53 protein-coding genes and 5 pseudogenes (1 of these 58 cut by a window edge) are annotated in these 56389 nt (G+C 71.2%); 31 read left to right on the top strand and 27 right to left on the bottom strand.

Going from position 1 to position 56389, the window contains the following annotated elements; genetic code table 11:
- The 8 genes from ACZ3TS_RS25640 to ACZ3TS_RS25605 all read right to left on the bottom strand — a co-directional run.
- Positions 1–366 carry the 5' portion of an MCE family protein gene (locus tag ACZ3TS_RS25640; protein WP_467622051.1) on the bottom strand. 810 nt of this gene lie to the left of the window's left edge, so only the first 366 of its 1176 coding nucleotides appear in the window; its start codon is at positions 364–366; its stop codon lies beyond the left edge, outside the window.
- Positions 363–1400 (bottom strand): MCE family protein, encoded by a 1038-nt coding sequence (locus ACZ3TS_RS25635; RefSeq protein ID WP_467622048.1) that lies wholly within the window; start codon positions 1398–1400, stop codon positions 363–365. Before ACZ3TS_RS25635 ends, ACZ3TS_RS25640 begins: the two co-directional genes overlap by 4 nt.
- Positions 1397–2653, bottom strand: coding sequence for an MCE family protein (locus ACZ3TS_RS25630; RefSeq protein WP_467622045.1), 1257 nt, complete (start codon positions 2651–2653; stop codon positions 1397–1399). Before ACZ3TS_RS25630 ends, ACZ3TS_RS25635 begins: the two co-directional genes overlap by 4 nt.
- 5 nt (positions 2654–2658) lie before the next feature.
- Complete coding sequence (locus ACZ3TS_RS25625; protein WP_467622042.1) at positions 2659–3483, bottom strand: MlaE family ABC transporter permease; 825 nt, start codon at positions 3481–3483, stop codon at positions 2659–2661.
- A 3-nt stretch (positions 3484–3486) separates the two neighbouring features.
- A complete protein-coding gene (locus ACZ3TS_RS25620; RefSeq protein WP_467622039.1) occupies positions 3487–4257 on the bottom strand; it encodes an MlaE family ABC transporter permease in 771 nt (256 codons plus the stop codon).
- Positions 4254–5183 carry an ABC transporter ATP-binding protein gene (locus ACZ3TS_RS25615; protein WP_467622037.1) on the bottom strand — a complete coding sequence of 310 codons (930 nt, stop codon included), beginning with the start codon at positions 5181–5183 and terminating at the stop codon, positions 4254–4256. Before ACZ3TS_RS25615 ends, ACZ3TS_RS25620 begins: the two co-directional genes overlap by 4 nt.
- A gap of 111 nt (positions 5184–5294) precedes the next feature.
- Complete coding sequence (locus tag ACZ3TS_RS25610) at positions 5295–6356, bottom strand: RNA polymerase sigma factor (RefSeq protein ID WP_467622034.1); 1062 nt, start codon at positions 6354–6356, stop codon at positions 5295–5297.
- A 65-nt stretch (positions 6357–6421) separates the two neighbouring features.
- The gene (locus tag ACZ3TS_RS25605) at positions 6422–7336 is read right to left on the bottom strand and encodes a lytic transglycosylase domain-containing protein (protein ID WP_467622031.1); all 915 of its coding nucleotides are present in this window, start codon (positions 7334–7336) and stop codon (positions 6422–6424) included.
- 482 nt (positions 7337–7818) lie between these two features.
- Between ACZ3TS_RS25605 and ACZ3TS_RS25600 the strand changes: the two genes are divergently transcribed.
- The 7 genes and pseudogenes from ACZ3TS_RS25600 (at position 7819) to ACZ3TS_RS25570 (ending at position 12846) form a co-directional block, all read left to right on the top strand.
- A complete protein-coding gene (locus tag ACZ3TS_RS25600) occupies positions 7819–8067 on the top strand; it encodes a thiamine-binding protein (protein ID WP_467622028.1) in 249 nt (82 codons plus the stop codon).
- Positions 8064–8432: a helix-turn-helix domain-containing protein gene (locus ACZ3TS_RS25595; RefSeq protein ID WP_467622025.1), complete on the top strand. Its 369-nt coding sequence runs from the start codon at positions 8064–8066 to the stop codon at positions 8430–8432. Before ACZ3TS_RS25600 ends, ACZ3TS_RS25595 begins: the two co-directional genes overlap by 4 nt.
- Before the next feature lie 172 nt (positions 8433–8604).
- A complete protein-coding gene (uraD, locus tag ACZ3TS_RS25590; protein ID WP_467622022.1) occupies positions 8605–9114 on the top strand; it encodes a 2-oxo-4-hydroxy-4-carboxy-5-ureidoimidazoline decarboxylase in 510 nt (169 codons plus the stop codon).
- Between the two features lie 6 nt (positions 9115–9120).
- Positions 9121–9528, top strand: coding sequence for a hydroxyisourate hydrolase (uraH, locus tag ACZ3TS_RS25585; protein WP_467622019.1), 408 nt, complete (start codon positions 9121–9123; stop codon positions 9526–9528).
- A 6-nt stretch (positions 9529–9534) separates the two neighbouring features.
- Positions 9535–10431, top strand: coding sequence for a factor-independent urate hydroxylase (gene pucL, locus ACZ3TS_RS25580; RefSeq protein WP_467622016.1), 897 nt, complete (start codon positions 9535–9537; stop codon positions 10429–10431).
- A 105-nt stretch (positions 10432–10536) separates the two neighbouring features.
- The gene (locus ACZ3TS_RS25575; protein ID WP_467622013.1) at positions 10537–11916 is read left to right on the top strand and encodes an 8-oxoguanine deaminase; all 1380 of its coding nucleotides are present in this window, start codon (positions 10537–10539) and stop codon (positions 11914–11916) included.
- 283 nt (positions 11917–12199) lie between these two features.
- Positions 12200–12846 (top strand): annotated as a pseudogene (locus ACZ3TS_RS25570) (solute carrier family 23 protein).
- A gap of 25 nt (positions 12847–12871) precedes the next feature.
- Here ACZ3TS_RS25570 and ACZ3TS_RS25565 read toward each other — a convergent pair.
- The 5 genes from ACZ3TS_RS25565 to ACZ3TS_RS25545 form a co-directional block, all read right to left on the bottom strand.
- Positions 12872–13465 carry a 3'-5' exonuclease gene (locus ACZ3TS_RS25565; RefSeq protein WP_467622010.1) on the bottom strand — a complete coding sequence of 198 codons (594 nt, stop codon included), beginning with the start codon at positions 13463–13465 and terminating at the stop codon, positions 12872–12874.
- Between the two features lie 141 nt (positions 13466–13606).
- The gene (locus tag ACZ3TS_RS25560; RefSeq protein ID WP_467622007.1) at positions 13607–14041 is read right to left on the bottom strand and encodes an acyl-CoA thioesterase; all 435 of its coding nucleotides are present in this window, start codon (positions 14039–14041) and stop codon (positions 13607–13609) included.
- Positions 14042–14165: 124 nt separating this feature from the next.
- Positions 14166–14792, bottom strand: coding sequence for a hypothetical protein (locus ACZ3TS_RS25555; RefSeq protein WP_467622004.1), 627 nt, complete (start codon positions 14790–14792; stop codon positions 14166–14168).
- A 57-nt stretch (positions 14793–14849) separates the two neighbouring features.
- Positions 14850–15500, bottom strand: a complete 651-nt coding sequence (locus ACZ3TS_RS25550; protein ID WP_467622001.1) for a histidine phosphatase family protein — start codon at positions 15498–15500, stop codon at positions 14850–14852.
- A gap of 84 nt (positions 15501–15584) precedes the next feature.
- Positions 15585–16793, bottom strand: coding sequence for a pyridoxal phosphate-dependent aminotransferase (locus tag ACZ3TS_RS25545; RefSeq protein WP_467621996.1), 1209 nt, complete (start codon positions 16791–16793; stop codon positions 15585–15587).
- Positions 16794–16880: 87 nt separating this feature from the next.
- On the opposite strand from ACZ3TS_RS25545, the gene ACZ3TS_RS25540 reads away from it, so the two are divergent.
- The gene (locus ACZ3TS_RS25540) at positions 16881–17507 is read left to right on the top strand and encodes a winged helix-turn-helix transcriptional regulator (protein WP_467621993.1); all 627 of its coding nucleotides are present in this window, start codon (positions 16881–16883) and stop codon (positions 17505–17507) included.
- 22 nt (positions 17508–17529) lie between these two features.
- The gene (locus ACZ3TS_RS25535; RefSeq protein ID WP_467621990.1) at positions 17530–17751 is read left to right on the top strand and encodes a hypothetical protein; all 222 of its coding nucleotides are present in this window, start codon (positions 17530–17532) and stop codon (positions 17749–17751) included.
- 267 nt (positions 17752–18018) lie between these two features.
- Here the strand turns inward: ACZ3TS_RS25535 and ACZ3TS_RS25530 are convergent, their stop codons facing one another.
- The 3 genes from ACZ3TS_RS25530 to ACZ3TS_RS25520 are packed head-to-tail and all read right to left on the bottom strand — an operon-like array spanning position 18019 to position 21652.
- Positions 18019–18828 carry a hypothetical protein gene (locus ACZ3TS_RS25530; RefSeq protein WP_467621987.1) on the bottom strand — a complete coding sequence of 270 codons (810 nt, stop codon included), beginning with the start codon at positions 18826–18828 and terminating at the stop codon, positions 18019–18021.
- Entirely contained in the window at positions 18828–20093 is a 1266-nt protein-coding gene (locus ACZ3TS_RS25525; RefSeq protein WP_467621984.1) for a VWA domain-containing protein, read from the bottom strand. The genes ACZ3TS_RS25530 and ACZ3TS_RS25525 overlap by 1 nt, the downstream gene beginning before the upstream one ends.
- A 41-nt stretch (positions 20094–20134) precedes the next feature.
- Positions 20135–21652, bottom strand: a complete 1518-nt coding sequence (locus ACZ3TS_RS25520) for an IucA/IucC family protein (protein ID WP_467621981.1) — start codon at positions 21650–21652, stop codon at positions 20135–20137.
- A gap of 85 nt (positions 21653–21737) precedes the next feature.
- On the opposite strand from ACZ3TS_RS25520, the gene ACZ3TS_RS25515 reads away from it, so the two are divergent.
- Positions 21738–23312, top strand: coding sequence for an IucA/IucC family protein (locus ACZ3TS_RS25515; RefSeq protein WP_467621978.1), 1575 nt, complete (start codon positions 21738–21740; stop codon positions 23310–23312).
- Positions 23228–24121: an FAD-dependent monooxygenase gene (locus tag ACZ3TS_RS25510; protein ID WP_467622164.1), complete on the top strand. Its 894-nt coding sequence runs from the start codon at positions 23228–23230 to the stop codon at positions 24119–24121. Before ACZ3TS_RS25515 ends, ACZ3TS_RS25510 begins: the two co-directional genes overlap by 85 nt.
- A 418-nt stretch (positions 24122–24539) precedes the next feature.
- On the opposite strand, the gene ACZ3TS_RS25505 is transcribed toward ACZ3TS_RS25510, so the two are convergent.
- Positions 24540–24935 (bottom strand): SRPBCC family protein, encoded by a 396-nt coding sequence (locus ACZ3TS_RS25505; protein ID WP_467621975.1) that lies wholly within the window; start codon positions 24933–24935, stop codon positions 24540–24542.
- Positions 24936–24940: 5 nt separating this feature from the next.
- The gene (locus ACZ3TS_RS25500; protein WP_467621973.1) at positions 24941–25543 is read right to left on the bottom strand and encodes a CGNR zinc finger domain-containing protein; all 603 of its coding nucleotides are present in this window, start codon (positions 25541–25543) and stop codon (positions 24941–24943) included.
- 21 nt (positions 25544–25564) lie between these two features.
- On the opposite strand from ACZ3TS_RS25500, the gene ACZ3TS_RS25495 reads away from it, so the two are divergent.
- On the top strand, positions 25565–26017 hold the full coding sequence (locus ACZ3TS_RS25495) for a VOC family protein (protein ID WP_467621970.1): 453 nt from the start codon (positions 25565–25567) through the stop codon (positions 26015–26017).
- 152 nt (positions 26018–26169) lie between these two features.
- Here ACZ3TS_RS25495 and ACZ3TS_RS25490 read toward each other — a convergent pair whose 3' ends face one another.
- A complete protein-coding gene (locus ACZ3TS_RS25490; protein WP_467621968.1) occupies positions 26170–26568 on the bottom strand; it encodes a winged helix-turn-helix transcriptional regulator in 399 nt (132 codons plus the stop codon).
- Between the two features lie 54 nt (positions 26569–26622).
- Here ACZ3TS_RS25490 and ACZ3TS_RS25485 point away from each other — a divergent pair, with 54 nt between their 5' ends.
- The 3 genes from ACZ3TS_RS25485 (at position 26623) to ACZ3TS_RS25475 (ending at position 28870) form a co-directional block, all read left to right on the top strand.
- The gene (locus tag ACZ3TS_RS25485) at positions 26623–27246 is read left to right on the top strand and encodes an NAD(P)-dependent oxidoreductase (RefSeq protein WP_467621965.1); all 624 of its coding nucleotides are present in this window, start codon (positions 26623–26625) and stop codon (positions 27244–27246) included.
- Positions 27247–27659: 413 nt separating this feature from the next.
- Positions 27660–28574, top strand: coding sequence for a HipA family kinase (locus ACZ3TS_RS25480; RefSeq protein ID WP_467621962.1), 915 nt, complete (start codon positions 27660–27662; stop codon positions 28572–28574).
- Complete coding sequence (locus ACZ3TS_RS25475) at positions 28571–28870, top strand: Rdx family protein (RefSeq protein ID WP_467621959.1); 300 nt, start codon at positions 28571–28573, stop codon at positions 28868–28870. The genes ACZ3TS_RS25480 and ACZ3TS_RS25475 overlap by 4 nt, the downstream gene beginning before the upstream one ends.
- Here ACZ3TS_RS25475 and aceB read toward each other — a convergent pair whose 3' ends face one another.
- Both aceB and ACZ3TS_RS25465 read right to left on the bottom strand, forming a co-directional pair.
- A complete protein-coding gene (gene aceB / locus ACZ3TS_RS25470; RefSeq protein WP_467621956.1) occupies positions 28871–30490 on the bottom strand; it encodes a malate synthase A in 1620 nt (539 codons plus the stop codon).
- A gap of 202 nt (positions 30491–30692) precedes the next feature.
- Positions 30693–31322, bottom strand: a complete 630-nt coding sequence (locus tag ACZ3TS_RS25465; protein ID WP_467621953.1) for a nucleotidyltransferase family protein — start codon at positions 31320–31322, stop codon at positions 30693–30695.
- Between the two features lie 214 nt (positions 31323–31536).
- Between ACZ3TS_RS25465 and ACZ3TS_RS25460 the strand changes: the two genes are divergently transcribed.
- Positions 31537–31824: a DUF5955 family protein gene (locus tag ACZ3TS_RS25460; protein ID WP_467621950.1), complete on the top strand. Its 288-nt coding sequence runs from the start codon at positions 31537–31539 to the stop codon at positions 31822–31824.
- 84 nt (positions 31825–31908) lie between these two features.
- On the opposite strand, the gene ACZ3TS_RS25455 is transcribed toward ACZ3TS_RS25460, so the two are convergent.
- The gene (locus ACZ3TS_RS25455) at positions 31909–32715 is read right to left on the bottom strand and encodes an IclR family transcriptional regulator (protein WP_467621947.1); all 807 of its coding nucleotides are present in this window, start codon (positions 32713–32715) and stop codon (positions 31909–31911) included.
- A 272-nt stretch (positions 32716–32987) separates the two neighbouring features.
- On the opposite strand from ACZ3TS_RS25455, the gene allB reads away from it, so the two are divergent.
- Together allB and alc are read left to right on the top strand one after the other, a co-directional pair.
- Positions 32988–34328, top strand: coding sequence for an allantoinase AllB (gene allB / locus ACZ3TS_RS25450; protein ID WP_467621945.1), 1341 nt, complete (start codon positions 32988–32990; stop codon positions 34326–34328).
- Between the two features lie 51 nt (positions 34329–34379).
- Positions 34380–35528 carry an allantoicase gene (alc, locus tag ACZ3TS_RS25445; protein ID WP_467621942.1) on the top strand — a complete coding sequence of 383 codons (1149 nt, stop codon included), beginning with the start codon at positions 34380–34382 and terminating at the stop codon, positions 35526–35528.
- A 55-nt stretch (positions 35529–35583) separates the two neighbouring features.
- Here the strand turns inward: alc and ACZ3TS_RS25440 are convergent, their stop codons facing one another.
- Complete coding sequence (locus ACZ3TS_RS25440; RefSeq protein ID WP_467621939.1) at positions 35584–36333, bottom strand: SDR family oxidoreductase; 750 nt, start codon at positions 36331–36333, stop codon at positions 35584–35586.
- Between the two features lie 117 nt (positions 36334–36450).
- Between ACZ3TS_RS25440 and ACZ3TS_RS25435 the strand changes: the two genes are divergently transcribed.
- The 5 genes and pseudogenes from ACZ3TS_RS25435 to ACZ3TS_RS25415 form a co-directional block, all read left to right on the top strand.
- Positions 36451–37269, top strand: coding sequence for an AIM24 family protein (locus ACZ3TS_RS25435; protein WP_467621936.1), 819 nt, complete (start codon positions 36451–36453; stop codon positions 37267–37269).
- Between the two features lie 87 nt (positions 37270–37356).
- Complete coding sequence (locus ACZ3TS_RS25430; RefSeq protein WP_467621933.1) at positions 37357–37983, top strand: dihydrofolate reductase family protein; 627 nt, start codon at positions 37357–37359, stop codon at positions 37981–37983.
- A gap of 111 nt (positions 37984–38094) precedes the next feature.
- A pseudogene (locus ACZ3TS_RS25425) lies at positions 38095–39001 on the top strand (DMT family transporter).
- A gap of 86 nt (positions 39002–39087) precedes the next feature.
- A complete protein-coding gene (locus ACZ3TS_RS25420) occupies positions 39088–39483 on the top strand; it encodes a guanyl-specific ribonuclease (protein WP_467621930.1) in 396 nt (131 codons plus the stop codon).
- Between the two features lie 314 nt (positions 39484–39797).
- A pseudogene (locus tag ACZ3TS_RS25415) lies at positions 39798–40361 on the top strand (cytochrome P450); the annotation flags it as partial.
- Between the two features lie 72 nt (positions 40362–40433).
- Here the strand turns inward: ACZ3TS_RS25415 and ACZ3TS_RS25410 are convergent.
- Entirely contained in the window at positions 40434–41444 is a 1011-nt protein-coding gene (locus tag ACZ3TS_RS25410) for a Gfo/Idh/MocA family protein (protein ID WP_467621927.1), read from the bottom strand.
- Positions 41445–41560: 116 nt separating this feature from the next.
- On the opposite strand from ACZ3TS_RS25410, the gene ACZ3TS_RS25405 reads away from it, so the two are divergent.
- From ACZ3TS_RS25405 to ACZ3TS_RS25370, 8 genes and pseudogenes are all read left to right on the top strand, one after another.
- Positions 41561–42310, top strand: a complete 750-nt coding sequence (locus ACZ3TS_RS25405) for a GntR family transcriptional regulator (RefSeq protein WP_467622161.1) — start codon at positions 41561–41563, stop codon at positions 42308–42310.
- Between the two features lie 158 nt (positions 42311–42468).
- Positions 42469–42906 (top strand): annotated as a pseudogene (locus ACZ3TS_RS25400) (ABC transporter permease); the annotation flags it as partial.
- The gene (locus tag ACZ3TS_RS25395; RefSeq protein ID WP_467621924.1) at positions 42903–43700 is read left to right on the top strand and encodes an ATP-binding cassette domain-containing protein; all 798 of its coding nucleotides are present in this window, start codon (positions 42903–42905) and stop codon (positions 43698–43700) included. The pseudogene ACZ3TS_RS25400 and the gene ACZ3TS_RS25395, both read left to right, overlap by 4 nt.
- Before the next feature lie 145 nt (positions 43701–43845).
- A complete protein-coding gene (locus tag ACZ3TS_RS25390) occupies positions 43846–44982 on the top strand; it encodes an ROK family glucokinase (protein WP_467621921.1) in 1137 nt (378 codons plus the stop codon).
- Positions 44979–45566, top strand: a complete 588-nt coding sequence (locus tag ACZ3TS_RS25385; RefSeq protein WP_467621918.1) for a sugar kinase — start codon at positions 44979–44981, stop codon at positions 45564–45566. The genes ACZ3TS_RS25390 and ACZ3TS_RS25385 overlap by 4 nt, the downstream gene beginning before the upstream one ends.
- Positions 45567–45672: 106 nt before the next feature.
- Positions 45673–48486 (top strand): DEAD/DEAH box helicase, encoded by a 2814-nt coding sequence (locus tag ACZ3TS_RS25380; RefSeq protein ID WP_467621916.1) that lies wholly within the window; start codon positions 45673–45675, stop codon positions 48484–48486.
- Positions 48483–50510, top strand: coding sequence for an SWIM zinc finger family protein (locus tag ACZ3TS_RS25375; RefSeq protein WP_467621913.1), 2028 nt, complete (start codon positions 48483–48485; stop codon positions 50508–50510). The genes ACZ3TS_RS25380 and ACZ3TS_RS25375 overlap by 4 nt, the downstream gene beginning before the upstream one ends.
- A 164-nt stretch (positions 50511–50674) precedes the next feature.
- Positions 50675–50872, top strand: a pseudogene (locus ACZ3TS_RS25370) (hypothetical protein); the annotation flags it as partial.
- A gap of 284 nt (positions 50873–51156) precedes the next feature.
- Here ACZ3TS_RS25370 and ACZ3TS_RS25365 read toward each other — a convergent pair.
- The 3 genes from ACZ3TS_RS25365 to ACZ3TS_RS25355 form a co-directional block, all read right to left on the bottom strand.
- Positions 51157–53811, bottom strand: a complete 2655-nt coding sequence (locus ACZ3TS_RS25365; protein ID WP_467621910.1) for an alpha/beta hydrolase — start codon at positions 53809–53811, stop codon at positions 51157–51159.
- 313 nt (positions 53812–54124) lie between these two features.
- A complete protein-coding gene (locus tag ACZ3TS_RS25360) occupies positions 54125–54298 on the bottom strand; it encodes a hypothetical protein (RefSeq protein WP_467621907.1) in 174 nt (57 codons plus the stop codon).
- A complete protein-coding gene (locus tag ACZ3TS_RS25355) occupies positions 54295–56166 on the bottom strand; it encodes an amidase (RefSeq protein ID WP_467621904.1) in 1872 nt (623 codons plus the stop codon). Before ACZ3TS_RS25355 ends, ACZ3TS_RS25360 begins: the two co-directional genes overlap by 4 nt.
- Positions 56167–56389 lie beyond the last annotated feature (223 nt).

The raw sequence follows: 56389 nt of genomic DNA, 5'->3' as shown, positions 1-56389 counted from the left end.
CTCGTCGCCGGGCTTGAGGCCGCCCGCCTCCGAGAAGGCGGCGCTGTACGTCTCGCCGTCGCCGATCAGCGGCAGGCTGTCGGCGTTGAACGCGGCGACGGTCAGCAGCGCGAGGACGGTGAGGCCGACGGCGCCGACCACGACGGGGTTGCCCTCGCGGAACGGCTTCAGCCGTGGCCGGCGCAGCCGGAACGTGGGCAGCTGCGGCGGCAGGACACGCACCTTCACGAGGGGTTCGGGGCGGCGGCGCCGACTTCTGCGCGGCAGCAGTCGGACCCTCGGCAGTTGCGGGGGCAGCACGCGTACCTTCACCAAGGGCTCCGGGCGCTGACGCCGGGTCCTGCCCGGCACGATGCGCAGGCTCATCCGCCGCACCTCGCCTGCGCCACATGCAGCTCAGGGGTGAGCACCTGCTTCGTCTTCGGCAGCACGACGCGGCCGTCGAAGTCGCACAGGTAGAAGTTGAACCACGAGCCGTAGGACGCCGTCCCCGTCAACTCGTTGAGCTTGTCCGGCAGCCGCTTCAGCACGCCCTCCACGGTCTTCTCGTTCCTGTTGAGCGTTCCGGTGAGATCGGTCAGCCCGGCGATGTCGTCCTTCAGCGGTGGACGTGCGTCCTTCAGCAGCCCCGAGGTGGCCTCGGTGAGGTCCCCGATGCTCACCAGAGACTCCCCGATGGGCTTACGGTCTGCGGACAGCCCGGAGATCACCCGCCGCAGCTGGGCGATCAGTCCGGAGAACCGGGCGCCGCGCCGGTCGAGCGTCTCCAGCACGGTGTTGAGGTCGGCGATCACGGAACCGATCAGCTTGTCCCGCCCGGCGAGCGTCGTGGTGAGCGACGCCGTGTGCGCGAGCAGGCTGTTCACGGTGCCGCCCTCGCCCTGCAGAGTCTTGATGATCTCGGAGGCGAGCTGGTTGACGTCGTTCGGGCTGAGCGCGGCGAACAGCGGCTTGAAACCGTTCAGCAGCGCGTTGAGGTCCAGGGCCGGCTGGGTCCGGGACAGCGGGATGGTGCCGCCGGGCCGCAGCCGGGTGCCGTCGCCCACGCCCTCGGTCAGTGCGATGTACCGCTGTCCCACCAGGTTGCGGTAGCGGACGACCGCGTGGGTACTGATGAGCAGCGGGCGGTCCGCGTCCACGGTGAAGGTGACCTCGGCCAGTGTGCGGTCCTTGATCCGGATGTCCTGGACCTCACCGACCCGCACCCCGGCCACCCGGATGTCGTCGCCGTCCTCGAGGCCGGTGACGTCGCTGAACACGGCGTGGTACGTGCGCTTCGGGGTGAGGGAGACGCCCACGATGGTGGCGGCGAGCAGGGCGGTCGCCGCGACCGTCACCAGCGCGAACAGGCTGAACTTGACCAGCGGCGCCGCGGTCCGGCGGGCTCGTGTCGTCCTCATGCGACGCTCACCGCCGTTCCGCGGGCGAGCGGTCCGAACAACAGGGTCGCGACGGGCGGCACGTCGTCCGCGGGCACGCCCAGGACGGGGGCCACGAGCGAGCCGACGGCCCGCTGTTCGGCCGCGGTGGCGGACACGCTGACACCTCCGGGCAGTGCGCCGCCGGAACCACCGGACGACGTACCGTCGTTGAGCTTGGGTTTCGGGCCGGGTACCGGTGGATGGGGCATGCCCCGGCAGTTCGGCCCGGACCGCTCGGCATAGCGCGGCTCTTCACCGGGCCGGTACGCCCCCTGCGGACGTACGACCTCCAGGGTGATCCGCATCTCGCCGCCCCTGAACGCGTCCTGCGACGCCTGCTCCTGCCGGACGAGGCCGTTCAGCAGGCAGGGGTACTCGGGGGAGTAGCGGGCGAAGAGCTCCAGCGTGGGGCGGGAGACCCGGCCGAGGGTGATCAGCCGGCCGCCGTTCTCGTCGAGGACGTCCCGCGCGGTGTCCGCGACTGTCGCGGTCGTGCGCAGCGCGGCGGCCAGCCGGTCCTTCTTCTCGACGAGGGTGCGGCTGGTGGTGACGGTGTTGCGCAGCGTCCGCATCAGATCGGGTGCGGCGTCGCCGTACACCTCGGCGACGTCGGCGAAGCGCGAGATGTCCTCCTTGAGGGACGGCAGATGCGGATTGAGGCGGCGCAGATAGTCCTCGACCCGGGTGAGGTTGTCGCCGATCCGGTCGCCGCGGCCCTCCAACGCGGTCGCGAACGCCGAGAGCGTGGCGTTGAGTTCGCCGGGCCTGACCGTGCGCAGCAACGGCAGCAGGTCGTTCATCAGCTGCTGCAGCTCGATGCCGACCTTCGTACGGTCCTGGGTGATGACGTCCCCGGCGCGGATGGGCCGAGCCGACGACTGCGCAGACCGGGCGGGAGGGACGAGGTCGACGTACTTCTCGCCGAACAGCGTCTTGGGCAGCAGCCGGGCGTGCACGTCCGAGGGGATGTACATGACGTAGTCCGGCTTGAGCGCGATGTCGAGGGTCGCCTTCGTGCCGTCGGCGTGCACCGCGCGCACCTCGCCGACCAGCAGTCCGCGCAGCTTGACGTCGGCGCGTGGATCGAGTTGGTTGCCGAGGCTGTCGGCCTCCAGCGTGATGCGCACGACGGGAGTGAACGCCTGCCGGTAGACCGCCACGGCCAGCGACAGCAGCAGTGCCAGCACGGCGATGAAGACGATGCCGTACAGCCTGAGTCTCAGCACTCTCACCGGCCTCACCCCGCGATCCGTACCGTCGTGTTGGCGCCCCAGATCGCGAGGCTCAGGAAGAAGTCGAGGACGTTGATGGCGACGATCGAGGTGCGCACCGCACGGCCCACCGCGACGCCGACACCGGCCGGTCCGCCGCCGGCGTGGTAGCCGTAGTAGCAGTGCACCAGGATGATCAGGACCGCGAAGACGATCACCTTTCCGAAGGACCACAGCACGTCGACGGGCGGCAGGTACTGGTGGAAGTAGTGGTCGTACGTGCCCGTCGACTGCCCGTAGTAGCCGGTCGTGATGGTGCGGGCGGCCAGGTACGACGAAAGCAGCCCGATCACGTACAGGGGAATGACGGCGACGAATCCGGCGATCATCCGGGTCGTCACCAGGAACGGCAGCGAGGGGACACCCATCACCTCCAGCGCGTCCGTCTCCTCGCTGATCCGCATCGCGCCGAGCTGGGCGGTGAAGCCGGCGCCGACCGTCGCGGAAAGGGCGAGCCCGGCCACCAGCGGGGCGATCTCCCGGGTGTTGAAGTACGCCGACAGGAACGCCACGAAGTTGGAGGTGCCGAGCTGGTTCAGGGCCGCGTAACCCTGGAGGCCCACCTCCGTGCCCGTGAAGAACGACAGGAAGGCGATCACACCGACGGTGCCGCCCACGACGGCCAGCGCGCCACGGCCGAAGCTCACCTCGGCCAGCAGCCGCAGGACTTCCTTCTTGTAGCGGCGCAGGGTGCGGCCCGTCCACGCCAGCGAGCGCCCGTAGAAGGAGAGTTGGGTGCCCAGCTCTTCGAGCGAGCGCAGCGGGCGGTCGAGGAGTCTTTGAGGTCCCATCGGCTAACCCCTCTGCGGGACGACCTGGAAGTACACCGCGGTCATCACGAAGTTCGTCACGAACAGCAACATGAAAGTGATCACCACCGACTGGTTGACCGCGTCCCCCACGCCCTTGGGACCGCCCTTCGCGTTCAGTCCCTTGTAGGAGGCGACGATCGCGGCGATCGCCCCGAACACCAGCGCCTTCAGCTCGGCCGCCCAGAGGTCCGACAGCTGGGCGAGGGTCGTGAAGGAGGCCAGATACGCGCCGGGCGTGCCGTGCTGGAGGATCACGTTGAAGAAATAGCCGCCCGCGACGCCCACGACCGACACCAGGCCGTTGAGGAGCACGGCCACCACCATCGAGGCCAGCACCCGCGGTACGACGAGCCGGTGGATCGGATCGATGCCGAGCACCTGCATCGCGTCGATCTCGTCCCGGATCTTGCGCGCCCCGAGGTCCGCGCAGATCGCCGTACCGCCCGCGCCCGCGATCAGCAGCGCCGTGACGATCGGCGACGCCTCCCGCAGCACCGCGAGCACGGAGGCGGCACCGGAGAAGGACTGAGCGCCCAGCTGCCGGGTGAGGCTGCCGATCTGCAGCGCGATGACCGCCCCGAACGGGATCGAGACGAGCGCCGTGGGTAGGATCGTGACGCTCGCGACGAACCACGCCTGCTGGATGAACTCCCGCGCCTGGAAGGGCCGTCGGGGCAGCGTCCGCACGACGTCCAGCGCCATCGCGAACAGGTTGCCCGAGTGCCGCAGAGCCCCGGTCGGCGACAGGCTCATGCGCCGGTCACCTCCTTCCCGCGCAGCTCGGCCTCCCGTCTCGCGATCGCCTCCCAGCGGGGCGGGCGGGTGATGTCAGGGCCAGGCAGCAGGCGGGGCGTCAGGTCCTTGATTCCGGGGCCCTCGCCGATCTGCGCCAACTCCTGTTCCACCTGGGCGGCGTCCTTCTCCTCCGCCATACCGATCGGCCCCTGCATCCGGCCGTTCAGGAACTGGCGTACGACGGGCTCGTCACTGGTCAGCAGCTGCTCACGGGGCCCGAACATCACCAGCTCGCGCCGGAACAGCAACCCGATGTTGTCGGGCACCTGGCGGGCCGAGGCGATGTCGTGCGTGACGATCAGGAAGGTCGCGTTGATCTGTGCGTTGAGGTCGACGATGAGCTGGTTGAGGTACGCAACGCGCACCGGGTCGAGTCCCGAGTCCGGCTCGTCGAAGAGGATGATCTCCGGGTCGAGCACCAGCGCCCGGGCGAGACCGGCCCGTTTGCGCATACCCCCGGAGATCTCGCCGGGCAGCTTCCCCTCGGCGCCGATCAGCCCGACCATGTCCATCTTCTCCAGCACGATCCGCCGGATCTGGCTCTCGGACCTGCGGGTGTGCTCACGCAGCGGGAAGGCGACGTTGTCGTACAGGTTCATCGAGCCGAACAGCGCGCCGTCCTGGAACAGCACCCCGAACAGCTTTCGCACCTCGTACAGGTCGTGCTCGCGCAGCCTGGTGATGTCCCGGCCCGCGACCTTCACCGAACCGCGGTCCGGCTTGAGCAGCCCGACGAGCGTCTTGAGGAACACCGACTTGCCCGTCCCCGAGGGGCCGAGCATGACCGAGACCTCCCCGGCGGGCAGGGTCAGCGAGACGTCCTGCCAGATGACCTGGTGGCCGAAGGACTTGGTCAGCCCTTCCACACAGATCTCGACACCCATCCGGTTTCACCCTTCGCCCGCGTGAGCAGCTCCGACACCTGCTCTACGGGGAGGAGCGAGGAGTCCGTCGCGGCGAAGGCCGAATTTTTTCGGACGGGTTTACGGGCGGGGCTACGGCAGCTTCACCGGCGGTGTGCTCGAGGTGGGGACGGGCAGGGAAGGGGACGGTACGGCGGCGGTGGCCGGGACCGACGGAACCGAGGGGACGGCGGAGGCGACCGGTATGTCCGGCGTGGCGGGCAGATTCACCTCGGGTACGTCGAGCACCTGCGGGACCCCGGGCGCCGACAGGTCGGCGAGCGGCGCCGACGAGACCCCCGGCAGGGACGGTACGGACAGCGGTACGAGCGATCCGTCGGCGGGCGATTCCGTCGCCCCCCGGCCGGGGGCCGCCGACGCCGTGTGCGAGGGCCTGCGCGTCTCCGGAGCGCCGATCCGGCCGGTGCTGTCGGGCCGCAGCGCCTTTGCGGTCCGGGACACGGCAGGCCGTGGAGCCGGACCGTCCCCGCCTCCGCTGCCCTCCAGTGCCTGCGGCAGGACGAGCCCCGCCACCACCAGGGTCGCCGCCGTCGAGGTGATGGCCACGGCCGGTGCCTTCCCGCCCGCTCGCGGCCGTCCGTGCCCGATCAGGAACAGCACGAGTCCGAGCGTCCCGGCCAGCGAGGCACGCAGCGTCCGCCGGGCGCGGGCCAGCAGCGACTCGACGGTCCGGTAACTGAGCCCCATCCGCACGGCGACCTGACCGACGTCCAGGTCCTCGGACTTCAGCCGCAGGGCCTCCGCCTGGCGGGCGGGGAGCTCCCCACTGCGCACGGCGAGCCACTTCGCCTCGGCCCGGTCGCACACCGCCTCCTCGACGGGCACGGGGCCCGGTGCGTGGAGGGTGGGGCTGGTGCGTACCTCGGCCTCCCGGTTGACCTGCCGGTACCGGTCGACGCACAGCCGCATCGTCACGGTCGTCAGCCAGGCGCCGAGGCGCTCGTCGTCGAGGTCCGGGCGCTCCGCGGCGCGCAGCATCGCCTCGTGCACGGCGTCCTCGGCGTCCTCCAGGCTCATCGACCTGCGCCGGGCCACCTTGAGCAACTGCTCGCGGTGGCTCCACATACGCTGCCAGCGGTCGTCGCCCGCCTGTGCCTTTGCAGCCATGGCCGCCGCCTGTGTCTCAGCAGGCATGTCCGTCGCCATGAGGGCCCCTTCGCGCTCACCCGCCGGTCCTGTGCACCCGGCGGATGGCGACATTACCGCCCAGTATCCGCGGTTGGGGAGGGGGAGGAGCGCATCAACTTCGTACCGCTGCTGGTCAGCGGGCCGGTGGGCAGCACGCCACCGGGCAGCCCGATGCCCGGGGTCGGCACGGGCAGCGGCGGCGCGTGCGTCCCCTGCGTTGCGCCCGCCGTGGGGGACGGGCTGGGGGAGGGCGGCGGAGGCGTCGCCGCCGGCGTACGGGACGGGCCGGGCCCGGGAGGGCGGTGGGACGGCTTCGGCGCGGGTTTCGGTGCGCCGGGGCGGGACGGCTCCGGCCGTGCCGGGGACGCGGTGGACAGGTCCGGCACCACCCGGTGCCCTTCGAGGAAGTACGCGTACCAGGCCCTGACCGTGCGCAGATAGGCCTCCGAGTGGTTGTAGCCGAGGATCGCCCGGTCCAGCTCGGCGGGGTCCGACAGGTCCCTCCCGCCCGCGCACAGATAGCGCCCGGCGGCGAGCGCCGCGTCGTGGACGTTGTCCGGGTCGGCCCGCCCGTCGCCGTTGCCGTCGGCACCCCAGCGGGCCCAGGTCGAGGGGATGAACTGCATCGGGCCTACCGCGCGGTCGTACACCGCGTCCCCGTCGTACGCCCCGCTGTCGGTGTCCCTGACGACGGCGAAGGCGCCCCCGTCCAGCCGGGGTCCGAGGATCGGCGTCACGGTCGTACCGTCCGCGCTCACCCGGCCGCCCCGCGCCTGCCCGGACTCGACCTGACCGATCGCGGCCAGCAGCTGCCACCGCAAGTGGCATCCGGGCGCGGTGCGCGCGAGCTCCGACTCGGCGTGCCGGTAGGCGGCGAACACGCTCGCGGGCAGGGTGCCGCCCCCTGCCCCCGGCTCCGTCTCCTTCTTCGGCTTTCCGGCCCGCAGCGGCGGGAGCGCCGTGCGGTACGGAGCGTCGCCGGACACGCTCGGACCGTGCTCGGCGGGCGCCGCCGGCCGAGCGGGCTCCGAGGCCCGTGCCGGGACGGCCCCCGGCGCCTGGGACGCGGTGAGTGCGGCCATGGCCGCAGCCGCGATCGCCGTGCCTGTGGCTCCTCTGAGTGCGCCTTTGAGCGCTCGCACTGCCACTGTGCAGTCCCCTCCCTGTACGGATCCCGTCCTGTGCTCTACGTGGCAGGACGGTGTGTCCGTCGCGGGAAGTGGGACATGTCGTCAGGATGTGCTCGTCGGTGAGCCCGGGTCGCCGGGCTCACCGAGCGCTGGGGAACCCGCTACACCATGAACGGCAAGATCATCTGGACCGAACAGCCTCTGCCGTGACCGGGGCGATGGCCGTTCCCGGTCCAGCGCGGCGGGAGAGGTCCTGTGTCGGTTAAAGTCGCTGCTACGTGCCCTCGCGGTGGGCAGGCCCGGTAAAAGCGCAGGTCAGGTCGTTTCTTGGGGGCAGTATGCGATTGAGGGTGGAGTTCACGACCGAGCCCTTCGACCTCGACGAGGCGCCCGCGCACGCGCTGGTCGCCCGTGAGGTCATCGAGGCGGCCGAGCTGGACGCCGTGGACGTCGGGCCGTTCGGCAACACCGTCGAGGGCGGTACCGACGCGGTGCTCACCGCCGTCGACGCGCTGCTGCGCAAGGCTCTGGAGGCCGGTGCCACACGGATCTCGCTGCAGGTCAACGTGATCGGGGAGGGCGAGTGACCGGCACCGGGGACGAGCCCTTCATCACGGCCGTCAAGCCGTTGGTCGACGCCATGGGGGGCGAGATGCTGCCCCCCGACCAGGCTGGCCCCGACGACGTCGTGCTCGCCTGGGAGGGCGCGGACGTCGTCGCCGTTCGCCTGCCGCAGCTCGCCGACTCGCTCGATCACATCCTGGCCGCGATGGAGCGCAAGCGCGGCAAGCCGCTGGCCGATCTCGACCGCAAGGCCAAGCAGGAGGTCGTACGGATACTGGAGGCGCGTGGCGCCTTCTCCGTACGGCACGGCGTGGAGACCGTGGCGAACGCCCTCGGCGTGAGCCGCTTCACCGTCTACAACTACCTCAATCGCGAGAAAGAGGCCTGATCAGGGCCGCTGTCCCGTACGACGTGCCGCCGCCCGCAGCAGGCGGCGGCACGTCGTCATCCGGCTTTCGTAACCCGGAATTTTCAACAAAGTGTTGACGACGTGTTTCGGAGGGCGTTAGCTATCGGCAGCCCGTTCAGTACGACGGCCGTTCGCGGCCACGGAGGCTCCCGTGACGTCGACTTCCACGCCCCCGGGCCTGGCCCGGTTCAACGCCCTGGCGGAGCACGCGGCCTTCGCCGCCCTGCACGAGGCGTGCGCGTCCACGGTATGGGCGAAACGGCTGCTCAGTGCCCGTCCCTACGCCGGCGCCGACGACCTGTACGCCGCCAGTGACGCCGCGTTGGCCGAGCTGACCACGGCGGACCTTCAGGAGGCGATGGCAGGGCACCCGCCGATCGGCCGTCCCAAGGCCGGGGACCCCACCTCGGCCCGGGAACAGCGCGGCATGGCCGGCGCCTCCGAGGAGCTGAGGGCGGAGATGCTCGAACTCAACCTGGCCTACCAGGAGAAGTTCGGCCATGTCTTCCTGATCTGTGCGACCGGCAGGACCGGCGAGCAGATGCGCGACGCGCTCAAGGAGCGGATCGGCAACGCGCCGGAGCAGGAGCGGGAGATCGTCCGGACCGAGCTCGGCGAGATCAACCGCCTCCGGCTGGCCCGCATCGTCGAAGAGGACTGAGAGCAGATGAGCACCAGCACGACCGCCTCGGTGTCCACGCACATCCTGGACACCAGCATCGGCCGCCCCGCCGAGGGCGTCGCCGTCCGCCTCGCGGCCCGCAGCGGACGCGACGCGGACTGGCAGGCGCTCGGCGGCTCAGCCACCGACGCGGACGGGCGGTGCAAGGACCTCCCGGCCCTGCCGGAGGGGACGACCCACGTACGGCTCGACTTCGCCGTCGAGGCGTATTTCGAGAAGTTCGAGAAGAAACAAGCCGATGCGCAGCAGGACGCCCCCGCGAATCGGGACAGCGGTGCCCAAGGAGCGTTCTTCCCGGAGGTGACGATCACGTTCGCCGTCGTGCCGGGCGAGCGCTACCACGTACCGCTGCTGCTCAACCCGTTCGGCTACTCCGTTTACCGAGGGAGCTAGCTACAGATGCCCACCATTCTGGGACAGAACCAGTACGGCAAGGCCGAGAACCGAGTCGTCAAGATCACGCGGGACGGCGCCACCCACCACATCAAGGACCTGGACGTGTCGGTGTCGCTCTCCGGCGACATGGACGAGGTCCACTACTCCGGCTCGAACGCCCACGTGCTGCCGACCGACAGCACCAAGAACACGGTGTACGCGTTCGCCAAGGAGTACGGCATCGAGTCCGCCGAGCAGTTCGGCATCCACCTCGCCCGGCACTTCGTGACCTCGCAGGAGCCCATCCACCGGGCCCGCATCCGCATCGAGGAGTACGCCTGGGAGCGCATCGAGCACTCCGGGAAGGGCGCGCACTCCTTCGTCCGCAGGGGCCAGGAGACTCGGCTGACCCATATCACGTACGACGGCTCGTCGTGGGAGGTCGTCTCCGGTCTCAAGGACCTCGTCGTGATGAACTCGACCGACTCCGAGTTCTGGGGCTACGTCAAGGACAAGTACACGACGCTGCCCGAGGCCTACGACCGTATCCTCGCCACCCAGGTCTCCGGCCGCTGGCGGTTCGGCTGGAGTGACGACGAGCAGCAGATGCCCGACTGGGAGGCGTCCTACGAGCAGACCAAGAGGCACATGCTCCAGGCCTTCGCCGAGACGTACTCCCTCTCCTTGCAGCAGACGCTGTACCAGATGGGCGCGCGCATCATCGACAACCGCGACGAGATCGACGAGGTCCGCTTCTCGCTGCCGAACAAGCACCACTTCCTCGTGGACCTGGAGCCGTTCGGGCTGAAAAACGAGAACGAGGTGTACTTCGCCGCCGACCGCCCGTACGGCCTGATCGAGGCCACCATCCTGCGGGACGGCTGCGAGGCGAGGATTCCGGTGGACCTGACCAACCTCTGACCCCCCTTTCGGCACCGTGACCAGGGGAGCCCGGCTCCCCGGTTGCGGCACTCAAAACTCCCAGGGTCCTGCCGTGCCCTCTCCACACAGCGAAAAGGACGAACCATGGCAGCAGCCCAGCGCATCGTCATCGAGAACTGTGCGATCGCGACCGTGGACAGCGCCGACACCGAGTACGGCTCGGGGCACGTCGTCGTCGTCGGCAACCGCATCGAGGCGCTCGGCGCGGGAAAGGCGCCCGAGGGCCTGGAGAACGTCGTACGCCGCATCGACGCCTCGGGCCACCTCGTGACCCCGGGCCTGGTCAACACCCATCACCACTTCTACCAGTGGATCACCCGGGGCCTGGCCACGGACCACAACCTCTTCAACTGGCTCGTCGCGCTGTACCCGACCTGGGCGCGCATCGACGAGAGGATGGTGTACGCGGCCGCACAGGGCTCACTGGCCATGATGGCCCGCGGCGGCGTGACCTGTGCCATGGACCACCACTACGTCTACCCGCAGGGCTCCGGCGACCTCTCCGGCGCCATCATCCGCGCCGCCCGCGAGACGGGCGTCCGTTTCACCCTGGCCCGCGGCTCCATGGACCGCGGCGAGAAGGACGGCGGCCTGCCGCCGGACTTCGCCGTGGAGACCCTGGAAGGCGCGCTGGCCGCGACCGAGGCGACCGTCGACGAGCACCACGACCCCTCCTTCGACGCCATGACCCAGGTGGCCGTGGCCCCCTGCTCCCCGTTCTCGGTCTCGACCGAACTCCTGAGGCAGGGCGCCGAACTGGCGCGGCGCAAGGGTGTGCGGCTGCACACCCACGGCTCGGAGACAGTGGAGGAGGAGAAGTTCTGCCACGAGCTGTTCGGCATGGGCCCGACCGACTACTTCGAGTCCACCGGCTGGCTCGGTGAGGACGTGTGGATGGCGCACTGCGTCCACATGAACGAATCCGACATCGCCGCCTTCGCCCGTACGAGGACGGGGGTCGCCCACTGCCCGTCGTCCAACGCCCGCCTTGCGGCCGGCATCGCACGGGTCCCCGACATGCTGGCGGCCGGCGTCCCGGTCGGCCTCGGCGTCGACGGCACCGCGTCCAACGAGTCCGGCGAACTCCACACCGAACTGCGCAACGCACTCCTCATCAACCGCCTGGGCGTCCATCGCGAGGCCGCCCTGAACGCCCGTCAGGCGCTGCGCCTCGGTACGTACGGGGGTGCCCAGGTCCTGGGCCGCTCGGCGGAGATCGGCTCCCTGGAGCCGGGCAAGCTCGCCGACCTCGTGCTGTGGAGGCTTGACACGCTGGCCCACGCCTCGATCGCCGACCCGGTGACCGCCCTGGTCTTCGGCGCCGCGGCCCCGGTCACGGCCTCCTTCGTGAACGGCCGCCAGATCGTCGAGAACGGCCGCCTGCTGCACGTCGACGAGGACGCGATCGCCCGCTCCACGCGGGAAGAGGCCCAGCGCCTGGCGCGGATCGCCGCGCAGGGCTGAGCGCCGTACTCGCTCGTGACGTACGGCAGTCGAACTCCGGCCGGGAGGGACGGCTCCCGGCCGGTGGCCGTGGACCCGAGCGGGGCCCACGGCGGCCGTGCCCGGGGCGCGTGTGGACGCGCGCGCCCCGGAACGGTCACCGTCCCCCGGTCCCGCACGACCGTGCACCACCTCCCTGAAACCCGCGTCAGAGCCGACGCGTCACCCGACCGGAGGAGCCGCCGTGTCCGCACCATCAGTCCACGAGACCCACCCCGTTGACGAGAGACTCCCCGCCCTCAAGATGGCGACCACCGGTCTGCAACATGTGGCCGCCATGTACGCCGGAGTCGTCGCCCCGCCGCTCATCGTCGGCGCGGCCATCGGCCTCTCCGGCACCGACCTCACCTTCCTCACCGGCGCCTGCCTGTTCACCGCGGGCCTGGCCACCCTTCCTGCAGACTCTGGGCATCTGGAAGATCGGCGCCCGGCTGCCCTTCGTCGACGGCGTCACGTTCGCCGGCGTCGCCCCCATGACCGCGGTCGTCGCCACCGGCGGCGGCTTCCTGGTTCTGATGGGCCTGTGCCCGATGGCCGCCTCGCTCATCGCGGTCGTACCGCGCCCGGTGCTCGGCGGCGCGGGTGTGGTCCTGTTCGGCTCGGTGGCGGCGAGCGGCATCCAGACCCTCGTCCGGGGCGGGCCTGGAGAAGGACAACAATGTGCTGATCGTGGCCGTCTCACTGGCCGTCGGCATCATCCCCATCACGGCGCCGCACTTCTACCACGCGTTCCCGCAGACGGCCCGGATCGTCCTTGACTCCGGCATCTCGACCGGGTGCGTGGCGGCGGTGGTTCTGAACATGGTCTTCAACCACCTCGGCAGGGGAAGCGACGCCCAGGACGTGACCCATCCGTTGGAGACGGGCGAGGAGATCGCGGCCGCGCACTGATCCCGTTCGCCCTGGGGGGCCGTGCCTACGCGGGACCCGGCCACGTCATGAGGTTGGCGAACAACTCCGCCTGCTCGACGGCGTCGTCGAGGGCGTGGTGACTGTGGCGACGCCGCGACAGCAGGTGGCGCGGCATCGTGCCCTTGGCGACCGCGCGCAGTGGGAGGCCCGCCTTCGTCGCGTACAGCGTCTTCATGTCCAGGCAGCCCGAGTGGCCGAAGGGGCTCGCCCCGGTGAAGCGGATCAGGTACCAGTACAGGAACGTCCAGTCGTAGGACGCGGGGTAGCCGCACATCACCGGCTGGGCGCCCGCGCTCACCTCATGCACCCATCTGGTGAAATCACGCAGTGCGGTGGCCGGTTCTGTGCCCTCGGTCTTCAGCCGCTCCCGGTCGAGGCCGCTGACCGCGAGCGCCTCAGGGACGAACTCCTCGCTGACCGGACGCAGTTCGCGGTAGAAGGTGTGTTCCTCCGGGTCGGCCGCGGTGAACCCCTCGGCGTCCTGGCGGCCGGCCACGGCCGCGCCCAGACTCAGCATGGAGTAGGGGCCCGGAATCGGGCCGTCAGCCTCGATGTCCACGGAGATGTAGAGGCTCGGCTTGATGGTTCGTGGTGCCATGGAGGTGCAGCATGTCAGCCGGAGCCCACCGCCCGCATCCGATATCAACCCCTGCTCAGCGTCTGCCAGGGCAGGGCGGCAAGCAGATGTTCGGGCGGCCCCGAGGGGCCGGAGCGGGCCGTAGGGCCCGCCCCCGCGCCATCAGAGGCCGAACAGCTCCGGCCGGGCGGCCAGCGCCCGGAAGTACCCCTGCGAGTCGGCCACCAGCCTGCGCTCCTTGAGGTCCATCAGTCCGCCGACCGACGCGATCTCGGCGGAGACCGTGCCGTCCGCCTTGCGTATCGTCTGCGCGACCCGGAACGTCTTGCCCTCGCCCCACTGGAAGGCGCACGTCACCTCCACCTCCTCGCCCGCGCGCAGCTCCCGCAGATAGCGGATCGTCGTCTCCAGGACCACCGGCCCGACCCCCTTGGCGAGCAGCTCGGACGGTCCCACGCCGGCGGCCTGGAGAATGCTCCAGCGTGCGTGCTCCGCGTACTGCAGATACACGCTCTGGTTGAGGTGTCCCAGGGAATCGGTCTCGTACCCGCGGACGGTGACCCCGACGGAGAACGGCTCTGCGGCGTGCTCGGTCATGCTCTTCCTCCAAGGTGACGGCGCCGGACGTGGCGACGTACGAATGTACGTCAAGGCTGTGTGCGCTGATCGTCCGACCGTGTCAACTCCCGCCGGGCGCCAGGCAGTTCACGCCATATGCGGCTCATATGCGCCGCGGCGACGCCAGCACGTACCGGGCCCGGGTCCGCGGCTGGGTGTGCTCGCTCACCTGCCAGCCCGCCCGCTCCAGCGTTGCCGCGCAGGCGCGCAGTGCCGTCAGGTCCTCTTCGTACACGGCGACCGCTTCCGGCTGCGGTGTCCCGCGTACCCGGTAGCCGTCGCCGTCGCCCGTCGCGGGCCGGTGTTCCGCCGCCTCCAGTGCCAGCGCGGCGGCCCGTACCAGATGCGTACGCTCCCAGCCGCAGGGACGGTCCGTCGCACCGTCCGGGTTCGTCATCCGGCGCAGTTCCAGCAGCCCCTCCCAGGCGCCGCGCACCTCACGCAGCCGGGCCGGCCCGGTGTCCGGTGACTCCTCACCGCCGACACGCGCGGCGAACACACCGCTGTCCGGGGGTGCCGCGGCTGCCGCCGCCGGCTCCTGGGCGGGCGCCTCCCGTATGCGATGCCCCGCCGGGGTCAGGAAGTGGTCGTGCGGCGGACGCGGATGCCGGAAGGCAAGGCCCCGCTGGACCAGCGCGGCGAGCTGGGTGTCCGTCCCCTCGAGCCGCCCGGTCACGGGATCGGCGGCGTCGATGACACGCCGCTGCGCGGCGGTCGGCGGTCGGGTCACGGCGTGCTCCTTCCCGCGGGGCGGACCGGACCGGGGACCGGCGTCCGGGTCACCCGGTCAGTGCTCGTCGGGCCCCGCCTCCCCCGCCGAGAGGGACCCATGGGAACAGTACGCGTCGGGTCTGACATTCCAGCCGGCCACGACATGGCGGCGGTGCTCCGTGCTCAGCCGGCTCACCGTCCCCGTGGAGAGCTGGAACAGCGCGCCCGCCGAGGCGGGCAGCCCGAGGCGCCGTGCGGTCAGCACCCGCAGGAAGTGGCCGTGCGAGACGACGACCACGCTGCCCTCGGCGTCGCCGAGCGCCGCGTCGATCTTGGCGAGCATGCGCTCCGCACGCGCCCCCACCTCGTCGGGGCTCTCCCCGGGGTGCTCGGGCGGGCCGGGTGCGACGCCGTCCGTGAACAGGAACCAGTCCGGCCGCGTCCGGTGGATCTCGACGGTGGTGACCCCCTCGTAGCCGCCGTAGTCCCACTCGGACAGGTCCGCGTCGACGCGCGCCCCGCCGATCCCGGCCAGCCGGGCCGTCTCGCGTGCCCGCTCCATCGGGCTGACGAACGCCGCAGCGATGTGATGCCGCGCGATCAGCGGAGCCAGCCGACGTGCCTGCTCCCGGCCGTTGTCGGTGAGCCGGACGTCGGTCCGTCCGGTGTGCCGCCCGGACAACGACCACTCGGTCTCACCGTGCCGGACGAGAATGAGGTCGCCCACGCCGTGCCCTTCCTGTTCCGCTTACCGGCACCGTGTCACACACATGCGGCGGTGGCAGGACGGATTGGGCCAGACGGCCGCCGTCTACTGACGGTACCCGCTCAGGAACCGTCCGATCCGTCCGATCGCGGCCTCCAGGTCGTCCGCGTGGGGGAGGGTGAGGATCCGGAAGTGGTCGGGGGTCGGCCAGTTGAAGCCCGTGCCCTGGACCACCTGGATCTTCTCCCGCAGCAGCAGGTCCAGGACGAACTTCTCGTCGTCGTGGATCCTGTGCACCTCGGGGTCGAGGCGCGGGAACGCGTACAGCGCGCCCTTCGGCTTCACGCACGTCACGCCGGGGATCTCGTTGAGCTTCTCCCATGCCACGTCGCGCTGCTCGTGGAGGCGGCCGCCCGGGGCGGTCAGCTCGTCGATGGACTGGCGGCCGCCGAGCGCGGCCTGGATGGCGTACTGGGCGGGGGCGTTGGCGCACAGCCGCATGGAGGCCAGCATCGTCAGGCCCTCCAGGTAGTTGCGGGCGTGCTGCCTGGGGCCCGTCACGACCAGCCAGCCGGAGCGGAAGCCCGCCACGCGGTAGGTCTTCGACAGGCCGCAGAAAGTGAGGACCACCAGGTCGGGGGCGAGGGCGGCGGCCGAGTGGTGCACGGCGTCGTCGTACAGGATCTGGTCGTAGATCTCGTCCGCGAAGACCATCAGGCCGTGCCGGCGGGCGAGGTCGAGGATGCCCTCGACGACCTCCTTCGGGTAGACCGCGCCCGTCGGGTTGTTGGGGTTGATGATCACGACGGCCTTCGTGCGGTCCGTGATCTTCGACGCCATGTCGTCCAGGTCCGGGTACCAGTCGGCCTGTTCGTCGCACAGGTAGTGCACGGCCTTGCCGCCCGCGAGGGTGGTCACGGCCGTCCACAGGGGGAAGTCCGGTGCGGGGATGAGGATCTCGTCGCCGTCCTCCACCAGCGCCTGTACGGCCATGGAGACCAACTCGGAGACACCGTTGCCGAGGAAGACGTCGTCGACACCGACCTCCAGGCCCCGCTCCTGGTAGCGCTGGGCGACCGCGCGGCGGGCGGAGAGGATGCCGCGCGAGTCCGTGTAGCCGTGCGCCTGCGGCAGCATCCGGATCATGTCCTGGAGGATCTCCTCCGGCGCCTCGAAGCCGAAGAGCGCGGGGTTGCCGGTGTTGAGGCGCAGCACGCTGTGGCCCGCCTCCTCCAGCGCGTTCGCGTGCTCGATCACCGGGCCGCGGATCTCGTAACAGACCTCGCTGAGCTTGCTCGACTGCCGGAACTCCATGCGCCGCTTCCCCTCCGGTATCTGGTGTTGCTTGGTTTTACCAAGCGGGAGCTTGGAAAGTCCAACAACATGTCTAGACTGCGTCGCATGTCACCTCGCCGAAGCTACGACCAGTACTGCTCCACGGCCCGGGCCCTCGATGCCGTCGGCGACCGCTGGACCCTCCTGATCGTCCGTGAGCTGCTCGCAGGACCGCGCCGCTACACCGACCTGCACGCGGACCTGCCGGGTGTGAGTACGGACGTCCTGGCGTCCCGGCTGAAGGACATGGAGCGCGACGGGCTGACCACGCGGCGCCGACTGCCGCCGCCCGGGGCGGCGTTCGTGTACGAACTCACCCCCCGTGGGAGGGATTTGCTGCCGGTGATCCAGGCGCTCGGGGTGTGGGGCGCGCCAGCGCTGGCGGAGCGCGGGCCGAGGGACGCGGTACGCGCGCACTGGTTCGCGCTGCCGCTGCTGCGCTCGCTGGAGGGCGAAGGGCTGGTCGAAGTGCGGCTGGACGAGGGCGTGTTCCATCTGTGGCCGGGTGCCGAGGACGGCCCGGTGTACGGCGACGGACCGGCCCCCGAGGAGCCCGACGCCCGGCTGACCCTCGACGCGGAGACGTGCGCCGCCTTGGACCGCGGCTTCTTGACGTTCGATCAGGCCGTACGGGACGGACGTGTCGAGGTGTCGGGGGAGGGCATGCTGGCGAAGGTGTTGCGCGGGGATTGAGGCGCTGACCCGGTCTTTGACCGTGTGTTGTTCGTTCCCGGCCGGGAGTCTCGCCGGTCCCGAGGTCGGCCCGGTCTGCGCTGAGGGACCGGTCCCCGAGGAGTCCGTTGCCTGTCTGGTCCTGGACGCGGAGACGTGTGCGGCGCTGGACCGGGGCTCCTTGACGCTCGATCAGGCGGTACGGGACGGACGTGTCGAGGTGGCGGGGGAGGGCATGCTGGCGAAGGTGCTGCGCGGGGACTGAAGCGGCCTGCTGCCCGTGTGCTGCTGGTTCATGGCCGGGAGTCCCGCCGTGCCGAGGACGGTCGACCCTGGGCCGGGGCTCCCTGACGTTCGATCAGGCCGTACGGGACGGACGTGTCGAGGTGTCCGGGGACGCCACGCTCGCCGAGGTGCCGCGCGGGGGCTGACGCCGCCGCCGCGCAGACCCTGGGCCCACAGGACGAGGCCCGCCGCGCCGGAGGGGCGCGGTGGGCCTCCGCCTGCCTTTGCCCTGGGGCTTTCCCGGGGGTCAGACGCCCGGCGGCACCCGCGACGGCCGTCCCGAGCCACGCGTCAGCGCGTATCCTCCGATGCCCGCGAGCGCCGCGAGGACGCCGCCGATCGCGGTCCACACCCAGCGGTCGGACCACCAGCCGGACGCCCAGCCGTCGTCGGGCTTCAGCGAGGACAGCGTGGCCGCGTCCGGGTCCGAGTCGGACGACGTCTGCGAGGTGGTCGCGACCCCCGGCACCAGCGGCTCGGCCAGCGAACCGTCCACCGCCGCCGATCCGCCGATGTCCTTGGAGTCCACCCGCACCTCGGTGCTCACCGGCAGCCCGAGGTCGGCCGTGCCCAGGCTCACGGCGGTCAGCCGGACGTAGTACGTGCCCGGAAGCGGGTCATCGCCCCACGGCTCCGACCAGGCGCGGACCGTGCGCAGGGTGCAGGACAGCTGCACGGAGGCCGCGTCCTGGGCCGCCGTGCGCGTCTGCGCGCCGTACTGGCACGCCTGGCGGCGCCGCAGCCCGTCGTACACGTCCACCTGCCAGGTCTGCGCCCCGCTCCGGGACGACGAGGGCAGTTGCACCGTCGCCTTCACGGTGGGCCGCTGTCCGGCGTCGGCGGGGAACGACCAGTACAGGTAGTCGCCCGTGGAGGCGCTCGCCGTGGCTTGCTGCCCCTGCTCGATCTCCGTCGCCGTACGGAACGACGTGCCCGCCGAGGTGGGCGCGGCACTGTCACCCGACGGGCTCGCCGAGGGCGAGGAGTCGGCGACGGCAGGGGACGCGGCGGCGCCGAGCAGCAGAGCCGCCGCCGTCAACACACTTCCGATACGCATCAGTTGGTCCTCCAGACCGCGACCCGCCAGCGCGACACCCAGCCCCACACGAGACCCGCGAGGAAGCCGGTCAGGACGAGGGCGCCGAGCAGCCACCACCCACGCCCGAGACCGAAGGAGGCCACGTCGCCCGCCGGGTCGGGGCCGTCGACCACGTCGACCGCGAGCTCCAGCGGCAGTCCGGGCGTGGTCTTCACACCGGCCGCGGGCGAGAAGGAGTTGGCGACCTGGAGGCACACCGTCTCGGCGGGCGCCTCCTCGTCGTCGCTCTCGGCCTTGGGATAGCGCAGACCCGTCGACATCACGTCCGTACGGCCCGAGCCGGTCCCCTCGCCGCGCACGATCTCACGTCCGTGCACCGTGACCGCCCGCAGCGTCACCCCGTAGTCCGGGTTCACCTGCCGGTCGTCGGAGACGCTCACCGAGGCGCGCAGCTCCTGACCCGGCTTCACGTCCACGCGGTAGAAGCGGTGCTGCCCGAACTCCTCGCGGTCGGTGTAGAGACCGGACTTCAACGTGGGCGCCGCAGCGCACTGGTCGGTGCCGTCCACGGCGACCGGTGTGACCACCTTGTCCGCCGTGCGGTCCACCAGCTGGTTGACCTTCTCGGAGAGCTGCTCCTTGTGCTGCACCGACGTGTACGTTCCACCGGTGGCCTCGGCGATGCAGCTGAGCTGCTTGCTCAGCTTGGCGTTCGGCACGAGCCCGAGTGTGTCGATGGTCAGCCCGATCCCCTTGCTCGCTATCTCCCGGGCCACTTCGCACGGGTCGAGCGGGGCGCAGGTGTCCTCGCCGTCGCTGATGAGGACGATACGGCGCGTGCCGTTGCCGCCATCGAGATCGTCCGCCGCCTTCAGCAGGGCCGGCCCGATCGGCGTCCACCCGGTGGGCTGGAGCGTGGCCACGGCCGTCTTGGCCTCGGTCCGGTTCAGCGGCCCGACCGGGTAGAGCTGCGCGGTGTCCTTGCAGCCCGTCTTCTGGTCGTTGCCCGGGTAGTTGGCGCCCAGCGTCCGGATGCCGAGCTGCACCTCCTCCGGCGTGGCGTCGAGGACCTCGTTGAAGGCCTGCTTCGCCGCGGCCATCCGCGAGCCGCCGTCGATGTCCCGGGCCCGCATCGAACCGCTGACGTCGAGGACGAGATCGACCTTCGGTGCGTCCTGGGCTGTCGTCTCGTCGGCGACGGCGCCGGCCGGGACGGCGATCCCGGCCGTCAGGGCGGCGAGCAGGGCGCAGACTCCCGCCGCCAGCCGTTGTCTTGTGATCATCGGCGGATCTTATTGATCAATGGGGGCGCGCTACAAAACGATCAAGGGCCGGAGGGGACGGTACGGGGGACGAGGGGGTTCGGCAGCTGGGCCCACAGATCCCCGGGGCGCTGCGGGGACAGCCGCATCAGTGTCAACGCCTTGGTGGGCAGGGGCGCTTCACACAGTGCGGTCAGATCGGGGCTGCGCGGCAGATCCCCCACGACGGACTCCAGTGCCGCCCGTAGCACGGGTGCCGAACCCGCCGTCGAGGCCAGTGCCCCCGCGACGAGGGACCCGAACAGCTTGCGCCGCAGGGTCGTCTCCTCGTCCGTGACCATCCGCCCGGCCAGCTCCGGGGCCTTGATTCCGTGCCGGGCCAGCCGGGCCGGGCTCACCCGGATGTCGGCGAGGTCGCGGTAGACCAGCCGTCGTGGGGCGCCCGTGGGCGAGAGCACGACCAACAGGTTCTGGCCGTGCGCCTCAAGGGCCACGCCCATGTCCAGCAGTCGCAGACCGACCGTGAGGGCCAGGCGCGTGAAGCCGGCGAGCCAGGCGGTGGACGAGGGCAGGCCGGTGACCGGCAGGGCGGCCACCGGGACGACGCGCTCGCCGGCCGTCGTGTCCGCGTAGGTCTCGGGCGCCTCCCGCACCACCGCCGCGAGATCGGGGGAATGGGCGCTGATCGCTCCCAGGGTGCGGGTGACGTCCAGAAGGCCGTCCGTGTGCGCGGCGATCGACTCGACGAAGTCGGACACCGTGAGCGACGTCTCGACGGATCCGACCGAGATGTCCCGCACGGAGGACGTCAGCCGCGCGCTGACCGCGGTCTTCACATGCGGGCCGTCGTCGGGCAGGGCCAGGGTCCGCAGGGACATCAGCGGATGGGCGGCCGGACCCTCCTGCGCCGCCACTCCGAGCACGTGCGCCGTCTGCCAGGGGTGTACCGGGATCAGCGGGCGCTCGCCGTCCCGCAGCCACTTCGGCCACTCGCCCCGTACGAGACCGTCATCCATGGGCACCAGGCCCAGGCGGACCACGGGGCGGTGCTCGGGCGCGTACGCGAGCTGCTCGGCGACCGAGAAACCGGGCCGCGAACGGCAGCTGGGGTGGTAGGGGTGCCCGTCGACGACCCGCTGCTCCCACGCCCAGCTCGTCGCCGGTTCGCACGTCTCCTGTGGCCGGCCGGCCCGGGACAGGGCCAAGGAGGCCGTGCTGTGGTCGACTTCCGCGGCGAACGTGTCACCGTGGGGGACGCCGAGCGCCGTGACCAGTTCCGCCGGACGGCCGTACCCGCGTCCCTCGAGCAGCACCTCGGTGACGTACGCGGCGGTCGCGAACGGGTCGGCGAGGGGACCGCGCAGTCGGCGCCCGTCGGCCAGCTGGAGGGTGAGCCCGCCGGCTGTCCGCTCCCGGCGCGCGATCCACGGCAGCGGCTCATGGGCCAGCGCCCGCCACAGGCGCGACAGGACGGCGGAGCGGGCGCCGGGAAGCGCGGCCGCGTACGCCGCCGACAGGTCGGGCCGTACGGCATCGAGCTCGCCGGCGAGCTCGACCTCGGCGGAAGGGGAAGGGGGCACGGTCGGGCTCCTCGGTGGCGGGACGGTGGATCGTGGTGATGGACCACCAGAGACATACTGATCCCCAGTGCACCGTAGGGAACGAATGGATCGCGTGGACCCCATACACCCCAGGGACGAGGCCCCCGAGCGCGCCGACGCCTACGCGGTGGCGCCGCTGCTCAACTGTCTGCTCCGGGAGGCGGCGGAACCCACCGGCGAGCAGGGCGTCCACCGCCTGCGGGCCGGCGGCCGGCTGCTTCGTGTGCGCGGCGGCCGCCGGCCCCGAGACCCGGAGGTGTACGCCGCCGGCTCCTGGCACCCGCTCACCCACGCCGAGCTGGTCAAACTCACCGCCGACGAGCTGCGCCGTGCCACGGGCCTGTCCAACCTCGAACTGCCCGGCGAGATGATCGACAGCCGGGACGCGGTGGCCGCGATCCTGGCCGCCCGTACCCGCGCGACACCGCCGGACGACCCGTATGTCCGCTCCGAACAGTCCCTGATCACCGGCCACCCCCACCATCCCGCACCCAAGGCGCGCGGCGGTGGACCCGTCGCGGACTGGCTTCCGTACGCGCCCGAGGCGTACGCCTGCTTCCCGCTCACCCTTCTGGGCGTACGTGAGGACGTGGTCGTCGAGGAGGGCGACACGACGGTGCTCGACACGCTCGGTGCCGCCCCGCGCGGCTACCGGCTGCTGCCCGCGCACCCCTGGCAGCTCGACCTGGTCGCCGCCCGCCGCGAGGTCCGGGAGGCGTTCGAGGACGGGCGTCTTCTCCGGCTCGGTGAGACCGCCCGGTCCGTGCGGCCCACGGCCGCGATCCGCACGGTGTACGCGCCCGAGGACGACCACTTCCTCAAGTTCAGCCTCGACGTGCGTATCACCAATGACATCCGCCGACTGTGGCGCCATGACCTGATCAAGCTGCGCCGCACCGACGAGGCCGTGACCTCCGCGTTCGCGGCGCTCCAGCCCTCGGCGGCCTGGCTGAGCGACCGCGGCTACCGCACGGCCGAGTTCGCCTTCGAGGAACTGGCCGTCCTGGTCCGCGACGGACTGCGCCCGCACGTCCTGCCCGGCGCCACCCCACTGCTCGCCGCTGCCCTCGTGGACGGCTTCGAGGGCAGTCCGCTGGACGCGCTCACCGACCCGGAGGCCTGGTGGAGGGCATATCTGCGGCAGGTCGTCCCGCCGGCCCTGGAGTCGTTCGACGTGCACGGCGTCGTCCTTGAGGCACACCTGCAGAACACGCTCATCGCGGTGGATGCCTCCGGCCTGCCCGTCCAGGCGCTTTTCCGGGACGCGGAGGGCGTGAAACTCCTGACGGACGTGCCCCGCCGGGCGGGCTGGGAGCGGCTCGTCTACTGCCTGGTCGTCAACAACCTCACGGAAGTGGCCGCGCTGCTGTCCGAACGCCACCCCGGCTGGAACCCCTGGCCCGCCGCCCGCGCGGAACTCGCACGCCACCCCGCGCCCGAGATTCCGGGCCTGCTGGCCTCGCCCACCCTCCCCGGCAAGACGAACCTCCTGCTGCGCTGGACGGGCGCGGACGGCGCGGACGCGCGCTATCTGCCGCTGCCCAATCCGCTGGCCTGCGCACCGCCGACGGCTGGTGGGTCGTCCGAGGCGACCGCGCCGTCCCCGTCGACACCAAAGCCGCCACCACCGCCGAACTGATCGCCGACCGTGCCGCCGTACGCGAGGCGGCAGGGGCCCGAGGTGAGCCGCACATGACCGCCGACCAAGCCCCACACCCGGACTCCGCACCGCACGAACCCGTCGTGATCATCGGCGCCGGGCCGGTGGGCGTGACCGCCGCCCTCCTCCTCACCCGGCGCGGAGTCCGCAGCATCGTCCTGGAACGCCACCGGGACGTCTACCCGCTCCCGCGCGCCGTCGCCACCGACGACGAGGTGCGCAGGATCCTCCGGGCCGCGGGCGTCGGCGAGGAGTTCGCCGCGATCGCCCGACCGGCGAAGGGGCTACGGCTGCTGGACGCCCGGCACCGGGTGATGGCCGAGTTCCGCCGCTCCGGGCACGGCCATCACGGCTACCCGCAAACCAGCATGTTCGACCGGCCCGAGCTGGAGCGCCTGCTGCGCGACGTCCTGGCCCGCCGCCCGGAGTGCGAACTGCGGGGCGGCGTGGAGGTCACCGCCGTCGGCCCGGACACCGCGGGCCCCGGCCGTCGCGCCGGCCCTGGTCTTCCTGCCGCTGGGCCCGGCGAAGATCGCCGCGGTGCCGTTCATGCGCCAGGCAGCGGTGCACCTCGGCACGACAACCGGCCTCTACCGCATCGTCAGGACCCTGTAGGTGGCCGGAGCCGTCGGCGCGGCAGACAGAGCTGGGCGGACAGCAGCCCGGCGATGTACGCGCAGAAGTGGCTGGCGAGGATGCCGTTCGGGTTCCGCGTCGAGGGCGGCCCGGAACTTCGGGCGGCGGTGGCGGCGGTGGCGGCGCGCTTCACGGCGGCGGCGCAGTCCTAGAGGCCGTGGTCCGCTCGGGGCATGCGCCGGCCGGACGCGGGAGTCGGGAATGGTGTCACGGCTGGGGGAGGATCAGTTCCGCGCCATGCGGCGACGGACCGGAAGCCGGACGCCGTCGACCGCAAGAGGGAAGGGGATCCGCATGTCCACCACCGTCTCCGGGGTTGCCGACCCTGACGGCACGATCGTTTCAGGCGTGGGACTCACCGCCGACAGGATCGAGACGGGTATGTACCGGATCAATCTTCACCATCCCGTTCGATGCGGTGCGGACGGTGACAACAACCGTCGTCAACGCGGGTTCGTGGGCGCTGGGCAACTCCGTCGCGGGGCCATCGGTCAGAACCACGTGCAGCTCATCACGGGGACACCAAAGATGAGCAGGCCGACCGAGGCAGGAGCCGTCGGCCCGCCGTCGTCAGTCCCGGTCGAGGGCGGTAGCGACCCGGTCCATGATGCGCTGCCAGTGCGCCCGTTGCCGTTCGCGCTCTTCGGCGCTTGCCAGGTGCTCCTGGTGGAAGCGGAGCATCGTCCGGGCCCCGTCGGCTGCGGGGGTGAGGGCCACCTGGACCGTGGTGGTGCCGTAGGTGACGCGAATCTTCTTTCCGCAGTGGTGGGCGCGCACCTCGCCCGTCACTCCTTCGGCCGTCCGGTAGGGGGTGCCGCGTTCGGGGGCGAGGACCGCGCCGGAGCCGAGCCAGAGGGCGAGCCCTTCGGGGCTGCTGATGAAGTCCCAGACGAGGGGCGTGGGGTGGGGCAACGTGCGGGACACGCCGACCTGCCAGCCGGCGTCCTTGGTGAGTCCTGTGGGCATGGCGGTCACCCTTTCTCGGTGTGGCGGGCACGCAGCGCCCTGACCTTGTGGCGGTTGCCGCAGTGCTCCATGGAGCACCAGCGGCGGCGCCCGGGGCGCGAGGTGTCGACGTAGATGAGATGGCAGTCCTCGGCGGCGCACGTGCGGATGCGGTGCGCGAAGGGGCCGGTCAGGAGTTCGACGGCATCCCGGGCGACGGTGGCCGCCAGGTGGGTGCCGGTGGGGGTTCCGGCCCACTGCCGTTTCCCGGTCAATGTGATGGCGGGGGCCAGGGCCGGTCGGGCGGCTGCCTCATTGATGGCCTCCAGGTCGCCGGGCGGGTGAGGCTTGCCGCGCGTGTGGGCGATGGCCACCCGGAACAGCGCGTCGCGCAGCCTTCGCATTTCGGTCAACTCGTCCGCTGAGATCTCCAGCGCGGGCGTCGGGGTCAGCCGCGAACGATCCACCCAGGCGGCCAGGTCTGCCGGCTCGTGCAGGACCTCGTACCGGCGGTAGGGGCCAGGGCCGCCGGTGGTCAGCAGCTCCAGACACAGTGCGCCGGGGTCGAACCGGTAGGCGACGCCGGTATGGGAGTGCAGCGTCAGCCCCTTGGTTGCAGAGGAGTCCATGTAACCAATATAACTGGTTACATGCCATTGAGTTGGAAGCTGGTCATCGACAGCACGAACGCCCCCGCCCTCGCCGACTTCTGGGCCGCGGCCCTGGGATACGAGGTGGAAGACCCCAGCGCTTTCATCGAGCAGCTGCTGGCCGCCGGCCACATCGGCGAGGAGGAAGTCACCGAGCACCGCGGCCGCAAGGTCTTCCGCGGCTATGCCGCGATCCGCCACCCCGAGGACCCGTTCGACGAAACCAGCGGCGTCGGCCGCGGCCGACGACTGCTCTTCCAGGACGTGCCCGAGCGCAAGACGGGCAAGAACCGCCTGCACCTCGACCTCCACAGCGAGCCCGGCGGCCTCGACAAGCTGGTGGTGAGGCTGGAAGACCTGGGGGCGACCCGCGTCCGAGAGGTGAACAAAGGGCCGGCTGGGCACTGGTGGATCATGCAGGACCCGGAGGGCAACGAGTTCGACGTGGCGTAAGCCCGGCTCTGGTCCCCTGCGGAGCATTGGTTCTCCGGCACCGCGAGACGCGTCTCATCCTCCAGAACAGCGGGGACAGAGCCCGGCGGTCGGCGTACCCGCTGCGTCAGCAGGTCGGCGGCCCGCTGGCGGTAGGCGGCATCGGCTGACCGCTACCAGGTGTTGTGGGTCATGACGTTGTGGACGAGTGGGTCGGTCTCCGCATGATCTGCGCGCTCGCGGGCGTCGACGAGTTCGTCCCAGTGCTCGGCGGTCCAGGCGTAGACGTCCAGGAGGACGGCGAGGAGGCTTTGCCCGAGTGGAGTGAGGCTGTAGCCAGGGGAATCCGCGTCGGCGTCACGGGTGATGAATCCGTCGCCGTCGAGTGACCGCAGTGCTCGGGTGAGCTCCTTAGGGCTCGTTCTCGGCAGCGCCCTACGCAGCTCGCTGAACGGCTGAGTCCCCTCGCCGAGCAGGCGCATGACCAGTGGCGCCCACTTGTTCTGCATCCGAACAGGCAGCATCGAGGAGGGACACAGTTCGTCAAACGTCTCGGACGGCAGCCGGCGCATAGCCCGAGTGTAGGTACCCAATCGGTAACCGGGGACCCGGCTAGCGTCGTGCGCATGATGAGGATCGTGATCTTCGGTGCGGGCGGCAAGACCGGCAGCACCGCTGTGGCCGAGGCGACAGCACGTGGGCACCGCGTGACGTCCTTGAGAAGTGCGGACGCGGACATCACCCACCCGGAAGCAGTGGCACGGGCCGCATCGGGCCACGATGTCGTGATCACAGCCGTGGCGCCCACTGAGGCTGACCCGCGAACCTTCTTCCAGGCTGCGGCAAACGGCCTGGTGACCGGCCTGCAGAAGGCAAGGGTTGCCCGTCTGGTCTGGGTGAGCATCGCCGCGTTGCTGCCCAATGCCTCCGGGGTCCCGGCTGTCGACAACGATGGTTTTCCGGCGGAGTACCGGCCGTTCTCCCTGGGGCACCGCATTGCGTTGGAGGTGATCAAGGCGTCCGACCTGCAGTGGACAGCCGTGAGCCCCGCAGGAGACTTCGCCCCGGACACGTCGCCCGTCGGCGGATACGCCCTCACCAGGGTCGGGGACCTGGCCAGTCGAATCACCCGCGCTGACCATGCCCGCGCGTTGGTCGACATGGCTGAGCAGTCCGGCTTGCGCGCCGAGCATCTCGGAGTTGTCCCGCTGCCACCCGACGGGGGAGCGAGCTCCGTGTCCGGGACGTGATCGGCCCGCCGAACCGGATATTTGTCGTCCTCGGTCCGGGGTGCGGACCGGGTCAGGGTGAGGTTTTCGGGTTGAGCCCGGAGGCCATCGACTGTGCCCGAGGCGTCATCCCTGTCCGTCGCCACATTCAGGCGGTCAACGGGAGGCTGTACTTCGCCCTGCCGAAGGGGGCGGAGACGCGCTTCGTCGAGCTCCCGGCTGTCACGCTTGGTTACTATGCTCACTTCATGCCGGAGGCCGGAAGTAAGGGGCGCACCGCCATTGACGGACTGCTGGGGAGACAGGGAGGAGACGAGCATGTCAGTCGAAACTCCCAAGATTCTCCCAGTGCTGATCGGGGAGGTTCTCCCGGAATGCGCCAGGTCGGACCCGATCATGGAATATAAGAAAAATTACCAGTAGGGCCTTGGAAGATGATGAGAGAGGTCACCGGAACCCGCTATGTCGCACCTCTGCGTTCCGGCGGCTCCGTCCCCGGCGTCGTCGAGGCCGACGACCTGGGCACGTACGTCGTGAAGTTCACCGGCTCCGCGCAGGGCGTGAAGGCGCTGGTCGCCGAGGTGATCGTCGGGGAGCTGGCCCGTCGGCTCGGGCTGCGCGTGCCGGAGTTGGTCCTCGCCCACTTCGATCCGGCGATCGCCGCGCACGAACCGCACCAGGAGGTGCGCGACCTGCTGAACGCGAGCCCCGGCGTCAACCTCGGCATGGACTACCTTCCGGGCGCCCGGGACTTCACCCCTGAGGTCGCCAGGGCCTGCACGGTCGACCCGCGGGAGGCGGGCAGGGTCATCTGGCTCGACGCGCTGACCGTGAATGTGGACCGAACGGTCCACAGTTCCAACCTCATGGTCTGGCCCACCTTCGGCATCGCACCGCCGCGGCTGTGGCTGATCGACCACGGTGCCGCCCTCGTCTTCCACCACCGCTGGGACGCCTCCGTCCCGGAGAAGGCGTACGACTTCCGCCACCACGCCCTCGGCCACTTCGCCCCGGACATGCGGGCCGCCGAGGACGAGCTCGCGCCCAAGGTGACCGAGGAACTGCTGCGCGAGATCACCGAGGAGGTACCGGACGCGTGGCTGGCCGGTGAGCCGGGCTTCGCGACGCCCGCGGAGGTCAGGGACGCCTACGTGGACTACCTCACGGCCCGGGTCAAGGCGTCCGAGGCGTGGCTGCCCACCGACTTCCCCACCCGGGAGGAGCTCGCCGCCGAGGAGGCCCTGCGCGCGGCGCGGACACAGGAAGGCCGGCCGGACTGGCTCAAGCGGATCCCTGACCTGCACGGCAAGCCGGCGGCGCAACAGGATTGGTCGGTGCACCTCGGATGACGGAGACCTCTGCGGCTCAGACCCACCGCGTGCAGATCGAGTACTGCACCCAGTGCCGCTGGCTGCCCCGTGCGGCCTGGCTGGCGCAGGAACTGCTGACGACGTTCGAGACCGAACTGACGGAACTGGCGCTCAGGCCCGGCAAGGGCGGTGTCTTCGTCGTGCGGGTGAACGACGAGGTCGTCTGGGACCGCCGTGAGCAGGGCTTTCCCGAGCCCACGGCGGTGAAGAGGCTCGTACGCGACCGAGTGGCCCCGGGGAAGCCCCTGGGCCACTCGGAGAGGACGGCGCAGTAGTCAGCCGGTCAGCTGCTCGTAGGCGGGCAGGGTGAGGAAGTCCGCGTAGTCCTCGTCCAGGGCGACCTTCAGAAGCAGGTCGTGGGCCTGCTGCCAGTGGCCGGCCGCGAAGGCGTCCTCGCCGATCTCGGCCCGGATGTTCGCCAGGTCCTCGGCGGCGACCTTGCGGGCGAGCTCCGGGGTCGCCTTCTCGCCGTTCTCGAACTGCACCCCCGCGTTGATCCACTGCCAGATCTGGGAGCGGGAGATCTCCGCGGTGGCCGCGTCCTCCATCAGGTTGAAGATGGCGACCGCGCCGAGGCCGCGCAGCCAGGCCTCGATGTAACGGATGCCGACCTGGACCGCGTTGACCAGGCCCGCGTACGTCGGCCGGGCGTCCAGGGAGTCGACGGCGATCAGATCTGCCGCCTTGACGTCGACGTCCTCGCGCAGCCGGTCCTTCTGGTTCGGCCGGTCGCCCAGGACCTTGTCGAAGGACTCCATCGCGATCGGCACCAGGTCGGGGTGGGCGACCCAGGAGCCGTCGAACCCGTCGTTCGCCTCGCGGTCCTTGTCGGCCTTGACCTTCTCGAAGGCGACCCGGTTGACCTCCTCGTCGCGCCGGGACGGGATGAACGCCGCCATGCCGCCGATCGCGTGCGCACCGCGCTTGTGGCAGGTGCGGACGAGGAGTTCGGTGTAGGCGCGCATGAACGGGGCCGTCATCGTCACCGCGTTGCGGTCCGGGAGGACGAACTTCGGTCCGCCGTCACGGAAGTTCTTGACGATGGAGAAGAGGTAGTCCCAGCGGCCGGCGTTCAATCCCGAGGCGTGGTCGCGGAGTTCGTAGAGGATCTCCTCCATCTCGTACGCCGCCGTGATCGTCTCGATCAGGACGGTGGCGCGGATGGTGCCCTGCCGGATGCCGACGTGGTCCTGGGCGAAGACGAAGACGTCGTTCCAGAGGCGGGCCTCCAGGTGCGACTCCGTCTTGGGGAGGTAGAAGTAGGGGCCCTTGCCGAGGTCCAGCAGGCGCTGGGCGTTGTGGAAGAAGTACAGGCCGAAGTCGACGAGGGCGCCCGGCACCTGCTGACCGTCGACCAGGAGGTGACGCTCGTTCAGATGCCAGCCGCGCGGGCGCATGACGACCGTCGCGAGCTCCTCGTTCGGGCGCAGGGCGTACGACTTGCCGCTCGTAGGGTCCGTGAAGTCGATGGTGCGGGTGTAGGCGTCGATCAGGTTGAGCTGGCCGTGGACCACGTTCTCCCAGGTGGGTGCCGAGGCGTCCTCGAAGTCGGCGAGCCACACCTTCGCGCCCGAGTTGAGGGCGTTGATCGTCATCTTGCGGTCGGTGGGGCCGGTGATCTCGACGCGCCGGTCGTTCAGGGCCTGAGGCGCGGGGGCCACCCTCCAGGAGTCGTCCGCGCGGATGGCGGCGGTCTCCGGCAGGAAGTCGAGCGTCGAGGTGCGGGCGATCGCGGCGCGGCGCTCGGCCCGGCGGGCGAGCAGTTCGTTGCGCCGGGGTGTGAACCGGCGGTGCAGCTCGGCCAAGAAGGCGAGGGCCGCATCGGTGAGGACCTCGTCCTGCCGGGGCAGGGGCTCGGCATCGACGACGACCGGCGACGGCGCTGGTGCGGACATGTGCTGTCACTTCCTTCAGCGAGCTGACGTGAGTACGCCGCGGCACTGAGTGCCAGGGGGCGCGGATGCGGCTGACAGCGCCCGGTGAGCAGTCGGGCGCTTCTGATCAGTGGATACTAGTTTTCTCATAGTGGAAGTTCAATGATTTGTTGATGTCGAGATTCTCCGCTTCGAGGGAAGGTGGCGCTCGGTGCCACCCCGTCTACTCAAGGTGGACCAAGTCCCCCTGTGTGTCGATGTCGTAGGGCTGCGCCACGTCTCCGCACTCGACGAGGGTGATGGCGTCCTCGTGGGCCTTCAGATAGGCGCGTGCCCCGCGGTCGCCCGTCGCCGCCGCCACGATGCCCGGCCAGTGGCCGGCGCCCAACAGCACCGGATGTCCCCGTACCCCCTTGTAGGTGGCGGAGACCAGCGACGTCTCGTCCTCGTAGGCGGCGAGCACCCGGGCCACCGCCTCGGGGCCGATGCCGGGCTGGTCGACGAGCGATACCAGGGCCGCCGGTGCGCCCGTCCCGGCGAGCGATGCGAGCCCGGCCCGCAGTGAGGAGCCCATGCCCAGCTCCCAGTCGGGGTTGTCCACCAGGGTGCAGCCGGTCAGGTCGGCCCGTTCCCGTACGGCCTCGGCGGCCGCCCCCAGCACCACATGGACGCGGCGGCACCCGGCTGCCCGCAGGACCCCCACCGCGTGCTCCACGAGCAGCCGCCCCCTGGGGGTCCCCCCTGGGCGCAGTCCTTGGGCGAGTTCGAGCAGTGCCTTGGGCCTTCCGCCGAGCCGTCGTCCTCCGCCCGCCGCGAGGAGCAGCCCGGCGATCCGGTCTTCGTTTCGCGTCATGGCTCCTGCATACCTGAACCCGTGCGGACCGCGCGCTTTCCAGGGACTGAATTTCGGTCCGCACAGTGGCGCCCGCCGTACCGGGTGGCGTTTACTGACCCGCGTCCCCCGGCGCCCGACCAACGCCACGGGGGCACCAGGGGACGTTCGAAGTCATGCGCACGAAGGGGTGCGAGGGGGGAGAGCTGTGTTGCGGCGCTTGGGGCAGAGGCCAGTGACCGGCAGCGAAGAGGACCCGAGGGTGGCGGAACTGAAGACCGCCGTGTCCCGGCTGCGCCGTGAACTCGCCGCGCATCCGGCCGAGTTCCCGGACCGTGCCATCGCCGAGGACGAACTCGCCGCGCTCGCCGCCATGGCCGTGAGCGGCGTCCCCGAGATACCGCGCCTGCGTCGGTCCCTGTTGCTGATCGCCGGTGCGATCGGTTCGGTCAGTGCCCTGGCTCGGAGTCTCGCGGATGTCCGGAGCGCGGTGGAGCTGTTCGGGGAGCCGCCGCGTACCTGATGTGCGTGGCCCGTGACCGGCTCGTAGGGCAACAGCCCTGGCTGTGCGGCCGGGGGCTGTGCGCGTGCAGGGGGAGGGGTCGGCTCAGGCCGCGGGGCCGCCTGAACTCGCCAGTGCCTCCGAGAGCTCCGCCGCCACCTGCTGGAGCACCGGCACGATCTTCTCCGTCGCCGTGTCCGTGACCCGGCCCGCCGGGCCGGAGATGGAGATCGCTGCGGCCGTCGGGGAGTCGGGCACGGACACCGCGAGGCAGCGGACCCCTATCTCCTGCTCGTTGTCGTCGACCGCGTAGCCGTGCCGGCGCACCTCCTCCAGTGCCGCCAGGAAAGCGTCGGGGGTGGTGATCGTCTTCTCGGTCGCCGCGGGCATGCCCGTGCGGGCGAGCAGTGAGCGCACCTCGTCGTCCGGTGTGTTCGCGAGCAGTGCCTTGCCCACGCCCGTGGAGTGCGGCAGCACCCGTCGCCCCACCTCGGTGAACATCCGCATCGAGTGTTTGGACGGCACCTGCGCCACGTACACGATCTCGTCGCCGTCGAGGAGCGCCATGTTCGCGGTCTCGCCGGTCTCCTCGACCAGGCGCGCGAGATAGGGGCGGGCCCAGGTGCCGAGCAGCCGGGACGCCGACTCGCCGAGCCGGATCAGCCGGGGGCCGAGCGCGTAGCGGCGGTTGGGCTGCTGGCGTACATAACCGCAGGCCACCAGCGTGCGCATGAGGCGGTGGATCGTGGGCAGCGGCAGCCCGCTGCTCGCGGACAGCTCGCTGAGGCCGACCTCGCCGCCCGCGTCGGCCATCCGCTCCAGCAGGTCGAAGGCGCGCTCGAGGGACTGGACGCCACCGCTCGCGGCGGACTTGGCGGAGGCGTCGCTGGCGCTGGACGTCGACGTCGACACGGCGCGTTCCTTTCGGGACTGGCTGGAAGGGCAGAAGCCTACCCGGCAGCCGGTTGACTCCCTGGTGGTGCGTCAGGGTGCCGCTGTTTTTGGAATTCTAATTCCGCTTTACGGAAAAGTCCAGAGTGGGACGCGTCGAAGGTGCTGGAAGAAAGTGTGCCCTTGACGGCGCGAGGGCGGGAGTGAAGACTCCTTCAACAGAACGTTGAATTTCGTTACGTGGGTGTAAATCCCGTTTCCCACAAGCAGGACGGCGGCAGAGAGGGGCCGGGGTGTCCGACGCTGAACTGGTGCTGCGCTCGACGCGCGTCATCACTCCCGAAGGGATGCGCCCCGCGGCGGTCGCGGTCGCCGGGGGCACGATCAGGGCCATACTGCCGTACGACGCGGGCGTACCGGCCGGGGCCCGTCTGGAGGACCTCGGCGACGACGTCCTGCTGCCGGGCCTGGTCGACACCCACGTGCACGTCAACGACCCGGGCCGCACCGACTGGGAGGGCTTCTGGACCGCCACACGCGCAGCGGCGGCCGGCGGCATCACCACCCTGATCGACATGCCGCTCAACTCCCTGCCGCCGACGACCACGGTCGAGCACCTCCGTACGAAGCAGGACGTGGCCCGGGAGAAGGCCCACATCGACGTGGGCTTCTGGGGCGGCGCCCTGCCGGACAACGTCAAGGACCTGCGGCCGTTGCACGACGCCGGCGTCTTCGGCTTCAAGGCGTTCCTGTCGCCGTCGGGCGTGGAGGAGTTCCCGCACCTCGACCAGGAGCAACTCGCCCGGTCCATGGCCGAGATCGCCGGATTCGGCGGACTGCTCGTCGTGCACGCCGAGGACCCGCACCACCTCGCCGCCGCCCCGCAGCAGGGCGGCCCGAAGTACGCCGACTTCCTCGCCTCCCGGCCGCGCGACGCCGAAGACACGGCCATCGCGCACCTCATCGCACAGGCGAAGCGTCTCGACGCGCGCGTGCACGTGCTCCACCTGTCCTCGAGCGACGCGCTGCCGTCGATCGCCGCGGCCAGGGCCGAGGGCGTGCGGATCACCGTGGAGACATGCCCGCACTACCTGACCCTGACGGCCGAGGAAGTCCCGGACGGGGCCAGCGAGTTCAAGTGCTGCCCGCCCATCCGCGAGGCCGTCAACCAGGACCTGCTGTGGCGGGCGCTGGCGGACGGCACGATCGACTGCGTGGTCACCGACCACTCGCCGTCGACGGCCGACCTGAAGACCGACGACTTCGCGACCGCGTGGGGCGGCATCTCCGGACTGCAGCTGAGCCTGTCGGCGGTGTGGACGGAGGCCCGCAAGCGCGGCCACGGACTGGAGGACGTGGTCCGCTGGATGTCCATGCACACGGCACGGCTGGTGGGGCTCGACGCACGCAAGGGCGCCATCGAGGCCGGCCGTGACGCCGACTTCGCGGTGCTCGCCCCCGACGAGACCTTCACCGTGGACCCGGCGGCCCTTCAGCACCGCAACCGGGTCACGGCGTACGCGGGCAGGACCCTCCACGGCGTCGTCAAGTCCACCTGGCTGCGCGGCGAACGCATCGTGGCGGACGGCGCGTTCACCGAGCCGAAGGGGCGACTGCTCGGCAGAACCGACTGACTCCCACCCGCACCCGCAGCGGCCGACTCCCGAAAGGAAGACCTGATCACCGTGACGGCACAGCATCACCCTGTGTTGGCCCGCTTCACCGGCGACGCGAAGCCCTACGGAGGCGGTGACCCCTACGCGGACTACCGCACCGCCGACTTTCCGTTCACCCGGTACGCCGACCTCGCCGACCGCCGGCTGGGCGCCGGTGTCATCGCCGCCAACGACGAGTTCTTCGCCCAGCGCGAGAACCTGCTGGTGCCCGAGCGCGCGGAGTTCGACCCTGAGCACTTCGGGCACAAGGGCAAGGTCATGGACGGCTGGGAGACGCGGCGGCGCCGGGGCACCTCGGCGGAGCACCCGTGGCCGACGCAGGAGGACCACGACTGGGCGCTGGTACGCCTCGGCGCGCCGGGCGTCATCCGCGGCATCGTCGTCGACACGGCCCACTTCCGGGGCAACTATCCGCAGGCGGTATCCGTCGAGAGCACGTCCGTATCCGGCTCCCCTTCCCCGCAGGAACTGCTGGGCGACGACGTGAAGTGGACGACGCTCGTCCCGCGGACCCCGGTCGGCGGTCACGCGGCCAACGGGTTCGAGGTCACCGTCGAGCAGCGCTTCACGCATCTGCGCGTCAACCAGCACCCCGACGGCGGCATCGCGCGCCTGCGCGCGTACGGCGACGTGGTACCGGACCCGGCGTGGCTCGAGGTGCTGGGCACCTTCGACGTCGTCGCCCTGGAGAACGGGGGCCGGGTCGAGGACGCCTCCGACCTCTTCTACTCACCCGCCACCAACACCATCCAGCCGGGCCGCTCGCACAAGATGGACGACGGCTGGGAGACACGGCGCCGCCGCGACCGGGGCAACGACTGGATCCGTTACCGGCTGGTGGCCGAGGCGCGGATCCGTGCGATCGAGATCGACACGGCGTACCTGAAGGGCAACGCGGCAGGCTGGGCGTCGGTCTCCGTCATGGACGGCGGGGACGGCGGGGACGGCAAGGACGGCGAGTGGCGCGAGATCCTCCCGCGCACCCGCCTCCAGCCCGACACGAACCACCGGTTCGTCCTGCCGGCACCGGCGGTGGGTACACATGCGCGCGTGGACATCTTCCCGGACGGCGGCATCTCCCGACTGCGCCTGTACGGCTCCCTCACACGGGAGGGCGCGGCACGCCTCGCGGTACGGCACCAGGAGCTGGGCGGCTGAGGCCGACTGCAGGGTGAGGCGCGCCGGCCCGACGGCACCGGTGCGCCCCCACCGTTCAGGCGGCGTGCCCACCGTCCACGGCGAACTCGGCGCCCGTGACGTAGGCCGCGTCCGCGCCCGCCAGGTACGCCACCGTCGCCGCCACCTCGTCGGCCCTGCCGAAGCGGCCCAGCGCCGTCATCGCCGCCTGACCGGACGCGTAGGGGCCGTCCGCGGGGTTCATATCCGTGTCGATCGGGCCCGGATGGACGATGTTCGCAGTGATCCCGCGCCCGCCCAGTTCCCTCGCCAGGGCCTTCGTCAGGCCGATCAGGGCCGACTTGCTCATGGCGTAGAGCGTTCCGCCGGGGCCCGGCACGCGTTGGGTCATGCAGGTGCCCACGGTGATGATCCGGCCGCCGCGCTCCATGCGTGAGGCGGCGGCCTGGGACGTCAGGAAGACACCGCGCACGTTGACGGCGAGGACGCGGTCGACATCGGCGAAAGACAGGCCGTCCAAGGGGCCGAGCACTCCGACACCGACGTTGTTGACCAGGACGTCCAGGCCCCCGAGTGCCTCCGCGGCACGTCCCACCGCGCCCGCCGCCTCGTCCGCGTCCCCGGAGTCCGCGCGCAGGGCAACCGCCCGGCGTCCCAGCGCCGCGACGGCCCGCACGACGTCCTCGGCCGCCTCCTTGCCGCTCACATGGGTGACGGCCACGTCCGCTCCCTCGCGCGCCAGCCGCAGTGCCGTCGCCGCGCCGATGCCACGGGAGCCGCCGGTGACCAGAGCCGCCTTGCCGTTGAGGGTTCCTCGTGAAGTCATGCGTCCATTCCACCGGCCGGGCACCGGGAACACCGGCGGCGAACGGACATCGACCTCGGTCGCCCGGAATTCTGCGTTCCGTGGAACTCTTCGGTCCGTCCACAGCGTTCTCCCCGCGTGACTCTTCAGCAAGAAATCGTCGGCAACGCCATGCAGATGGCCGTCGTCAACCTGCGTCCCGGGCAGACCGTGTACTGCGAGGCGGGCAAGTTCCTCTTCAAGACCACGAACGTGACCATGGAGACCCGTCTCTCCGGCCCGTCGTCCAACGGCAGCAGCCAGTCCCAGGGCGGCGCGGCGGGCGGTATGGGCGGCTTTCTGCGCCAGGCCATGGGCACCGCCGTGCAGGTCGGCCAGCGCGCGCTCGCGGGCGAGTCGCTGGCATTCCAGTACTTCGCGGCGCAGGGCGGCGAGGGCACCGTCGGCTTCGCGGGTGTGCTCCCCGGCGAGATGCGCGCGCTGGAGCTGGACGGCTCGCGCGCCTGGTTCGCGGAGAAGGACGCCTTCGTGGCCGCGGAGTCGACGGTCGACTTCGGCATCGCCTTCCAGGGCGGCCGCACCGGGACGAGCGGCGGCGAGGGCTTCATCCTGGAGAAGTTCACCGGGTACGGAACGGTGATCATCGCGGGCGCGGGCAACTTCATCGACCTCAACCCCGCCGACTTCGGCGGCCGCATCGAGGTCGACACCGGGTGCGTCGTCGCCTTCGAGGAGGGCATCCAGTACGGCGTCCAGCGCGTCGGCGGACTCAACCGCCAAGGGATCATGAACATGGTCTTCGGCGGCGAGGGCCTGTCCCTGGCCACCCTGGAGGGCAACGGCCGCGTCATCCTGCAGTCACTCACCATCGAGAGCCTCGCGAACGCCCTCAAGAAGGCACAGGGCGGCGACAAGCAGGGGCCGACGGGCGGACTCTTCTCGACCCACGCGGGGTGATGTTTCCGGCGGAGCGATGAGTTACGGATGCCCACGGGGTCTGCAGTGACAACAACGGACCCCACCCACAGGAAGAAGGCATCCGCGATGGGCAAGCTCGTCTCCACCATCTTCGTCACCCTCGACGGCGTCTACCAGGCGCCCGGCGGCCCGCAGGAGGACCCCAGGGGCGGCTTCGAGCAGGGCGGCTGGAGTTTTCCGTACGGCGACGAGGACTTCGGACGGTTCATCACCGAGGTCTTCGACCGCGTGGGCGCCTTCCTGCTCGGCCGCCGTACGTACGACATCTTCGCCTCGTACTGGCCGAAGGTGACCGACCCCGCCGACCCGGTCGCGACCAAGCTCAACGCTCAGCCGAAGTACGTCGTCTCCTCGACCCTGACGAACCCCGACTGGGCCCACACCAGCGTGATCGCCGGCGACCTCGCCAAGGAGGTCACCACCCTCAAGGAGCGTACGGAGGGTGAGCTCCAGATCCACGGCAGTGGCGCACTGGTCCGCTCCTTGCTGGACCTCGACCTCGTCGACACGCTCCACCTGCTGACCTTCCCGGTCGTGCTGGGCGCCGGCCTCCGCCTTTTCGAGGAGGGAGCCGCCCCGACCAAGTTCCGGCACGTCGGCGGGCGCGTCACCGCGGCCGGCGTCTCCATCCAGTCGTACGACTTCGCGGGCCGCCCGGAGTACGGATCGTACGAACTCCCGGAAGGCGCCTGACCCGCGCGGGTATCCGCTGGTCGGAGATCATTCCTGCCGGTGCGGTGATCCCTCCACGTGGGAGCCGCCGACGTCTCCGCACATCCCTCGGAGACCGGGAGAGCCGCCCCCATGTCCTCGATCGCCGTACCGGGCGTCGTCACGCCCCGCCGCTCCTGGCTCACTGATCTGCCCGTCGTCCTTGTGGCGGTGGTCTGGGGCGCGAGCTATCTCGCCGCCAAGGACATCACCACCGCCCGGACGGTGCTCGCGGTCCTCGTGCCGCGGTTCGCCCTCGTGCTGCCCGTGCTGGCGGGGGTGGGGCGGCGCGCGTTGCGTGGGCTGACCGCCGCCCAGTGGCGCGGGGCCGGGGTCCTGGGGCTCATAACTCAGCGGGATCTTCCTCCTGGAGACGTACGGCGTGGTCCACACCTCGGCGACGAACGCGGGTCTGATCATCAGCCTCACCATGATCTTCACGCCGCTGGCCGAGACCGCCGTCACCCGCACCCGGCCCCCGCGTGCCTTCCTCGGCGCGGCGGCCGTCTCCGTGCTCGGCGTCGCCCTGCTGACCCAGGGCGGCGGCTTCACCAGCCCCTCGCTCGGCGATCTCCTGATGCTGCTCGCGGCCCTCGCGCGCACCGTGCACGTCCTTGCCATGTCCCGTATCGAGGCCGTACAGGGCGCCGACGCGCTGCCGCTCACCACCGTCCAACTGGGCACCGCGGTCGTGGTGTTCGTGGCCCTGTCGGCCGGCGCCGACACCACACCATGGGGGACGGCCGCCGGCTTTGGCGCGCGGGAGTGGGCCGGGCTGCTGTTCCTGTCCGCGTTCTGCACGCTCTTCGCCTTCTTCGTGCAGATGTGGGCCGTCCGCCGGACCTCACCGTCCCGGGTCAGCCTGTTGCTCGGCACGGAGCCGCTGTGGGCCGCCGCGGCCGGTATCGCGCTCGGCGGGGAACGGCTCGGCACACTGGGGTTGCTGGGCGGCGCGCTGGTGCTCGTGGGGACGGGTTGGGGGCGGCGGGCGGCAGGTTAACTTCCCGAAAATTCATCGGACTTGAGGGGAGAAATCTCCGGAGTTGTCATTGACATGCCAGGGTCTACGCGCGTCATCATGACGACATGAGATTCCCCCCACGCGCTACTCGAATCGGCTCCGCAGCCGCTCTCCTTTCCGCCCTCCTCGTGGGCGGCACCGTCTCCGCCGGCACGGCGGACGCCGCCGCCACCTCCGTCGGCAGCATCTGCTACAGCGACCTGCCCTCTCAGGCGTACGACACGCTCGACCTGATCGCGTCGAACGGGCCCTTCCCGTACTCGCAGGACGGGAGCGTCTTCCAGAACCGCGAAGGCGTCCTGCCCAAGCAGTCGACCGGCTACTACCACGAGTACACGGTCAAGACGCCCGGCTCCTCGACGCGCGGCGCCCGCCGCATCGTCACGGGTGAGGAGTACCAGGAGGACTACTACACCTCGGACCACTACGCGACGTTCGACCTGATCGACTTCGACTGCTGAGCGAACAGCGCGACCAGCCGGGGCCCGTCCGGCGCTCGACCGGGCCTCCGGCTCTTCCTCCGCACAGGAAAAACCGCCTCGCGGCCTGTCCCCCCACGGACATCGGCCGCGGGGCGGAGCACGTCCGACCGACGTCCCGCCCCGCCCGGTGTGGCCGCGCCGAAAGTCTGCGGTGCCGCGACTTTGGTCGCGGATCACGGTGGTGGGGGAGGTGTCCGTGGGCGGCACCGCATAGATTTGTCGGCCGTGAGCGGAGACGAGTCGGCGCGTCCCGCGGGGCCGAGGGTGCTCCGCCTCGAGGCGGCCATGGCGGGGTCCTGCGCACCCGGGCGGAGGACGGCGACCGCCTGTCCGGCAGCGAACTGCGCGCGACGGCCTTCATCCTGCTGGTCGCGGGCCATGAGACGACGGTCAACCTGATCACCAACGGCGTGCACACCCTGCTCACCCATCCCGGGCAACTGGCCGCGCTGCGCGCCGACATGACGCTCCTGGACGGTGCCGTCGAGGAGATGCTGCGTTTCGAGGGGCCGGTGGAGACGGCGACGTACCGCTACGCGGCCGAGCCACTGGAGATAGCCGGTACGGCCATAGCCGAGGGCGACCCGTTGATCATCGGGCTCGACGCGGCCGGCCGGGACGCGGCCCGCTTCCCCGACCCGCACCGCTTCGACGTCCACCGCGCCCCGCAGGGCCACCTTGCTTTCGGGCACGGCGTCCACTACTGCCTGGGCGCGCCGCTGGCTCGACTGGAGGCGCGTACGGCCCTGCGCGCGCTGCTGGAGCGCTGCCCGGACCTGTCCCTGGACGGCCCTCCCGGGCCGTGGCTGCCGGGGATGCTCATACGGGGAGTGCGGAGCCTGCCGGTCCGCTGGTAGCGGGCGTACGGCGGGACGGCCGGGCCCAAGTAGACCCGAGGTGCGGAGCCCGGGAGCCCGGCCGGGTCGCGGTCAGTCGCCGATGCCCGCGATCTCGCCGAGGTGCACCGGGCGGCGCTCGTGGCGGGACAACTCGCAGGCCTCCGCGATGCGCAGGGCCTGCAGCGCCTCGCGGCCGTCGCACGGGTTGGCACGCTCACCGCGGACCACCTCGACGAACGCGGCGACCTCGGCCTCGTAGGCGGGGGCGAAGCGTTCCAGGAAGCCGGTCCACGGCTTGTCCGCGGGCGGCGGACCGGCAGGCTCCGTGGACGTGATCGGCGTACGGTCGTCCAGTCCGACCGCGATCGTGTCGAGTTCGCCGGCCAGCTCCATGCGGACGTCGTAGCCGGCGCCGTTGGTGCGGGTCGCCGTCGCCGTGGCCAGGGTGCCGTCGTCCAGCGTGAGCACGACCGCCGCCGTGTCGACGTCGTTCGCCTCGCGGTACATGGCCCCGCCGGCGTCGGACCCGGTGGCGTAGACCTCGACGACCTCGCGGCCGGTCACCCAGCGCACGATGTCGAAGTCGTGGACGAGGCAGTCGCGGTAGATACCGCCGGAGAGCGCAAGGTACGCGGCCGGCGGCGGTGCCTGGTCGGCCGTCAGGGCGCGGACCGTGTGCAGCCGTCCGAGCCGACCGGAGCGCACCGCCTGACGCGCGGTCGTGTAGCCCGCGTCGAAGCGGCGCTGGAAACCCATCTGCAGAACCGTTCCGGCGGCGTCGACCTCGGCGAGGGCGGCCAGCGTCCCCGGCAGGTCGACGGCGATGGGTTTCTCGCAGAACACGGGGAGCCCGGAGCGTGCTGCCCGACCGATCAGTTCGGCGTGGGCCGCGGTCGCCGCCGTGATGACCACGGCGTCCACGCCCCAGGTGAAGATCTCGTCCGCGCCCGGCGCCGCGGTCTCGCCCAGACGGTCCGCGAGCTCGTGGGCCCGGGTCGTGTCGACGTCGGTGATGATGAGCGAGCCGACCTCACGATGGCGGCTGAGCGTGGTCGCGTGGAACGTCCCGATACGACCCGCTCCGATGAGTCCGATGCGCATGGAAACAACCTGAGGGCGCATCCCCTGCCGTGTCAATGGTTTGTCCGGACAATCGGACTACACAACTTCCCGTCAACAAGCGCCGGAGCTACGCTCGGGCCGTGCCGAAACCAGATGTGGATCCGACCGTCTCGCTCCAGCTCAGCGTCGACCGGAACAGTCCGGTACCGCTGTACTTCCAGTTGTCCCAGCAGTTGGAGGCCGCGATCGAGCACGGGATGCTGACGCCGGGCAGTCTGCTGGGCAACGAGATCGAGTTGGCCGCACGGCTCGGCCTGTCCCGGCCCACCGTCCGTCAGGCCATCCAGTCCCTCGTCGACAAGGGCCTGCTCGTGCGCCGCCGTGGCGTCGGCACCCAGGTCGTGCACAGCCAGGTCAAGCGCCCGCTGGAGCTCAGCAGCCTGTACGACGACCTGGAGGCGGCCGGGCAGCGTCCCGCCACCCGGGTGCTCGTGAACATGTTCGTGCCCGCGTCCGCCGAGGTGGCCGCGGCTCTCGCGGTGCCCGAGGGCGCGGAGGTGCACCGGATCGAGCGGCTGCGCCTCGCGCACGGCGAGCCGATGGCGTACCTGTGCAACTACCTGCCGACCGGCCTGCTCGACCTGGAGAGCGAGCAACTGGAGGCGACCGGCCTCTACCGCCTGATGCGCGCTGCCGGCATCACGCTGCACAGCGCCCGGCAGTCCGTCGGAGCGCGCGCCGCCACCCAGGTCGAGGGCGAACGGCTCGGTGAGCCCGAGGGTGCCCCGTTGCTCACCATGCAACGCACCACCTTCGACGACACAGGCCGCGCCGTGGAGTTCGGCACGCACACGTACCGCGCCTCGCGCTACTCGTTCGAGTTCCAGTTGCTCGTTCGTCCCTGAACCGGCGCCTCTACCCCCACCAGGGCCCTGACCTGCGACGTCGATCCGCCGTCGGCGATACTTGGTAGTTCCAAGCAACTACGCAAGAAGGGCACGGAAACGGCACCAGCATGCCGGAGGTGCAGTCCGCCATCGAGGCCAGGCTGCAGTCGGACAAGTCCGTCGCCTCCTGGATCCTGCTGCGCACCCGGGCCGGCAACTGGATCTTCGCGGTCGGCGGCAACAAGGACGCGGCGCGCGCGGTCGGCGTCCCGGTCGGCAGGACCAGGATGGGCCTGTACATGGGCGTCGCGCTCGGTGCCTGGATCTCCGGGCAGCACCTGCTGTTCTCGTACGACGTCGTGCAGTCCGGCGAGGGCGTCGGCAACGAGCTGATCTACATCATCGCGGCCGTCATCGGCGGCTGCCTGATCACCGGCGGCTACGGATCGGCGGCCGGTTCGGCGGTCGGCGCATTCATCTTCGGCATGACGAGCAAGGGCATCGTCTTCGCCGAGTGGAACCCCGACTGGTTCAAGTTCTTCCTCGGAGCGATGCTGCTCCTCGCGACCCTGCTCAACGCCTGGGTCCGCAAGCGTGCGGAGGCAACGGCATGACGACGCACGTCAAGGAGCGCACCGCACTCGTCCACCTCGAGGACGTCGGCAAGCACTACGGCAACGTCCGAGCCCTCGACGGCGTCCGCCTGGAGGTCCACGCGGGCGAGATCACCTGCGTCCTCGGGGACAACGGCGCGGGCAAGTCGACCCTCATCAAGATCGTCGCGGGCCTCCACCAGCACGATGCAGGAACCTTCCGCATCGAGGGCGAGGAGACCCGCCTGTCCTCCCCACGCGAGGCGCTGGACCGGGGGATCGCCACGGTCTACCAGGACCTCGCCGTGGTCCCGCTGATGCCCGTCTGGCGGAACTTCTTCCTCGGCTCCGAGCCGCGCAGGGGCGTCGGCCCCTTCAAGCGCCTGGACGTCGACTTCATGCGGCGTACGACGCGCGAACAGCTGCTGCGCATGGGCATCGACCTGCGCGACGTCGACCAGCCCATCGGCACGCTGTCGGGCGGAGAACGCCAGTGTGTGGCGATCGCACGGGCGGTGTACTTCGGTGCCAAGGTGCTGGTCCTCGACGAGCCGACGGCGGCACTGGGCGTGAAGCAGTCGGGCGTGGTCCTCAAATATGTGGCGGCCGCACGGGACGAGGGCCTGGGTGTTGTTTTCATCACCCACAACCCGCATCACGCGTACCTGGTGGGCGACCGTTTCGTGCTGCTCAAGCGTGGCGAGATGGTGGGCAGCCACACCCGCGAGGAGATCACCCTGGAGGAACTGACGCGCCAGATGGCGGGCGGCGACGAACTGGAGGATCTGCGCCACGAGCTGGAACGCGCCCCGTAGGAGGGCTCCGCAAGGGGCGCGGGGAACTGCGCGACAAGCCACGACGGACCCGCAGGTTCCGCCCGGCCCGCAGGACCGCGCCCCGCGCGCAGCGCAGGGGCTCCGCAATGCAAGCCCGCGGCAGCGTAGGGCAGAATCGGGGCCGATGAGCACCTACCGCGACTTCACCCACCGCGGCTCCGCCCGGGCCACCGTCCTGCGGACCGTCGGCACGCGCGAGCGCCGTTCCCATCTGACGGCACCGCGCGTTCCCACGGTCGGCATCGACATCGGCGGCACGAAGGTCATGGCCGGCGTCGTCGACGCCGACGGCAACATCCTGGAGAAGCTCCGCGCCGAGACGCCCGACAAGTCCAAGAGCCCCAAGGTCGTCGAGGACACCATCGTCGAGCTCGTCCTGGACCTCTCCGACCGGCACGACGTGCACGCCGTCGGCATCGGCGCGGCGGGCTGGGTGGACGCGGAACGCAACCGCGTCCTGTTCGCCCCCCACCTGTCCTGGCGCAACGAGCCCCTGCGCGACCGCCTCGCCGGGCGGCTGGCCGTGCCCGTCCTGGTGGACAACGACGCCAACGCCGCCGCCTGGGCCGAGTGGCGCTTCGGCGCCGGCCGGGGCGAGGACCACCTCGTCATGATCACCCTCGGCACCGGAATCGGCGGCGCCATCCTGGAGGACGGCCAGGTCAAGCGCGGCAAGTTCGGTGTCGCCGGTGAGTTCGGCCATATGCAGGTCGTGCCCGGCGGCCACCGCTGTCCGTGCGGTAACCGCGGCTGCTGGGAGCAGTACAGCTCCGGCAACGCCCTGGTCCGCGAGGCCAAGGAGCTGGCCGCGGCGGACTCCCCGGTGGCCTACGGGATCATCGAGCACGTCAAGGGCAACATCTCCGACATCACCGGCCCGATGATCACCGAGTTGGCCCGCGAGGGCGACGCGATGTGCATCGAGCTGCTCCAGGACATCGGCCAGTGGCTCGGCGTCGGCATCGCCAACCTGGCCGCGGCCCTGGACCCCTCCTGCTTCGTGATCGGCGGCGGCGTCAGCGCGGCCGACGACCTGCTCATCGGCCCCGCCCGGGACGCCTTCCGGCGGCATCTGACCGGCCGTGGCTACCGACCCGAGGCCCGTATCGCGCGCGCCCAGCTCGGTCCCGAGGCCGGCATGGTCGGCGCCGCGGACCTCGCCCGGCTCGTCGCCCGCCGCTTCCGGCGCGCCAACCGACGCCGCGTGGAGCGGTACGAGCGGTTCGCGGAGGCCCGCCGCACCGCCAAGGGGCCCCTGTGACGGCCGCCGCGTCGATACCGCGCCAGTCGTCACCGCCGGACGAGCCCTCGCGGCCCCCGGAGGGCCGGTGGCAGATGATCCGCCGCCGGGCGCTGACCCTGCTGATCATCGGGCTGCTCATCGGCGTTCCGGCCGGTTATCTGATCATCTCCGCCAACCAGAGCCGCAACAGCGGGAAGGACAAGGAGGCGAAGTACTCGGCGACCGGCCTCACCGCGGGCTGGCCCTCGCGCGTGCAGCGCCGCCTCTACCAGGTGATCATCCCGAAGGACGCCACGGGCGTCGCGTACTACGAGACGAACAACTGGAAGACCAGTCGCCTGTACGTGGAGTTCAACACCACCGACGCCGGTCTGACCCGGTTCCTCGGCCATCTGAAGACCACCCAGGCCGCGCTGGAGAAGGACAACATCGCCATCAGCGAGCGCGACCAGCACGTCGTCGGCTGGACCTTCACGGCAGCGGGCTCCTGGTACGGCTTCGTCCACAAGCAGAAGAACCCGGCGCCCACCCTGGACATCGTGGTGAACAAGGCCAGACCGGAGCACCCGGCGGTGTACGTGGTGTCCCGCACCATCCCCTGACGGTCGCCCCGACCGGGCCCGGCCGGGTGCCGGAGCCGATTGTCAGAGCCCGCCCGTAGAGTCGAAGACGTCTGATCCGACTTCAGTGCGGGAGGTGACCGGACGTATGGCGGAACACGTGGCCGAGGCTGCCGTGCCGGTGAGGCTGGCCGCCGTCTTCCAGCCCGCGCCGGTGCCCCGCCAGGGCCGGATCGCCTTCTGGGACCCCGAGGGCGGTTCCCCGCCGTCGTACTTCACGCAGGACCTGACCGTCGTACGCCACCATGGATCCGGAGTGCGCCGCGGCACTGTGCCGGCCGTGTCGCTGCCGGTCGCCTCGGCCCTGCCGCTGCTGGTCCGGGCCCGGCGCGATCCCGCCGCCCATCCGGCGACCGCCTGCTGGGGCGCGGCCGCGCTGCACGCCCTGCGGCTCGTGGCGCGGGGGCGGCTGCTGCCCGGGCTCACCCCGGAGGGGTACGACGCGTGGCGGGCCGGACCACTGGAGCCGGACGACATCACCCACCTCAGAGCGGTCGCCGCCGCGCTGCCGTACGAGGGCCACGCCGTCCCGCTCGCGGGCAAGGGCCCCCTCGTGCTCCCCGAGCCCGAGGCCCTCGTGCGGTCCTTCCTGGACGCCGTCGCGGACACCCTGCCGCGTACCCCGGCCGCCGCCCACACCGCGGGCAGGCCGTTCGCGGCGCGCGAGCCGCAGCGGCTGCCGCAGGCACATGACTGGGCCGCCGAGGTCGCGGCGGGCATGGACGCGGGCGTACGGATCTCGCTGCGCCTGGACCTGTCGGCGTACGACCTGTTCGACGACGGCGAGGGCGCCCGTCGCGCCGGGGCGGCGGTCGTGCAGGTGCACAGCCTCGCCGACCCGACCCTCGTGGTCGACGCGGCGGCGCTGTGGGCCGGTGAGGCGGACGCGGCCTTCGGCCCCCGCGCTCGTGTGGACGCCGCCCTGGCCGTCCGCCGCGCGGCCCGGGTCTGGCCGCCGCTGGACAGGCTGGCCGAACAGGACGCGCCGGACGTTCTGGCGCTGTCCGAGGAGGAGCTCAGCGAGCTGCTGGGCGTCGCGGCCACCCGGCTGGGCGCGGCCGGGGTCGCGGTGCACTGGCCCCGTGACCTGGCGCATGACCTGACCGCGGCGGCGGTCGTGCGACCGGCGCCCGGCTCGGCGACCGACGGCACGGGCTTCTTCGAGAGCGAGGACCTGCTGCAGTTCCGCTGGCAGCTGGCGCTCGGCGGCGATCCGCTCACCGAGGCCGAGATGGACGCCCTCGCGGAGGCCCACCGCCCGGTCGTCCGGCTGCGCGACCAGTGGGTGCTGGTCGACCCGGCACTCGTCCGCAAGGCCCGCAAGCGCGAGCTGGGCCTGCTCGATCCGGTCGACGCGCTGTCCGTCGCGCTCACCGGCAGCGCGGAGGTCGACGGGGAGACGGTGGAGGCGGTGCCGGTCGGCGCGCTGGCCGCACTCCGGGACCGGCTGACGGCGGGCGTCGGCCCCGTGGAGCCGCCCCCGGGCCTCGCCGCCCGCCTGCGGGACTACCAGCTGCGGGGCCTGGCCTGGCTGGACCTGATGACCACGCTCGGCCTCGGCGGCTGCCTCGCCGACGACATGGGGCTCGGCAAGACGGTCACCGTCATCGCCCTGCATCTGCGCCGGGCGCGCCGCGAGCCGACCCTGGTGGTCTGCCCGGCGTCACTGCTGGGCAACTGGCAGCGGGAGATCACCCGGTTCGCCCCCGGAGTCCCCGTCCGCCGCTTCCACGGCCCCGAGCGCACCCTGGACGACCTGGACGGCGGCTTCGTGCTCACCACGTACGGGACGATGCGGACGGCGGCGCCGCGGCTGGCCGAACAGACCTGGGGCCTGGTCGTGGCCGACGAGGCGCAGCACGTGAAGAACCCGTACTCGGCGACGGCCAAGGCGCTGCGCACGATCCCGTCGCCCGCCCGCGTGGCCCTCACCGGCACCCCCGTGGAGAACAACCTCTCCGAGCTGTGGGCCCTGCTGGACTGGACGACCCCGGGGCTGCTCGGTCCGCTGAAGTCCTTCCGCGCCCGGCACGCACGCGCGGTGGAGAACGGCGAGCACGCCGAGAACGCGGAGGCGGTGGAGCGGCTGGCCCGACTGGTCCGTCCCTTCCTCCTGCGCCGCAAGAAGTCCGATCCGGGCATCGTCCCCGAGCTCCCTCCGAAGACGGAGACGGACCACCCGGTGCCGCTCACCCGCGAACAGGCCGCGCTCTACGAGGCGGTCGTTCGGGAGTCGATGCTGGCGATCGAGACGGCCGAGGGCATCGCCCGCCGGGGCATGGTTCTCAAGCTCCTCGGCTCGCTCAAGCAGATCTGCGACCATCCGGCGCTGTATCTGAAGGAGAACACGGGGACCGCTGCGGGCCTCACCGCCCGTTCCGGCAAACTCGCCCTGCTGGACGAGCTGTTGGACACGCTGCTGTCGGAGGACGGCTCGGCGCTGGTCTTCACGCAGTACGTCGGTATGGCCCGGCTGATCACCACGCATCTGGCCTCCCGCGCGGTGCCCGTCGACCTGCTGCACGGGGGTACGCCGGTGCCCGACCGCGAGCTGATGGTGGACCGCTTCCAGAGCGGAGCCACGCCGGTCCTGGTCCTGTCCCTCAAGGCGGCGGGCACGGGCCTGAACCTCACGCGCGCGGGCCATGTCGTCCACTTCGACCGCTGGTGGAACCCGGCGGTGGAGGAACAGGCCACGGACCGGGCGTACCGCATCGGCCAGACCCAGCCGGTCCAGGTCCACCGTCTGATCACCGAGGGCACGGTGGAGGACCGCATCGCCGAGATGCTGGAGTCCAAGCGGGCACTCGCCGACGCGATCCTGGGCTCCGGCGAGGCGTCCCTGACGGAACTGACCGACCGGGAGCTGTCCGACCTGGTGTCGCTGAGGAGGACGGCGTGAGCGGGGCGGAGGAGGAACGGCTCGCGGCGGGCGAGGAGCCGCGTGCCGACTCCGGGACGCCCCCGGATGACCAGGTGCGTCCCGCCGATGCGGCGCGTCGCGCGCTGTGGGCCGCGCGGGAGCGGGAGCGTACCGGGGGAGGGGAGCCGTCCACCGCGGACGCGGAGGTCTCGGCGCCCGGGGAAGGCGTGCGGCCGGCGCCCCGGCCGGGTGACGTGGCGCGCGCGGCTTTGCGGCAGGCGAACGCCGAGCGCCTCAGCGGCCAGGCGGCAGCGGGCGCAGTGTCACCGCCGGAGTCCGGCGAAGAGCCCCCGGCCTTCGTGAGCGAGGGCGGTGCGACCCCCGGTCCCGCCCGGCAGACGGCACCGGCCGCGCGCCCCGGCGACGCCGCGCGTGAGGCGTTGCGGGCCGCACGGGGAGAAGCCGAACCGGTGCGGACCAAGGGCCGGACGAAGGGAGTTGAGAGCCCGGATCGCTCTGGCCCGACCGGCACTCGGGGGCGCCCGGGGACGCGTCCCCGTACCCGTTCCGGCGGCGCCCGACTCCGGGACGTACGGGAACTGCTCGCGGGTGCCTTCGAGCCACCGGCGTCGGCGTCGCTGAGCGGAAGCGCGTCCGCCGCGGAGGACACCGGCGGCGAGCAGGGTAAGGGACCTTCGCACGCCCGGCGCGAGCCATCGGACCTGTCCCCGCAGCTCCCACAGGGAAGGCCGGATCCGCCCCAGGGACCCCAGACCACACCCCCGGCGGCCCGCTACCCGCGTTCCATGGCGGCCCCCGATCGCGACGGGGAGTTGCGGCGTACGTTCGCCGCGCTCCCCGCACGGCAGGCGGAGGAATCCGACCGGTTCGCCGAGACATGGTGGGGCAACGCCTGGGTCGCCGCGCTGGAGGAGGGCGCACTCGACGCGGCGCGGCTGGCGCGGGGGAGGGCGTACGCGGGCCGGGGGAACGTGGATGCCATCACCGTCACCCCCGGGCTCGTGCTCGCGTACGTCCAGGGGAGCCGTCCGCGCCCCTACCGCGTCCAGGTGCGGTTGCGGACATTCTCCGACGACGAGTGGGACCGCTTCCTGGACGCGGCCGCCGAGCGGCCAGGTCACATCGCCGCGCTCCTGGACAAGCAGATGCCGCAGTCCCTCGCCGAGTGCGGGGTGCGGCTGCTCCCCGGGCCGGGCGATCTCGAACCTCACTGCAGTTGCCCCGACTTCGGCCACCCCTGCAAACACGCGGCCGCCGTCTGCTATCAGACCGCGCGCCTGCTCGACCGAGACCCCTTCGTCCTGCTTCTGCTGCGCGGCCGCGGCGAGCGTCGGCTGCTCGACGCGCTGTCCCGGCGCAACGCGGCGCGCGCGGCACGGGCCGCCCAGGAGCGGGAACCCGCACCCGTTCCCGGTGTCCGGGCCCGTGACGCCGTGGCCCGGAAGGCGCTGCCGCCGCTCCCCCCTCCGCTGCCACCGCCCGCCCACCCCGAGCAGCCGCCGGTCTACCCCGGGGCGCCGGGCGGGCCGGACCCCTTCGCGCTGGACCAGCTGGCCGCGGACGCGGCCGGCCGCGCGCACGCCCTGCTGACCACAGGGCACGACCCGGTCGCGGATCTGACGCTGTGGCAGGACGCGGTACGGCTCGCAGCCGCCCGACCCGGTTCGGGTCTCACCGCGGGAACACGGACGCTGTACGCCTCGCTGGCCGCCGCCACCGAGCGCAATCCGGCCGACCTGGCACGGGCGGTCGCCGCGTGGCGACAGGGCGGACGGACGGCACTCGCCGTCCTTGAGGAGCCCTGGGACCCGCCCGCGGGCCGCTTCGACCGCGCCCGCCCTCTGCTGCTGGCCGCCGACCTCCCCGCGTTCCGCCCGTGGCGCAACCGCCTCACCCACCCCGACGGCCATGTCCAGCTCCGCCTCGGCCAGGACGGGTTCTGGTACGCCTACGAGTCTGAACCGGGGCGCGAGGACTGGTGGCCCCGGGGCACCCCGGACCTGGACCCGGTCGGAGCCCTGACCGGTCTGGGGGCGGGGTGAGCGGGCACGCGGCCCTCGCTTCCCCAAACTCCCCTTCTGCCCGGCGAGTTGTGCGTCGCACTCCTGCCATGGGCCGTATGACTCTCAACAACTGCTGCCCCGCCCCGCAGTCCCGCGTGCCTGTGTCGCGCGGCTGTTTTTGATCCTTCCGTTGCGGCGCCTCGTACCGCGCGGCTGACGTCGTCCGTCACATCGACAACCACGCGGCAGGTGGGCGCGACTATCCGAGCGCAATGATTGGTCTCTGCCCCAATTGCCATGCCAACAAGACTCGTGGCGCAGACAAGGACGAGCTGAGGGAGCGGCTCCGGGCGGTGGCTCTGAGACGTCACCAAGCGCTGCGGGGCAAGGTCCGGGACTGAAGCCGACTGTTCGGGGCTGTTCGTCACGCCCAGGTACGCCAGTCTCTGCAGCACGACCGACCATGATGTCCGGGTGATCGTCGTCCCTGCCAGAGCGTCGACTCGGCCCCGCGCCCGACATCACGGAGATCACCGTATTCCCGCTCTGACCGGGGTGGATGAGGTCATCGGCAAGGGCACCGCTCGGTCCCCGGGGCCCGTACATGCGGAAGGCCGCCTCCCGTCGAGAGGCGGCCTTCCCGCCCCGTCAGGGCGGCTGGTCGTGAGTCGTCTGCGACGGTGTGTCAGGGTGTTTCATGGCCGGTGCAGACGTCCGGCTGGGGGCCGACCGGGGAAGCGGGTGGTGCTGTTCCGGTGGTCCCGTCGTCCTCGCGGACGGTGACCGTGCCGAAGTCCCGGCTGCCCAGCACCGCGTTGCTGGAGTCCGACACGGCGATCTTGTAGGACGTGGTCGGGGCCGGGCCGGGTTCGGTGTTGCCGGTGACCGGGATGCCGACGGCCTGGCACATCGTTCCGGGACGGAACGTGACCTTCTGCATGGCGAGTCCGACCTTGCCGGTGGTCGAACCGATCACCGTGAGGTACGCGGTGACCTCGGATGCGCTGGGGCGCGACAGGTAGACGGCCACGTGGTCCGTCGCGGGACCGGAGCCCTCCTCCACCGTGGTGGAGGCGACGTTGACGGTCGTCCGCGGCCGCACGTGCGCGGTGCCCAGGCCCTTGCTGTCGAAGGCCAGGTCGGACACGTACGCTCCACCGCTCGCCGTGCCGTCCGCGCCGACGGCCGGGGCGAAGGCGACCTCGGAGAGGCGCCTGAGATCCAGGCCCGCCGCCCGCAGCGTCGACAGCGGAACGTGGACCTGCTGGAGCACGATCTTGCCGAGGATCGTGGACGGACTCGACGGCATCCGGCTCACACCCCAGGTGTTGAGATGGGACACCAGATCGTGCCAGGTGTGCCCGGATGCGTCGGTGACGCTGAGCCGGAGGTCGGTCGCGGTGGTGACGCTCTCGTCCGGGGACATGTCGACGGTCATCTCACCGTAGCGCGAGACGTTGCGCTGCGAGGGCGGCACCTTCACGGTCAACGAACCGTCCGTACCCGTCCAGGTCAGATGGGTCATGGCGTTGAGCGGGACGTTCGGTGCGAAGGCGGCGGGCGTCCAGTGGGGAACCTGCTGGTTGGTGAGTGTGCTGCCGGGGCCGGTGCAGTACGGCAGCGGTTCGGCGACCGTACGCCCGTTCTTGTTCGCGCACACCGTCGCGGTGACGTCACCGGTGGCCGAGGCGAGCGGCGAGGCGGTCTGGAAGGTGTCGACGTCCCGGCGCAGGGACGACGGCTGCTGCGCCACCGTAAGCACGTCGGCGTAGTCGGCCACCGACGGGGGCTCCTGCCCGGAACCGTCGAACATGCCCTGGAAGCGGGTGTGCCCGCCGAGGGTCGACTCGAAGAACCCGGCGATGTATGCCGAGCCCACCTGGTACTGCTGCGCCGCGGTCAGCCGGGTGTTGACGCCGGAGGCCAGCGCGGCGTCGCTGGTGCCGCAGACCGGGTCGTCGACGCGCGACCAGTCGTCCGAGGCGCCCGGGTACGGCGGAGTCCAGGAGGAGTTGTAGAAGTCGTGGTTGGTGCCCATGACCCAGATGGTGGAGCGCTGCACGTCGTCCGAGAAGGTGCCGTCGCGGGAGTCGGCGTAGAAGTGCTGGCCCTGCTGGTCGGACACGTCGCCATCGCAGTACGGCAGCAGCGTGGTGGTCACGACGTCCGGCAGGGTCGCGCGGGTGAAGTCGATGGGAGCGAGGGCGAAGACCGACTTGATCTGCCACGGGTGCGGCAGTGCCTCGTTGAGGGTGCCCGCGGTGACCACCCCCTCACCGCCGCGTGAGTGGCCCATCAGCCCGATCCGGCTGAAGTCCATCGTGCCCACCAGCTGACGCGCCGTTAGAGTGCCTGCGACATAGGTGGACCTACCGGTGAGAAGCGCCTGATCAAGCGTCACATTCTGGTCGCTCGCGGCATCGTGGTGGATGACAGTGTGTCCGTCGTTGGCCGCCTTGAGCATGGTGAGGGTGTCGAGGACGAGCTGGCCACGGGTGACGGCGCCGTCGTCCGGCGAGAGCTGGTTGTCGTTGGCGTTGATCGCGTTTGCCGAGATCGACACCACTGTGTAGCCGGCCGCAGCCAGCGCCTTGCCGGCGCCGTCGTAGCCGGCGTAGCTGAGGATTGGGGCGGTGCCGGCTGGACACGGCCAGCCGCTCGTGCCCTTCAGGGTGGTGGTGTTGTAACAGGAGCTGTGCCGGCCGTGCAGGAAGATCACCAGCGGGTGCGCGCCGTGACCGGTCGGCAGGTAGATGCGTCCTTCGAGTTCGCCGCGGATGCCGCCGATGTCCTCCAAGGCGATCGACTGGGCACCGAAGTTGTAGTCGGCCATGGTGTATTGACCGGTCCCGATGGTCGTCGGATCGGCCGATGTGGTGGACGCCTCGCCCGAGGCGTCCGACTTTGCGTCGCGCTGGGCCTTCAGCTGGGCATTCGCGGACGGCAGGGTCGCCGGGCCGACGGCCGTGCTGTTGCCGCCACTGGACCAGCGCCAGGTGACCGACTCGGCGGTGGCCACGTGCGCGTCGGTCGTCGTGACCGTGAGCATGCGTCCATCCGCCGACTCGATGGCCGGACCCAGGTCGACGCCGTCGACCAGGAGTTGAGGAATGTCGTCCTTGACGGGCAACGGGGTGTCCAGACCGAGGGAGACGGCGTAGCCGCCTGCGGCCCGGGTCACCGTCCAGCCGTCGCCGGAGTCGACGACGGCGGCCTCGGGAGCAGCCGTCGAGGCCGCGACCGGGGTGCCTGCGGCTGCCGACGCCCCGAGGGCCAGGAGCCCCGTGGCGACCGCGGTGAGCGGGCGCCGCAACGCCCGCCAGGGTATGTGTCGCTTCACTACTGCTTGACCTCACTCTTCGGCCTGCGGCCATCCGTGAACCGCCCAGCGGGCAGCCCCGGATGACGCAGCGACAGTGAAAAGAGCTGTGATGGGTGGGAGCCTGCGTGGGGTGGTGGGCGGACGCCAGCGCGCCATGCCCACGACCTTCTGCCGACGGCCGACGAGCGCGAGCCAGCCGGTGACAGGCGGCCTACAGGGGGAGTTGGCGGGGGGCCGGGGGCCCGTCCGGGCCGTCGTTCGATGTTGGTTCGGCGGCAGCTCGGTGGGCGAAATTCGGTGGGCAGCTCGGTGGAACGTCGCCCCCCGTCGTTCAGTTGGAGCCGACGAGCTCCCCGGCCGGGTCGTCGTCCGGATAGGGGTAGAAGGCGGTGCCCAGCTTCGGCAGCCAGCCCACGGTGGCCACCGGGGTCTCGCCGTCCCCGGGATGTTGCGGGGGCAGCCCGGCATTGATCACCGGTCCCCAGCCGACGGTGAGGAAGCTCATCGCAGCGCCTCTTCGGCGACCAGCGGGTCGTTGGAGAGCTCCGGTGGGACCGCCTGATGCGCCGTCAGACGGTGCGGAGCGACCTTCGGCGTACCGCCGGTGTCCGGGTCGGGCGGGGCGGCGTTGTGGTACTCCGGGTAGTGCGCCTGGTAGTCGATGGCGGCCTGGACGATCTCCGGCTCGCTGAACCTCGGTCCCCAGAACTGCGCTGTGATCGGCAGGCCCAGCGTGCTGTCGTAGCCGATCGGGAACGAGACCATGGGCCACGTCAGTGCGTTCGGAAGCTGATAGTAGGCGCGGTAGACGGGGAAGCCGGATCCGGGGCCGGTGCGGGGGCCGATCTGTGCGCCCAGCGACATCACGAGCATGAAGTCCACGCCCGCCTCGTCCAGCGCGGCCTGGTAGTTGGCCTGCAGGGTGCGGCGCCGCTTCTCGCCCTCGACGCGGACGGAGGCCGGTACCGCGCCGGCGAAGCGGGTCGCCGACTCGAAGGAAGCTGCCGCGTCGTTGGGGCCCTTGCGACCGTACTGGGCGAGCAGCGCGTCGGCCTGGTCCGCGGGACGGGTCGCGGCGAAGTCCTTGACCGCGTCCCAGTAACGGATCTCGTACCGGTTGGGGCTGAGCACCGCGGAGGCGGGAGAGACCGGGGAGCCGTCGACGGTGGCCAGCACGTCCGTGCTGGCGAAGTAGGGGTCGTTCCGGGCCTGCGTGACGTCCAGACCGGGGAAGTCCTTGACCGTGGCGCCGAGCGCGGTGAGTTGCTGCTTGAGCCGCTCGAACGCGGTTCGGTGATCGGCGTCGTAGAGGTCCTGCGGGGGTGTGCCGACCTGGACGCCCTGACTGGTGCGCATCCAGTCGGTCTGCGGGATGCCGATGGTGATGCCGGACAGAGGCTTGGTGCCCTTGCGGGAGGTGAGCGGCAGGGCGGGGAAGGGGTCGGGGGCGGCGAGGCTCAGCGGGTCGTTGGCGGGGTCCGGCCCGAGGATCACGGAAAGGATCAGGGACGCGTCGCGCATCGAGCGGGCGATGGGTCCCAGTACGTCGTATCCGGGGGACAGCGGCATGAGCCCGGCCACCGAAGAGGTCCCCAGGGACGGCTTGATGCCGCTGGCGCCGTTGGCCGAGGAGGGCATCACGATGGACCCGCCGGTCTCCTCGCCGATGGCGGCCGCCGCCAGCCGGGCGACCGGCGCGACGCCGGAGCCCTGGCTCGACCCGCCGGGCACGTACGCCAGGTTCCAGGCGTTGCCGGCGAACGTACCGGTGATCGAACCGGAGAATGCGGAGCACACGGTGTGCCCCAGGATCACCGCGCCCGCCTCGCGCAGCCGGGCGACGACCGTGGCATCCCGCAGGGCCGCGTTGCCGTCGTAGGCGTGGCTGCCGTCCTTGGCCTCGAAGCCTTTGACGGCGACGGAGTCCTTGATGCCGAACGGTATGCCGAGCAGTGGGGGAAGGTCCTCCCGAGTCCTGCGGGCCTTCGCGAAACGTGCGTCGGCCGCGGCCGACGCGGCGAGGGCGCCGTCGCGGTCGATGCGGACGAACGCGTTGTACAGGCCGTTGTCGCCGTAGGTCTCGAACGGGCCGTTGAAGCGGTCGATCCGGTCCAGGTACGCCTGGGTGACCTGGACCGACGTGACGACGCCGGCGCGCAGCAGCGCGGCCAGCTCCATCACCTCGTAGTCCACCACGCGCCTTCGCTTGTTGATGCCGGAGACTGCGGGGAGGGCCCGCTGGAAGGCGGATGCGGCGCTCGGACCGGAGTCCGCCGCGGCCGGCGCGGCGGATGCGGCCGACAGGGCACCCGCCGTGGTCACCGCGGCGGCGCCGCCCAGCACCGCCCGGCGGCTGAGTCTGTGCGTAAGCATTCAGCAGGAATGCGGCTGATCGGTGACGGTGTGTGAGGTGTCCTGGTCAGGTGGTCTGTGCGATGGGTGGCATCCAGAGGTTGCCAGTGAAGGCGCGGTGGATGGCGTGGAAGGCGCTCAGGCCGTGCTTGCGTGCAGAGTCGAGGTAGGAGCGCACGGTGAGCCAGGCCGCCGCCCCGTGTTCGGACTGGTGGCAGCCGGAGATCTTCAGCTGGGTCTTCAC

The organism is Streptomyces sp. NPDC022910 (assembly GCF_055561075.1).
This window is presented reverse-complemented; position numbering and strand designations above follow the sequence as displayed.

Coding starts and splice junctions, on each gene's coding strand:
- ACZ3TS_RS25635 (WP_467622048.1), bottom strand. CDS start 1,400: ATGAGGACGACACGAGCCCGCCGGACCGCGGCGCCGCTGGTCAAGTTC.
- ACZ3TS_RS25625 (WP_467622042.1), bottom strand. CDS start 3,483: ATGGGACCTCAAAGACTCCTCGACCGCCCGCTGCGCTCGCTCGAAGAG.
- ACZ3TS_RS25620 (WP_467622039.1), bottom strand. CDS start 4,257: ATGAGCCTGTCGCCGACCGGGGCTCTGCGGCACTCGGGCAACCTGTTC.
- ACZ3TS_RS25615 (WP_467622037.1), bottom strand. CDS start 5,183: ATGGGTGTCGAGATCTGTGTGGAAGGGCTGACCAAGTCCTTCGGCCAC.
- ACZ3TS_RS25610 (WP_467622034.1), bottom strand. CDS start 6,356: ATGCCTGCTGAGACACAGGCGGCGGCCATGGCTGCAAAGGCACAGGCG.
- ACZ3TS_RS25600 (WP_467622028.1), top strand. CDS start 7,819: ATGCGATTGAGGGTGGAGTTCACGACCGAGCCCTTCGACCTCGACGAG.
- uraH (WP_467622019.1), top strand. CDS start 9,121: ATGAGCACCAGCACGACCGCCTCGGTGTCCACGCACATCCTGGACACC.
- pucL (WP_467622016.1), top strand. CDS start 9,535: ATGCCCACCATTCTGGGACAGAACCAGTACGGCAAGGCCGAGAACCGA.
- ACZ3TS_RS25575 (WP_467622013.1), top strand. CDS start 10,537: ATGGCAGCAGCCCAGCGCATCGTCATCGAGAACTGTGCGATCGCGACC.
- ACZ3TS_RS25565 (WP_467622010.1), bottom strand. CDS start 13,465: ATGGCACCACGAACCATCAAGCCGAGCCTCTACATCTCCGTGGACATC.
- ACZ3TS_RS25560 (WP_467622007.1), bottom strand. CDS start 14,041: ATGACCGAGCACGCCGCAGAGCCGTTCTCCGTCGGGGTCACCGTCCGC.
- ACZ3TS_RS25545 (WP_467621996.1), bottom strand. CDS start 16,793: ATGGAGTTCCGGCAGTCGAGCAAGCTCAGCGAGGTCTGTTACGAGATC.
- ACZ3TS_RS25540 (WP_467621993.1), top strand. CDS start 16,881: ATGTCACCTCGCCGAAGCTACGACCAGTACTGCTCCACGGCCCGGGCC.
- ACZ3TS_RS25530 (WP_467621987.1), bottom strand. CDS start 18,828: ATGCGTATCGGAAGTGTGTTGACGGCGGCGGCTCTGCTGCTCGGCGCC.
- ACZ3TS_RS25525 (WP_467621984.1), bottom strand. CDS start 20,093: ATGATCACAAGACAACGGCTGGCGGCGGGAGTCTGCGCCCTGCTCGCC.
- ACZ3TS_RS25515 (WP_467621978.1), top strand. CDS start 21,738: ATGGATCGCGTGGACCCCATACACCCCAGGGACGAGGCCCCCGAGCGC.
- ACZ3TS_RS25505 (WP_467621975.1), bottom strand. CDS start 24,935: ATGCCCACAGGACTCACCAAGGACGCCGGCTGGCAGGTCGGCGTGTCC.
- ACZ3TS_RS25500 (WP_467621973.1), bottom strand. CDS start 25,543: ATGGACTCCTCTGCAACCAAGGGGCTGACGCTGCACTCCCATACCGGC.
- ACZ3TS_RS25495 (WP_467621970.1), top strand. CDS start 25,565: ATGCCATTGAGTTGGAAGCTGGTCATCGACAGCACGAACGCCCCCGCC.
- ACZ3TS_RS25490 (WP_467621968.1), bottom strand. CDS start 26,568: ATGCGCCGGCTGCCGTCCGAGACGTTTGACGAACTGTGTCCCTCCTCG.
- ACZ3TS_RS25485 (WP_467621965.1), top strand. CDS start 26,623: ATGATGAGGATCGTGATCTTCGGTGCGGGCGGCAAGACCGGCAGCACC.
- ACZ3TS_RS25480 (WP_467621962.1), top strand. CDS start 27,660: ATGATGAGAGAGGTCACCGGAACCCGCTATGTCGCACCTCTGCGTTCC.
- ACZ3TS_RS25475 (WP_467621959.1), top strand. CDS start 28,571: ATGACGGAGACCTCTGCGGCTCAGACCCACCGCGTGCAGATCGAGTAC.
- aceB (WP_467621956.1), bottom strand. CDS start 30,490: ATGTCCGCACCAGCGCCGTCGCCGGTCGTCGTCGATGCCGAGCCCCTG.
- ACZ3TS_RS25465 (WP_467621953.1), bottom strand. CDS start 31,322: ATGACGCGAAACGAAGACCGGATCGCCGGGCTGCTCCTCGCGGCGGGC.
- ACZ3TS_RS25440 (WP_467621939.1), bottom strand. CDS start 36,333: ATGACTTCACGAGGAACCCTCAACGGCAAGGCGGCTCTGGTCACCGGC.
- ACZ3TS_RS25430 (WP_467621933.1), top strand. CDS start 37,357: ATGGGCAAGCTCGTCTCCACCATCTTCGTCACCCTCGACGGCGTCTAC.
- ACZ3TS_RS25420 (WP_467621930.1), top strand. CDS start 39,088: ATGAGATTCCCCCCACGCGCTACTCGAATCGGCTCCGCAGCCGCTCTC.
- ACZ3TS_RS25410 (WP_467621927.1), bottom strand. CDS start 41,444: ATGCGCATCGGACTCATCGGAGCGGGTCGTATCGGGACGTTCCACGCG.
- ACZ3TS_RS25395 (WP_467621924.1), top strand. CDS start 42,903: ATGACGACGCACGTCAAGGAGCGCACCGCACTCGTCCACCTCGAGGAC.
- ACZ3TS_RS25390 (WP_467621921.1), top strand. CDS start 43,846: ATGAGCACCTACCGCGACTTCACCCACCGCGGCTCCGCCCGGGCCACC.
- ACZ3TS_RS25380 (WP_467621916.1), top strand. CDS start 45,673: ATGGCGGAACACGTGGCCGAGGCTGCCGTGCCGGTGAGGCTGGCCGCC.
- ACZ3TS_RS25360 (WP_467621907.1), bottom strand. CDS start 54,298: ATGAGCTTCCTCACCGTCGGCTGGGGACCGGTGATCAATGCCGGGCTG.
- ACZ3TS_RS25355 (WP_467621904.1), bottom strand. CDS start 56,166: ATGCTTACGCACAGACTCAGCCGCCGGGCGGTGCTGGGCGGCGCCGCC.